Consider the following 56347-nt stretch of genomic DNA (forward strand, 5'->3'; position numbering starts at 1 on the left):
AAAAACAATTGGAGATTGTCTATGGAAAGCTGCATGACTCTACTATGTAGACATGTATTTATAGTACAATCCCACTGTTTATAATGGTTTACAGCTTTAGAATTTAAAATAGTTTAGATAATGACCGAGATGTTAATGCCGCACTCAACATCCTTGAAGAAGGTATTTTGGCATTAAAGGCGGCTGGGCAAGCCGTTACTGCTTGTGGAGGCGTGCGTCATTCTTGGTCATACCAAGTTGCAGCCTGTGAAACAAGAAGCATCGCCCTTTAAGGGCGGTGAGAAGTCACCTAACCATAGGTAAAAGTTGCCTGTGGAGTTAAAACATAGCTTATAATAGCAGTTGAATTGCGTTACTTACTTGCTCGCGGGCCTTGCGCTTGTTAAAGTTAGTCGGTTTTTTCAGACAATAATTATGGGATCCCTTCAGAATGTTCAAGAAGCTGCGTGGCATATTTTCTAATGACCTGTCGATCGATCTCGGTACGGCCAACACTATTATTTATGTAAAAGATAAAGGCATAGTGCTCGACGAACCTTCGGTTGTTGCTATTCGACAAGACCGTACGGGTGGGGCAAAAAGTGTTGCTGCTGTGGGTCATGCGGCGAAGCAAATGCTTGGACGTACGCCTGGTAACATTAAAGCCATTCGGCCAATGAAAGACGGCGTAATAGCCGATTTTCACGTAACCGAGCAAATGTTACAGCACTTTATTAAAAAAGTTCACGCCAATAACGTACTAAAACCAAGCCCTATGGTGCTGGTGTGTGTGCCTTATGGTGCAACGCAAGTTGAACGTCGTGCTATTCGCGAGTCGGCCTTAGGTGCCGGTGCCCGCCGTGTGGTGCTGATTGAAGAGCCGATGGCAGCTGCCATTGGTGCCGACTTACCAGTTTCAGAGCCAACGGGTTCAATGGTGGTTGATATTGGTGGTGGTACCACGGAAGTGGGTATTATTTCACTAAACGGTGTGGTGTATTCGTCGTCGGTGCGTATTGGTGGCGACAAGTTCGACGAAGCCATTATTAGCTATGTACGCCGCCGCTATGGCTCGCTGATTGGTGAAGCTACAGCAGAACGTATTAAACAAGAAATTGGTACTGCTTACGCCAGCGACGAATTACGTGAAATTGAAGTGCGTGGGCGTAATTTAGCCGAAGGTGTGCCGCGTTCATTTACCTTAACCAGTGCGGAAATACTTGACGCATTACAAGAGCCGTTAATGGGTATTGTGAGTGCGGTTATGGTTGCCTTGGAACAAGCACCACCAGAACTTGCTTCTGATATTGCCGAGCGAGGCATGGTGTTAACGGGGGGTGGGGCGTTATTACGCGACATAGACCGTTTGTTAATGGAAGAAACCGGTATTCCAGTAATTGTTGCCGATGATCCCTTAACCAGCGTGGCCCGCGGTGGTGGTAAGGCTTTAGAGCTTATCGACCTGCATGGCGGTGACCTGTTTAGCGAAGACTAAGCTGTGACACCTCTTTTCCTTCGCACTATTTCGTTACGTTTTCGATTAACGCTAGCTTTGTTGCTAGCGTTTTTTCTTGTGCTTTTAGACCACCGCTTGTCGGTTATGCAACCAACCCGTATGGTGCTGAATTCTATTGTTAGCCCAGTGCAATACCTTGCCACCATGCCAGAAGAAATATACCTGCGGCTAAGTGAAAACGTGCGTAGCCGCTTTCAAATGCGCCAAGAGCTAAGCCAACTTCGCAACGACATGCTCGACATGCAAGGTGAAATGCAGCGTTACCAATTTTTAGTGCGCGAAAACGAGCGGCTACGTAATTTACTGGCTTCAGATGCGCGGGAAGACAGTTTGCGTATGGTAGCCGAAGTAATTGCAGTAGATTCCGATTCGTATTCTCACCAAGTGGTAGTAAATAAAGGCACTGCCCACGGCGTGTTTATTGGCCAGCCAGTGCTCGACGACCAAGGTGTAGTTGGGCAAGTGTCGAGCGTGGGCTTAACCACCGCGCGTATTTTACTTATTTCCGACCAAAGCCACGCTATTCCTACCCGTTCCGAACGCAGCGGTATTCGCGTGGTGGTACAGGGGGTGGGCGACACCAGCATGTTGGAAGTAATGCACGTGCCTCATTCAACGGAATTAGAAGTAGGCGACTTATTGCTTTCTTCGGGGTTAGGCGGTGTGTTTCCAGAAGGCTACCCAGTGGCAGTGGTAAAAAGTATAGACCTAGACATAAGCGCGACCTTTGCAAAAGTAACGGCACGGCCTATTGCAAACCTAGACCGAATAAGAATGTTACTGTTGGTATGGCAAGCCAGTAGTGAACAACAACCTATTTTCAACCCTGTGCAAGCAGTGCGCGAGCGCTTTAGTAAAACTAGTTCAGAGCTAGAAGAGAGCGTTGAACATGATGATTGAACACAGTAGTTGGACTCAGCGCGGGCTAATTCTAGCCACTTTTGTGTTGGGCTTAGTATTAGCACTGATGCCCATGAGCCTAGGCTTAGCCGCATGGCGGCCCGACTGGCAAATACTGGTGTTGTTTTATTGGCTAATGGCTTTTCCGCACCGGGTGAGTATTGGCACAGCCTTTATATTAGGCATTGCGGTAGACGTGTTATTAGGTACCACCTTTGGTATTCATGCGGCGGCTTATTCCCTAGTGGCCTACCCAGTGGCACGCCACTACCAACGTATTCGCCACTTTTCTTTATTGCAGCAAGCGGCGTTAATGGGTTTTTTAGTGGCGGCAGAGCGCACTCTTGCCTTTACCGTAGAACATTACTTAAACAACGCCACCTTGCTAAGTAGTTATTATTGGCCAGTCCTTAGTTCGGCGCTGGTGTGGCCTTGGTTATACTTGCTGCTGAGAAAAATTCGCCGTCGGTTTCACTTGGTATGACAGCGCTTACTCTTACCCTGGCTTCTGCTTCACCTCGTCGTAAAGAACTACTTGCTAGCTTACACAGTAACTTTGCTGTGTTGGCGGTGGACATTGAAGAAATACCAGCGCCCCATGAAACCCCGCTGCACTATGTAAACCGTTTAGCCTTAGAAAAAGCCAGTGCGGGCTTAGCCAGGTTAAAGCAACGCCATGCCAACAGCTGGGTGTTAGGTGCCGACACTATTGTAGTAAGCGGTACTGCTATTTTGGAAAAACCCCGCAACTTCGCTGATTTTAACCGTATGATGACCCTGTTGTCGGGGCGTAGCCACGAGGTAATAACCGCCGTGTGTTTAACCAGCCCTAAAGCTACCTTTACCGAGTGTGTGGTAACCAAAGTGAATTTTCGGCCGCTTAGCGAGTCTGACATTCACAGCTATTGGCAAACTGGCGAACCAAAAGACAAAGCCGGTGGCTATGGTATTCAAGGTATTGCCGCGCGCTTTGTACAAAGTATTAGTGGCAGCTACAGTGCTGTGGTGGGTTTACCTTTATGCGAAACCGAGGCGCTGTTAAAGCAGGCTGGTTTTGCGTGCCCTATGGTGCAAGAAAGCGCGCCCGTATTCGCACAGAACACCCTGGCCGAGAGGAAATAATGACCGCAGAAGTATTGGTGAATGTTACGCCTAGCGAAACGCGAGTAGCTATTGTTGAAAATGGCATTTTGCAAGAAATTCATATTGAACGTGAAGCCCGCCGAGGATTAGTGGGCAATGTGTATGTGGGCAAAGTTATTCGCGTATTGCCGGGTATGCAGGCTGCCTTTGTGGATATAGGCTTAGATAAAGCGGCTTTTTTACATGCCTCAGACATTTTTACTAAAGCACCAGCTGGCGAAGAAAGCCAGCGTGAGCACGTAGCCGTAAAAGAAATTGGCCAACTGGTGCGCCAAGGCCAATACCTTATGGTGCAGGTGGTAAAAGACCCACTAGGCACGAAAGGAGCGCGCTTAACCACAGAAATAAGCATACCTTCTCGGTACTTAGTATTAATGCCCCGTTCAGAGCATGTGGGGGTGTCGCAGCGCATAGAAACCGAAGCTGAGCGCGATCGGCTGCGTACCATTGCCAGCGACTATTCCGACAATGACGTTGGTTTTATAGTGCGCACTGCAGCAGAAAGTGCAAGCGAAGAAGACCTCGCCCAAGACGCTAAGTTTTTACGCCGCCTCTGGGCGAAAATTCAAGAGCGTAGAAAGCTAAAAGCAAAGGGCGGCATGCTGTATGAAGACTTAAACCTAGCGGCCCGAGTGCTGCGCGACATGGTGGGCGTAACCGTTGAGCGTGTGCGGGTAGACTCTCGCCTTTCGTTTCAGCACTTAAGCGAATTTGTGGCCGAGTTCATTCCTGAATTGGTAAGCAAAGTGGAAATGTATGAGGGCGAACGGCCTATTTTCGACTTGTTTGATGTGGAAAATGAAATTCAACGGGCGCTTGATAGGCATGTAACGCTGAAGTCGGGCGGCAGTTTGATTATTGATCAAACAGAAGCCATGACCACCATTGATATTAATACCGGCGCTTTTGTAGGCCATAGAAACTTAGCCGATACTATTTTTAATACCAATATTGAAGCTACTCAGGCTATCGCCCGGCAACTGCGGTTGCGTAATTTAGGCGGCATTATTATTGTCGACTTTATTGACATGCAAAACCAAGATCACCGCCGCCGAGTGTTACACAGCTTAGAGCAAGCCTTAGCCAAAGACAGGGCGCGTACTAGCGTAAGTGGTTTTACTTCGTTGGGCTTGGTAGAGCTAACCCGCAAGCGTACCCGAGAAAGTTTAGAGCATGTGCTTTCTTCCGAATGTCATGTGTGCCGTGGTCGCGGCTCAATGAAAACTGTTGAAACCGTGTGTTATGAAATAATGCGTGAAATAGTACGGGTAAATCGCGCTTACGACACAGAACAGTTTGTGGTGTATGCGTCGGCTGCGGTGGCCGAGCGCTTACTAAATGAAGAAACCCACGCCTTGGCCGAGCTAGAAGTGTTTGTAGGCAAACAAGTGAAGGTTCAAATTGAGCCTTTGTACCATCAAGAGCAGTTTGACGTGGTGATGATGTAGTGAAATTTAGGCGCGCAATTGCATATCTTATTAATAAGTTATGGCTACTGCTAGCGGTGCTGTTGGTTACTTCGGCATTGTTATTGTCGGCGGCGCGTTTTGCCTTGCCTTATTTAGACCATTACCGAACGGACATTGAGTCGTTTGTTGAGCAGCAATATGCTCAGCAAGTACGTATTGGCGCACTTAATGCTAGATGGAGTAAGCGCGGGCCAGCTTTAGTGTTAGAACGAGTTGCCTTGGTAACCGACAAAGCCTTGCCTTTTGAACTTGAAGTGGGTGAAATTCATGTGGTGCTGCGCTTTTGGCAGTCGCTGCTTGACCGCCAGCTTGTGTTTGAAGAATTTGTGCTCGACGACATTTCTGTAGAGCTGTATTTAAACCAAAAGTCTACTAGCGAACTACCTTTGTTAGACGCCCTTGAACGGTTATTATTACAGCAACTAGAACACTTCCAAGTACGCAATAGCCGTTTGCATTTGAACACACCCGACGGCGGCCGGCGTACCATTAGTATTGAAGGTTTGCGCTGGCTAAACCGCGACGGCACTCGCCAAGCCACGGGGCGCTTTAGTGTACCCGACGTAACAACCAACCACTTGAACTTTATTGCTGAATTTGACAGTAAAAGTGAGCACGCTTTAACGGGTAGCTTATATGTGGAAGCCAGCCGCTTAGACGTTTCGCCGTGGTTAACCCAGCTAACCAATACCGCCACCATTGAGCGGGCCGAGTTTAACTTGCGGGGCTGGCTTGACTTTCAAAATGCCCAGTTTATTAGTGGCCAAGTTCACTTTGACGAAAACTATTTGGAATGGCGTCGGGGTGACGAAGTACACTCGCTTACCACCAATGCCACCACCTGGTTGCTAACGCCGCAAGAGCAAGGCTGGCTAATGAATTCAGAGCCGTTAGAAGTTCATATTGACGGCCAAACTTGGCCCATTGCCAAAGTTGCTTGGGAATATAGTGCAGGCGGGCATCTGTGGAACTTAAATGAATTAGACATACGCGACTTTGGCCCTATTTGGAGCTTGTTTGGCTCGCCAGGAGAAGAGGTGCGCGAGTGGTCGGCAGGTTTACAACCCTATGGCAAAGTAACCGACTTTAAAGTGCGCTTAACGCCACAGCGCGAATGGCAGTTTTATGTGGCCGCCGATGACTTGTCTTGGCAACCTTATCGGGGTGTGCCTGGAATTTCTGGTTTAGGCTTTGAGTTTTGGAGTGGTGCAGATCGCGGGCGTTTTGAAATTACGGGCAGCTCGGTGTCCTTGTCGTCGCCAAACACCTTTAGTGAAGCGCAAGACTTAGCCGAGTTGGTGTGGCTAGGCTACTGGGAGCGCGACAAATTTGGTTGGAGCTTAAGGTTGCCAAATGCGCGCTTTAGTTTACCCAAGGCCGACTTGATTCAAGACTTTCGGCTGTCGGGTGGAAAAAATTTAGACACCCGAGTGGAATGGTCGGCAGGCAGTGTGTCGCGAGGTATGCAGGCGCTAGAAATATTGCCCTATTTGCCCCTGCAGCTGGGTGAAAAGTTGGCCACTTATTTACAAGGCGCCTTAAAAGAAGGCGAATTAAACGAATTAAATATGATTTGGCGGGGCAGCCTAGCTGACTTTCCGTACCGGGCTGGTGAAGGAGTGTTCCAAGCGCAGGCGTCGTTAGCGCAGCTGAACTTTGAGTTTCAGCCAGATTGGTTGCCAGTAGCTGCAGAGCAGGCCACTATTTTATACAAAAACGAAACGATTCATATAAATACCGACCATGCCACCTTAGGCGAAGTAAAAGCAAGCAGGGTGCGATTACAACTGCCTGAATTGCTTTCGCCCCAGCGCTGGTTACATATTAGCGCCCAAGTTAGCGGCACCCCGACAGCCGCCCGCGAGGTGTTTCGCCATAGCCCGCTTGAAAGCTCGGTGGGTTCGGTGTTAGACCAAGTTGTGTTGGGAAAAAGTATAACGGGTGCATTACGCCTGTCGGTACCATTTTTTGCCGAGGCCGATATACAAATTGAAGGCGAGGTAAACTTACCTGAACAACCAATACATTTAGCCGCCCTTAACACTACAATTGATGATGTAGCGGGGGTGTTGTCGTTTCGAGGGTCTACAATTAAGTTCAAACCGACAACCGCTTCTTGGCAGGGCCTACCGATAGATATACAAGTAACCAGTAATATGGAAGACGAAGGTTACCAATTAAACGCTACGGTGGCCGGCGATTGGACCTTAACTCATCTTGCCGACGCCTTTCCTACAGCACCATTTCTACAAAACTTGATGGGTGAAATAACCAGCTCTGCAGACTTTGTTATGTATTTTGAAGAAGAAGGCTTTAGCTACGACTGGAATATGCGAACCAACTTAACCTCGGTAGACAGTAAATTGCCAGCTCCTTTTAGCAAAGCGCCGGGTGAAATGTGGTTTTGGGACACCCATGTTTATGGTGATAACAAAGAGCTGTTTATTCAAAGCGGAGTAGCTAACCATGCTGTGTTCGACGGCCGCTTGGGTTTAGGCGACGAGCGTTTAAGTACTGCCCGCATACGCCTAGGCCAAATAGCGGACAGCGAGCTTCCGCACCAAGGGTTAGCGCTAAATTTAGATATTGCGCAATTAAACATGGCCGCGTGGTTGGAAATATGGACGGGCTGGCAAAAACAAATCAGTGCGTTACCGACAGCACTAAAAGCCAATAGCCCGAGTATTTTGCGCTATGTGCCGCCGCTAGAACACATAAAGGGCATTGTCGGACAAACCGATGTATGGGGGCAAAAATTCAACTCGGTGCGTATAGACATGGGCCTGTCGGACGGTAAATGGCTTGGTGAAATAAATGCCGACCAAACACGAATGGCCATTGACTATGCCGAGCACAGCGATGCGCTACGGGTAACGGCAGACTTTTTAGAATTAACCAAAGTAGCTTGGCTAGACACAGAAATAGCAGCTGAAACAAAGGCCCAGCAGCGGGGCCAGGCAGCCAATAACTGGCTAAAGCAGGTACCGCCAATTGAGTTTGTGTGCCGCATTTGCCGCTACGACGGTAAAGACTTTGGCCGCGTTACCTTTGGCTTAGACCCGCGCCTTGAAGGCGAACAGCTGCGCCATTTGCGCATACTTAAAACCGGTACGCGACTAGAATTGGTAGGTGGTTGGTACGAGCAAAACGAGCGTATAAATAGCCATGTGAAAGGTAGTTTTAATAGTAAAAACATTAGTGCACTGCTGCAAGAGTTGGGTGCAGACTCGGTGGTACGAGACTCTGAAACTCGGTTAGACTTCGACTTAACCTGGTCGGGTAATTTGCTTGAGTTTAACCGTGATTCGATTGATGGAAGTATAGAATATGCGATGGGTGCGGGGTATTTACGCGACGTAAGCGACGGTGGCGCACGCTTGTTTTCGGTACTTAGCTTAGAAAGCATAGTGCGCAAATTAACACTCGACTTCCGGGATATTTTTGCCCGTGGTATGTTTTATTCTAGCTTTACCGGCACCTTGAACATAGACGATGGGTTAGTGGGCACCCAAAATACAGAAATGATAGGTTCGGCCGGCGACCTAACGGTAAAAGGTACCACTAACTTAGTTACCGAAGAGCTAAACTACCAGCTGTCGTATACACCAAAGGTAACGTCGAGTTTACCAATATTGCTGGCCTGGATGGTGAACCCGCCAAGTGGTTTGGCGGCATTGCTGATTGACCGTGTGTTGCATGAAGCCAAGGTTATTTCGCGCTTGCAGTACCAAATAACCGGCACCTTAAGTGCCCCGGTTATTAAAGAAATTCAGCGTGAAGCCAAAGATGTACAAATTCCAGAAGCCGAGCGCCTACAAATTGAAGAAAGGCTTGAGCCGCCCGTTACTAGTGCGCAGGAGGAAAACAATGACCCCGTACATTAGTGTTTTGCAACTAACCTCTGCAGCCTTATGGGCAACAAACAAAGCTGTTGTGGCAGAGCTATTTGCTTGCTTGCCGGCACAACGGCCGCAACTGGTATTAATACCTGAAGCTTTTTCGCATTTTGGCGCGGGCGAAGCGCAGCTTGGTAGGTACGCGGAAGAGTTAGGCAAGGGCGACGTACAGCGCACCATTGCCGACTTAGCCCGTAAGCATGGGGTGTGGGTGGTAGCAGGCACCATTCCTATGCGTAGCCAAAACGCCACCGACCAGCGTTATGGGGCGGCGTCGCTATTGTTTAATGACCAAGGCGAACAGGTGGCGCGCTATAACAAAATACACTTGTTCGACGCGGCCATTGCCGACAATACAAAACAGTATACTGAGTCGGCCTTTACTGCTCCGGGCCAAGAAATTGTGGTGGTTAATACACCTTTTGGCCGTTTAGGTATGGCCGTGTGTTACGATTTACGCTTTCCAGAGTTGTTTCGTGCTATGCGTAGCCAAGGCGCTGAGATAATTAGTTTGCCGTCGGCGTTTACCAAAGTAACAGGGGCGGCCCATTGGGAGCCGTTATTACGCGCCCGAGCAATTGAAAACCAAGTATATATGCTGGCGCCCAACCAATGGGGTAAACATAACGATGGCCGAGAAACTTGGGGCCAGTCGATGATTGTTGACCCATGGGGCGAAATTATTGCGCAGCAACAGGAAGGTGTTGGGGTTATTTCAGCCGCCTTAGACTTACATAAATTACAGGCCATACGGGCAAAAATGCCGGTAGGGCAGCACAACCGATTCGAGGTAAAGTTTCTTGAGAACTGATTACAGCATACAGCAGCAAGTAAGTGACATGTTATTAAGCCCCCATGGTTTAACCACCGAAAGTTTGCAACGTGGTTTACAGGGTATGTATTCGGGTGCGCTCGATTATGCAGATATTTTTTTACAGCATAGTGTGAACGAAGCCTGGGCGTTAGAAGACAGCATTGTAAAAAGTGGTAGTTATTCGATTGAAGCGGGCCTTGGCGTTCGGGCTGTAACGGGCGAAAAAACCGGCTTTGCTTATGCGGACAGTATTTCTGCCCAGTCGCTTAACGACGCGGTAAGTGCTGCCCGAGGTATTACCGAAGCAGGCCAAGCGCGCAAAGTACAGGTGTTAACGCCAAGCCAATTTACGCCGCTGTATTTAACCGACGACCCGTTAACCACCTTGTCGGAAGCAAAAAAAATAGATCTACTGCAACGCATGGACAAACATGCGCGCAAGCTTGATTCGCGCGTGTGCGAGGTGTCTGTAAGTTTAACCGGCGTATGGGAACACATGCTGGTTGCCGCCACCGACGGCACCTTAGCCAGCGATGTACGGCCTTTAGTACGGCTAAACTGCACGGTGTTGGTTGAGCAAAATGGCCGCCGCGAGCGGGGTAGCTCTGGTGGCGGTGGCCGGGTAGATTACGAATATTTCATGCTAACTGAAGGGAATGAAAAGCCGCGGTATATTGGTATTGTTGAAGAAGCTGTACGCCAAGCCATTGTGATGCTAGACGCGCGGCCTGCCCCGGCGGGCACTTTACCTGTAGTGCTTGGTGCCGGTTGGCCAGGCGTGCTGTTACACGAAGCCGTAGGGCATGGCTTGGAAGGCGACTTTAACCGCAAAGGGGCTTCGGCTTATTCGGGCCGTATTGGTGAGCAAGTAGCAGCCAAGGGTTGTACCATTGTTGACGATGGTACTTTGGCCAACCGCCGTGGCTCGTTAAGTGTCGACGACGAAGGTACGCCTTCGGCCTATAACGTATTAATTGAAGACGGCCGTTTAGTGGGCTACATGCAAGACAAAATGAATGCACGGCTGATGGGTGTACCGGTAACTGGTAATGGCCGCCGCGAGTCGTATGCCCACTTGCCAATGCCGCGCATGACCAATACTTATATGTTAGGTGGCGACTATCACCGCGACGAAATTATAAGCAGTGTTAAACGGGGTATTTACGCTCCACAGTTTTCCGGTGGCCAAGTTGACATTACTTCAGGGAAATTTGTATTTAGCGCTTCCGAAGCTTACTTAATTGAAAACGGTAAAATAACCACGCCGCTAAAAGGCGCAACCTTAATTGGTAACGGCCCTGAAGCTATGGCGCAAGTGTCGATGGTGGGGAACGACTTAGCCCTCGACGCGGGTATTGGTGTATGTGGTAAAAACGGCCAAAGCGTACCGGTAGGGGTAGGCCAACCTACGTTAAAAATTGACGGTATGACAATTGGCGGTACAGATTAGTAGCCTGAAACTTCGCGTAAATACTTGAACAGTTCGCGCTGTGCTGCAGGTGGTTTGTTTTCAGCGGCTTGCTTTTGCGCGGTGCGAATAAGCTGGCGCAGGTGTTGGCGATCAACCGCGGGCCATTTTTCAACGAGGGCTTGAATGGCGTCGTCGCCTTGGCGAACTAAACGGTCGCGCCATTGCTCGAGGGCATGAAAGTTACGTTGTTCGTGTAAATGCGCCTGTTGGCGTAATTCAAGGGCGTCGATAATTGGCTGTGGGTCGTCGCTGCGAATAATTTTGCCAATGTATTGAATTTGGCGGTTAAAGCCAATGTGTTTATTGCGAATTTTACGCGCTAAAGCAAGGGCTTCAAGTAGTTCGCTACTAAGCGGTAAGCCGGCAAGTTGGTTTGGCGACATGTCGACTAGTTGTTTGCCTAAGTCGGTAATGGCTAACGCGTCGCGTTTACGCTCAGACTTGCTAGGGCGCATATCGTCGTGGGGCATGTTGTTTTGGTCTTTTGACATAAAGTTTATTCCGTAATTCGTACAGCAATAAGAGATGAATTACTTATAGTTTATCAGGAAGGGCACTGCGGTGGTACGTTTCAACGTTGCCGGGGGTGTTTCTTCGCCAGTAAAGAGGTTGTTGCAGTGACAAGTCGGGAACAGTTAGAACAAGAAGTAGCTCGCGCCGAAGAGGCCGTAAGCACAGCCTTAGCCCATGCCAAGCGGTTAGGTGCTAGCGCTGCTGAATGTGCGCTTAGTTATAGCCGTGGGTTGTCGGTTAGTTCACGCATGAATGAAATTGAAACCGTAGAATTTAACCAAGACGGCGGTTTAGGTATTAGTGTGTACCGTGGCCAACATAAGGGTAATGCCAGTACCGCCGACTTGTCGCCCCAAGCGGTGGCAGCGGCAGTAGAAAAGGCCTGTGAAATAGCTCGCTTTACCGAAGCCGACCCTTATACGGGTTTGGCCGACGCTGATCGCATGGCCTATGGCTACCAAGACTTAGAGCTGTTTTACCCAGCCGACCAAAGTACCGAGTTTGCCAGCGAACAAGTGTTGCGCTGCGAACAGGCCATGCTGAATATAGACCCACGCATTGTTAATTCCGATGGCGCTAGTTATGCCACCCATTGTGGTTTTCGTATGTACGGTAATACGCATGGCTTTTTGGGCCATTATTTAAGTTCGCGCAATAGCTTAAGCTGCATGCCTATTGCCAAAGAAGGCGAGCGCATGGAGCGAGACTACGCTTACACGTTGGCGCGCAATACTGCCGACTTGGTGGCCCCAGAGCTAGTAGCAGCTGAAGCGGTAGCAAGTACCTTGTCGCGCTTAGGGGCGCGCCGTTTGCCCACGTGCAATGCCCCGGTTATTTTTCACCGCGACATTGCCCATGGCTTATTTGGTCACTTTGTGAGCGCTATAAGCGGTGGTAACTTATATCGGAAAACCAGTTATTTACTCAACCAGCTTGGAAACCAAGTTTTGCCGGAGTGGTTAAATATTTATGAAGACCCCTTGTTGAAAGGCGGCTTGGCTTCTTGTGCCTTTGACCACGAAGGCATTGCCACTACTCCGCGCCAAATTGTTACCAATGGTGTGTTAGAAACTTACTTGTTAACCAGCTACGCGGCTCGGCGCATGAACATGACAGCAACCGGCCATGCGGGCGGTATTCACAACTGGTTAGTTAGCCATGGTAATGAAGGGCTCGACGCACTGTGTAAGCGTATGGGCCGTGGTTTGCTAGTAACGGAGCTAATGGGCCAAGGGGTAAATATGGTGACCGGCGACTATAGCCGTGGTGCTGGTGGTTTTTGGATTGAAAATGGTGAAATTCAATTTCCAGTTACAGAAGTAACTATTGCCGGCAATTTAAAAGACATGCTGAAGTCGATTGTGGCGGTGGGTAACGACGTAGACTTACGCCATGGGGTACAAACGGGTTCGGTACTGTTAGAAGAAATGAAAATAGCCGGCGAGTAGCCGTATGGCGAGGGCGCTTAAGCGTCCTCGTCGAACTTGTCTTGAATAAGCTGTTCAATGGCATTCATAGCCGCTTCGGCTTCGTTTCCTGAGGCGATAATTTCTATTTCACGGCCTTGCTGGCTAGCCAGTAACATAAGCCCCATAACGCTGCCGGCGTCGACTTTTTTGTCGCCTTGGCGCACATGAATAGAGGCTTCAAACTGGTGGGTAAGCTTAGCTAGTTTGGTAGCTGCCCGTGCATGTAACCCAAGTTTATTGCGAATGGTTACCATACGACGTATTTCAGGCATTCTTTTGCCCCGCTTGGTCTAGCTTTTGCTGTTTCTTAATTTGCTCTAGTTCACGGTGTTTCACCTTTACGTTTATGCCAAGTTCGGTTAACCGTTTGCCTAATACTTCAGCAATATACACCGAGCGATGCTGGCCGCCAGTGCAACCAATGGCAATGGTAAGGTAGCTGCGGTTGCTGCGTTCAAAGTAGGGCAACCAGGTTTCGGTAAAGGTTTCTACTTGGTGAATAAACTTAGTCACCAAAGGTTGCACACTTAAAAAATGTGCTACGGGCTCGTCTAAACCGGTGAAGGGTTTTAGTTCGGGCTCCCAATGGGGGTTGGGTAAAATACGGGCGTCGAATACGGTGTCGGCATTAGCGGGTACGCCGTGTTTAAAGCCGAAGGACAGTATAGTAATAATTAAATTCGCGTCTTTACGGCCAAGTACATGTTCGCGTACTGACTCACTAAGCTCGTGAACGCTTAAACCGCTGGAGTCGATATGCCACTGAGAACGGGCTTTTAACGGTGCCAACATTTGGTTTTCAAGGGCTATGGCGTCGGGCAACGAACTTTCTAATCGCGACAAAGGGTGCATGCGCCGAGTTTCGCCATAACGGCGCAACAATACTTCGTCGCTGGCGTCGATAAATAGAATTTCGGGTTTAATTTTGTCAGGTAAAAAGTCGAGCGACTCGGCAAGTGCGTCGCTGTCGTCGGACAGGTTACGCACGTCAACGCTTACCGCCAACGACTGATACTGGCGCAGCGAGTGGATTAATGCCGGCAATAACTGCAGTGGTAAGTTATCGACACAATAGTAGCCAAGGTCTTCTAGCACTCGAAGGGCGATTGTTTTTCCAGAGCCGGAGCGCCCGCTAACAATAATTAATTGCATGGCGTTTCAACTTCCGTAAATACCGTATAAAGCTCCTCGTCGTTGGTGGCTGCCCGCAGTTTTCTGCATACGTCGCGATTATCGAGCCGTTGGGCAACTTCTGAAAGTGTTTTCAAGTGAGCTTCAGGCTCGTTTTCAGGCACCAGCAAAGCGAAAATAATATCAACAGGTTGGTTGTCAATGGCGTCAAAGTCGATTGGCGTAGCCAAGGTCATAAGCACTGCCACCGGGCGGCTAGCATGGCTTAGCCGGCCATGTGGAATGGCTATACCAAGACCAATGCCGGTGCTGCCCAAACGTTCGCGTTGAAGTAAGCTGTCGAATACATCGTCGCTACTTACACCCGCTAGCTTGGGAGCAACCAATTGACTAATAACTTCCAAAATTTTCTTTTTACTTGTTTCCTGAACTGCACTACGCGTGCAGTCCAGGCTCAAGATCTCACGAAGGTCCATACGTATCTAATGTCTTCTCAGCTTTTCTTTATGTTTAATAACCTGGCGATCGAGTTTATCGATTAGGCCATCGATTGCAGCGTACATGTCTTCATGCTCAGAGGTGGCAAATAGCTCGCCGCCACTTACATGCAAGGTAGCTTCTGCTTTTTGGCGTAGTTTTTCAACATTTAAAACCACGTGCACATTGGTGATGTGATCGAAATGACGCTCTAACTTTGCAAACTTAGTGTCTACATAGTTACGAAGTGCGTCGGTGATATCAACATGATGACCGGTCAGATTAATTTGCATATTACGTCTTCCTTATTTTGCCGCCTTCTATAAAAGGCTTTTTCTCTGATTGGAAGGAGGGATGCTAAGCGCTTCCCGATACTTCGCAATCGTTCTGCGAGCGACTTGGATTCCTTGGTCGGCCATAAGTTCGGCAATTTTGCTGTCGCTTAATGGCTTCGCCGCAGGCTCCGCAGCCACTAGTTTACGTATCAATGCGCGTATAGCTGTAGATGAACGCTCCCCCCCATCTTCGGTACTTACGTGACTGGAGAAGAAGTACTTTAGCTCAAATATGCCGCGCGGGGTATGCATGAACTTCTGCGTAGTAACTCGCGAGATAGTTGATTCATGCATCTCTATACTTTCTGCGACATCGTTAAGTACCATTGGTTTCATTGCTTCTTCGCCATACTCAAAGAATGCCTGTTGTCGCTGCACAATACAATTGGCGACCTTCAATAAAGTTTCATTTCTGCTTTCAATGCTGCGAATAAACCAACGGGCTTCTTGGGTATGGTGGCGAATATACTGGCTGTCTTCGGGGTTACGAGCACTTTGTGCCATGGCGGCGTATTGCTCGTTTACCCGTAATTTTGGTAGGGAGTCGGGGTTTAATTCAACCAGCCAGCGGCCCTTGTGTTTGCGTACCGACACGTCGGGAATAACATAGTCGCCTTCGCTGGGCATAAAAGAGTCGCCAGGGCGAGGTTGTAATGAATGAATTAGTTTCATTACTTCTCGCAGTTGGTCTTCTTTTAATTTGGTTTTACGGGCCAAAGTACGGTAGTCGCGGTTGCCAAGTAGGTCGATGTGCTGTTGTAAAATAACGCGGGTTTCCGCTAGCCATGGGGTGTTTTCAGGCCAGTGGTTAAGCTGTAGTAGTAAACACTCACCTACGTCGCGGGCACCAACGCCTACGGGATCGAAATTTTGAACGCGTTTTAAAACTACCGCAACTTCATCAATTTCCACGTCGGGGTACTGTTTAACCACCGCGGCTAAAACCGTGTCTAACGACTGGCTAAGGTAACCGGTGGTGTCTATGGCGTCGATAATTACTTCTGCAATATATTGGTCGACTTCAGAAAAACGTGACAAACGCATTTGCCATAGCAAGTAGTCTTGTAGGCTTTCACTGGTTTCGCCTTGGTACACATAGTCGTCGTCGGAGGCCATGCCCGCAGACGAACCGCTACTGCTACTCGAGCCAGCGGTATAGGTGTCGTCCCAGGTGCTGTCGGTGGCTAAGTGTTCGGGCAGTTCTTCATTTGCCATGGCGTCGGCCGAGTCTTGCTCACTGGCATCTACTTGTTCTTGTTCGTTGCTATCAAGCGCTTTTTCTTTACTGGTCGCTTCGTCGTTAAAGTCATCTTCTTCAACTTCAAGCAAAGGATTATTGTCGAGAGCGTCTTGAATTTCTTGCACTAATTCCAAGGAAGAAAGCTGCAAAAGCCGGATCGCTTGCTGTAGCTGCGGGGTCATTGTCAGCTGTTGGCCAATTTTAAGCTGCAGGCTTTGCTTCATAGCGCTTCTAAAATAGCTCCTTTAAACAAGAATAATAGATGTGCAATACAGTTATATATTACAAAGAAAATTGTTCACCTAAGTAAACTTCTTTTACTTTTTGATTTGCTAATACCTGTTGCGGTGACCCTTCGGCGATCAGCTGCCCTTGGCTAACAATGTAGGCGTGTTCACACACCGATAAGGTTTCGCGTACGTTGTGGTCGGTTATTAACACGCCTATACCACGTTGCCTTAATTGGTGAATGATTTTCTTGATATCGATCACAGAAAGCGGGTCTACGCCAGCAAAAGGCTCGTCTAACAAAATAAACTGGGGTTCGGCGGCAAGGGCGCGAGCAATTTCAACGCGGCGGCGTTCACCACCTGAAAGCGCCATACCTGCACTACTTATAATATGGCCGATACTGAATTCGCTGACAAGGCTGTCGAGTTTGTCTTCTCGTTCGGCTGGGCTGAGGTCTTTGCGGGTTTCTAAAATAGCCATAATATTGTCGCGCACCGACAACGTACGAAACACAGAAGACTCTTGTGGTAAATAACCTATGCCACGCCGAGCTCGCTCATGCATAGGTAGCAAGGTAATGTCGTGGTTGTCGAGATAAATTTTGCCCTTGTCGTTTTTAACTAAGCCAACGATCATATAAAACGTGGTGGTTTTGCCAGCCCCGTTCGGGCCAAGCAATCCAACCACTTGGCCGGCGTTCACGGTTAGGCTGACGTCGCTTACTACGGTTCGGCCTTTGTAGGCTTTCGCTAAATGCTCTGCGCGTAATTGTGACATGCTGATTAATTGTTCCCTTTTTTCTCTTCAGACTGCTCACGAGGTTGTAAACTGGTTCTTACCCGTTGGCCCGACTGTTCACCGCGTTCGGCCGTAATGGTTTGGTTTTCGAGATCATAAGTTATGTCTGAGGCTTTTAAAAAATTTCCGCTTTGTAATAACTCAGCATTACCCGATAAAATTAGAATACGATTAAAGGCGTCGTAAGTAATAATATTAGCACTGGCGTTAACGGTTACTCCAACGTCTACTTCTTGCTGGTAAGTGGCAGGAGAGCCCGTTGCTACCAACCGTTCAGCATCGCTTACGTCGCTGCCAAAACCTTCTATAACTAAGCTTTCCGCGTGAATAATTAAACTACCTTGGGTAATAACAACGTGGCCTTCAACGCGCACTATATTATTGCGCAGATCGAAAAACTCGTGGTCGGCGTCGATATTAATCGGCTGCGCAAAGTCGCGAGTTAGAGTTTCGTTAGCCCAAGCGGTATTGGTAACGAAGCTAACGCTGATGGCCACTAGGATAAAAAATTGTTTCCACATGCTGTATTAATTCCAGTTGTTGAGACTCAATGTCGACGGTTAAACCTATACCACGAATAAGAAATTGCGGCCCAGAAATAGTCACCGGTGACTCGGTATACATTTGCTGAGTAGTTAAGTCGATAGCTAAGTAGTCGGTGTTAATATTCCGAATATACCCGATATTCGATAAATTCATGAGTTCTACCTGCGTTATTAACTCAAGTTTCTTGTCGTTATAAAAACGCCCTTCGGTGGCTTTCACTTGCCATAGTTCGGTTGCACCTTCAGGCTGATTTTCAATATTGGTTATATATACCGGCAAAGTAAGCTCGGTTAAATTTTGCTGGCTGTAATGGGCCATGTGCGCGGCACGAATTCGGTGCGACAAACGACCATTCGATTCGAAAATACGGGTTACTAGGTTTTCGGCAGTAAAGTCGGGCACTAGCTGCTCTTGCTCGGACAATGCAGGCGCTTCTTGCTCTTGCTGCCATGGTTGCCAAAGTATCAAGGTGGCAACTATTGCTAACAGGCTGATAAGAAACAGTGTGCGTTGGTTCACGTACTGCTCTCCATTACTTGGTGCAGTTTGCCAGCGCCCAATAATATTAAGTCGGCTATTTCCCGTACCGCACCAAAGCCACCACGGCAGGTGGTAACATAGTCGGCGGCGTGCTGAACCGCTGGATGGGCGTCGAAGGGAGCAACACCTAGGCCGGCTAATTGAATAAGGGGTAAGTCGGGGCTGTCGTCGCCAATATATGCGGCTTGGTCGGCCGTTAGCCCCAGAGCGTCGAGAATTTCTGCAAAAGGCGCTTCTTTTTGCTCTTGCCCTTGGTAAATAAAGGGTACGCCTAGGGCGGTCATGCGCTCGTGCACTATGTTTGAGGTACGGCCAGTAATAACGGCCACTTCAATACCTGCCGAGCGTAACGCCTTTACCCCAAGGCCGTCGCGGGTATGGAAGGTTTTAAGTTCTTCACCGTTATTGCCTAGGTAAATACGGCCGTCGGAAAATACGCCGTCTATGTCGCATACTAGCACTTTTATTTGCGCCAGTTTTTGTAACAGTTGTGGCGCAATATTACCGTACCAGGTACTAACCATATTAAATTACCCCAGCTTGTAAAATGTCGTGCATGTTAAAAGCGCCAATGGTTTGTTTGTGTTCGTCGACAACAATTAAACCATTTATTTTACGCGCTTCCATTAGTTGTAAGGCCTCAGCAGCAAGCATGTGTGGAGTGGCAATAATACAGTTGCTGGTCATTACTTGGGCAATGGGCGTTTGGTGAACATCGATACGTTGATCGAGTATGCGGCGCAGGTCGCCGTCGGTGAAAATACCTAACAATACATTTTGGTCGTTCACTATGCTGGTCATGCCAAGCCCTTTACGCGACATTTCTAACAAGGCCGCCGAAATAATAGCATTGCTTTTTACTTTAGGAATACGGTCGCCTTGGTGCATAATGTCGGCCACCCGAAGAAGCAAGCGTTTGCCTAAACTACCGCCTGGATGCGATAAGGCGAAGTCGTCGGCGGTAAAGCCTCGCGCATGCAATAATGACACTGCCAACGCGTCGCCCATGGCTAAGGTGGCTGTAGTGCTAGCGGTTGGCGCCAACCCAAGAGGACAGGCTTCTTCGTTAACAGCTACACATACGTGTACGTCGGCCAAGGTAGCTAAGGTAGAGTCGTGGCGACCTGTTAGCGCTATAAGAGGTACGTTTAGCCGCTTTAGTACCGGAATAATACTAACAACTTCGCCGGTTTCACCAGAATTAGACAGCGCCAAAACAACGTCTTGCTTGGTGATCATGCCTAAGTCGCCGTGACTTGCTTCGCCGGGGTGAACAAAAAAAGCCGGTGTGCCAGTACTGGCTAAGGTGGCTGCAATTTTACCGCCAATATGGCCCGACTTTCCCATGCCTGTAACAACTACCCGGCCTTTACACTGCAACATAAGTTCGCAAGCAAGGCCAAACTGTTCGTCTAGGCTGTCGTGTAAGGCGGCCAAGGCGGCACGTTCAATATCAAGCACTCGGCGCCCTTGGGCAAGATAATCCGGTTTCAACATAAGGACTTTCCTAACTATATTTTTAGTTGCTGGCAGTATACCACCTTGCAAGCAAATACGTTTAAGAACCTAGCAGAGGAAATAGCGTTTACTTAACTAGCTATATCAATTACTATACCGCACGGACGGTTGTGGTGTATCGTAATTTTACAGCAGCATTAAAAGGAATGACACATGACAGAGGCAAAAGCAGTTGGACGCGGTGGTCGTCCGAGCAAACGTGACTTTATATTAGAGCGGGCTGAAGAGTTAGTACAAGACAAAGGCGCGGCGCAATTAACCTTCGACGGTTTAACTGAAGTTACAGGTATTAGTAAAGGCGGTTTGCTGTATCATTTTTCGAGTAAAGACGCACTGATTGAAGCAATGTTAGAACGTTATGTAGATCGGCGTATAACATTGCGTCGGGAATTAATTGGCGACCAAGAGCCCACCAGTGATAACGAAATAGTTGCCTTGATTAAGTCGGAGCTGGCCCACAACAAACGTGGTAAGTTGGGTGTCGACAGCGCAATTATTGCTGCCGCGGCTACTAAACCATGCTTAATGGAAATTATTGCTGACCGACAAAGAGAGTTGTTTACCTTATTAGACCAAAGCAGTGCCGGACCAATTCAAGCACGGGTGGCTTGGTATGCGGTGTTAGGTAATCGCTTGTGTCGCCAATTCGGTATTGCTGGTGGCGAAGAAGGCAACGACGACGCTTTTGCCAAGTATTTAATACAAATGGTAGAAGCTGATAACTCGAACTAAGCAAAAGCCAATAACAATAGTAGGCCGAATTCAGGTACAATAAAGTGTTCGTTCGGTCTACTTTAGAATAAACCGTGAGGGTGGCGCATGCGGCCCTTCAAATTCAAGTTTCCAAGCATAAGCGAGACATAACGTGGGCAACTTGGTCGAGATTAAAGACGTATACTTTAACCGCGGTGAGCGCTCTATTTACGAGGGCGTGTCGTTAGTTATTCCGCGGGGCAAAATAACTGGGGTGTTAGGCCCTAGTGGCAGTGGCAAAACTACCTTGTTACGCCTTATAGGGGCGCAGTTGAAAGCGCACCGCGGGGAAGTATTATTTGGCGGGCAAGACATGGCCAAACTGGGCCGTAGTGCTTTGTATGAAACCCGTAAACGTATGAGTATGCTGTTTCAAAGTGGTGCACTTTTTTCTGAAATGTCGGTGTTTGAAAACGTGGCCTTCCCATTGCGCGAGCATACTAAGCTGCCAGAAAACATTATTCAAACTATTGTAAAAATGAAGCTAGAGTCGGTAGGTTTACGTGGCGCTGGCGGTATGGCGCCTAGCGAACTGTCGGGGGGTATGGCCCGGCGGGCGGCGCTAGCACGTTCAATAGTGCTCGACCCAGAAATGATTATGTACGACGAGCCTTTTGCTGGCCAAGATCCTATTTCTATGGGCATGTTGGTGAAGCTAATAGACGAGCTTAATGCCACCTTAGGCTTAACCAGCATTGTGGTGTCGCACGACGTAAAAGAAGTGATGAGTATTTCTGACCACTTGATTGTAATGGCCAATAAGAAAATTGTTGGTGAAGGTACGCCGCAAGAGTTACGGGAAAATGGTTCGGAATTAGTGCAGCAGTTTTTAACTGGCGCGCCCGATGGCCCGGTGCCATTCCATTACCAAGCAAAGCCCTACCACGCCGACTTGCTAGGAGCCAAGCCATGAGTATGTTTCACCTTTTAGGGCGCAACATATTGAATAATATTCAAGGTGTTGGCCAAGCTACTATTATGCTGGCGCAAGCGTTAATAGGTAAGCCGCAACCACGGAAAATGTTGCCGCTGCTAATTCGCCAACTGTATGTGGTGGGCGTACAGTCGATGCTGATTATTATTATTTCGGGCTTGTTTATTGGCATGGTGCTGGGTTTGCAGGGCTACACTATTTTAGTGGACTTTGGCGCCGAGCAGGCGTTAGGGCCTATGGTTGCATTGTCGCTGCTGCGTGAACTAGGGCCGGTAGTTACGGCACTATTGTTTGCTGGTCGTGCGGGCTCAGCGTTAACCGCAGAAATTGGTTTAATGCGCGCAACAGAACAGCTTTCTAGTTTAGAAATGATGGCCGTTGACCCACTGCGCCGAGTTATAGCACCACGCTTTTGGGCGGGTGTTATTAGCATGCCGTTATTAGCGTTGATGTTTAATGCCGTGGGTATTTATGGCGGTTTTATGGTGGGCGTAGAATGGCTAGGCGTTGACGACGGGGCATTTTGGTCGGTAATGCAGTCGAGCGTGCACTGGCAAGACGACGTAATGAACGGCGTAATTAAAAGTTTAGTGTTTGCCGTTGTAGTTACCTGGATAGCACTATTTAAAGGGTATACGGCAACGCCTACGTCGCCGGGGATTAGCGCAGCAACCACACAAACTGTGGTGTACAGTTCGTTAGCTGTGCTGGGTTTAGATTTTGTTTTAACCGCAATAATGTTTGGGTGATTTATGACAACTCGTACAATGGAATTAATGGTAGGTGTGTTTGCTGCTGCAGCAATTGCCGCGTTGCTTTTTTTGGCGCTACAAGTTGCAAATACGAGCGATTCAACGCGCGGTGAAACATACACCTTAGTGGCTAAATTCGATAATGTTGGCGGCTTAAAAGTGCGTTCACCAGTGAAAGTGGGGGGCGTGTTGGTAGGGCGAGTGTCGGCTATTCAATTAGAAGGCGACTATTACGAGCCTGTGGTAGAAATGCAAATAAGCATGCGTTATAACCGCTTTCCTGAAACCAGCACGGCGTCTATTTTAACTTCGGGCATTATTGGCGAACAATATATAGGCCTTGAGCCGGGCTTTATTGACGACTTTGTTGAAATATTAGGAGATGGTGGAGAAATTCCAAACACCAACTCGGCCATGGTGCTAGAAAACTTAATTGGCCAGTTTTTGTTTAGCCAAGGCGAAAAGTGAGTTGCCATGACAATGCAAAGCGAACAGCCTAATACAGAGTTAACCTTTCGGGCAGAACAAAACCTGGTGCATGTAGCGGGTGCATTGAACCGCGACAGCGTGCCTAAAGCCTGGCAAGAGAGGCACCAGTGGGCGGCGGGTAAAGAAACCTTGGCCTTAGACTTGTCGAAAGTAAATGCGGTGGACTCCGCTGGTTTAGCCATGTTAATTCAGCTAAAAGCCGAATTACAAACCCAGCAGCGCAAACTAACTTTACACAACGTAAACAAACAGCTGGTGGCCTTTGCCGCAGTGAGTGGTGTTACTGAGCTGCTTTCGTTAAGCTAGAGCTTATTGCTTGCAGCACCACAGCTGCCGTGTAAATTCGTTATTGATAAAAGTATATAAAGGGAGCCGAATGGAACCGTCTGACATTGAAGAGCTATTAACAAAAGAACTGGGCCTTGAAGAAGTTCATGTAAAGGCTGAGGGTACGCACTATCAGGTTATTGCCGTGAGTGAAGAAATTGCGCAATTAAGCCGAGTAAAACAGCAGCAAATGATTTATGCACCGTTAAATGACAAAATTGCTGACGGTACAATTCATGCCCTTTCTATTAAAGTGTTTACTCCGGAGCGCTGGCGCCGAGAAAAGCTTTTAAATATGCCAGGCTAGGGCGTAAATTAATGGAAAAGTTTATTGTTAAAGGCGGCGCCAAGCTTGTTGGCGACGTTCGCATTTCGGGTGCGAAAAACGCTGCCCTACCTATTCTACTGGCTTCTTTATTGGCCGACGAGCCGGTAACTATTCATAACGTACCCTTATTGCAAGACGTACAAACGTCGTTGAAATTACTTGAGCGTTTGGGTATTCCCCATGTGCGCGAAAGCCACGACAGTTACACCATACAACCAGGTAAAAGCCATGGTCATGTAGCCCCTTACGACTTGGTGAAAACCATGCGGGCGTCGGTGTTAGTGCTTGGGCCTTTGTTAGCTAAGTGTGGTGAAGCTGAAGTGTCGTTACCGGGCGGCTGTGCTATTGGCGCACGGCCCGTGAACTTGCACATTGAAGGTTTGCGCCAAATGGGTGCCGACATTGTGGTTGAGCAAGGCTACATTAAAGCTAAAGCGCCACAAGGGTTAAAAGGCGCGCACTTGCTCATGGACATGGTAAGTGTAACGGGCACAGAAAACCTCATGGCTGCAGCCACCTTAGCCAAGGGTGAAACCATTATTGAAAACGCCGCCCGTGAGCCTGAAGTAGTTGACCTAGCCAATTTTTTAAATGGTTTGGGTGCCGATATTCGCGGTGCAGGTACCGACACCATACGTATTCAAGGCGTGCCACGCTTACATGGTGGTGAATACCGCGTAATGCCTGATCGTATTGAAACGGGCACTTTTTTAGTGGCTGCCTTAGCTACCGGTGGCCATGTGCGCTGTACCCATACAGACCCAAGCTTGCTAGATGCAGTATTGAAAAAACTAACGGAAGCCGGTGCCGACATAACCCGTACAGCCACTACCATAGAACTACGCAGTACGGGTAAGCCTCGTTCAGTAAATATTATTACTGCACCTTACCCAGCGTTTCCCACCGATATGCAGGCGCAATTTACCGCCCTAAATGTTATTGCCGAAGGAACTGGTTGGGTGCGTGAAACTATTTTTGAAAATCGCTTTATGCATGTGCCAGAACTAAAGCGTATGGGTGCCGACATAGATTTAGAAGGCAATACGGCTATTTGTCGTGGTGCGGCTAAACTAAGTGGCGCACAGGTAATGTGTACCGACTTACGCGCTTCGGCGTCGTTAGTTATTGCTGGGCTTGTGGCGGAAGGCGAAACGGAAGTTGAACGTATTTATCATATTGACCGCGGCTACGAGAAAATAGAAGAAAAGTTACGCGCACTAGGTGCTGACATTCAGCGGGTTCAAATGTAGTTGTTTGGCACCTAGGTTAGTGTTCAGGTAAGCGTAAGTGTTGAATAACTGCTTCGGTAACGAACTGTTCTTGCTCACGAATAAAGTGAATGCGTAATTTTGAACCAGGCCGCGCGGCGGCTACAAGATCGAGGGCTTGGTTCAAACTTTCTAGGGGTATGTCGTTAATACGAAAGACAAAGTCATTCGGCTTTAAATTGGCCAATTCTGCGGGGCTGTTCGGTTCAACCCGCTCTAAAACTATACCAACCATATTCAATTCTGAATGAAAACCTTGCCGTGCTTCTACCCCAAGGTAACCACGGGTAACCGAGCCTTCAGCAATAATCTGCTCCATAATACGTTCGGCTAAATGATAGGTAACCGAAAAAGAAATACCGGTTAATTCTTCCCCTTGCTGAGATAAATAGCGACCACTGTTAATACCTACCAATTCACCTCGAGAGTTTACTAAGGCGCCGCCCGAGTTACCTTCGTTTATTGATGCGTCCATTTTTATAAATTCAGAGTAGCCATTTTCAGGGTTGGTGCGGCCGGTAGCCGACACAATGCCTTGGGTAACGGTTTGGCCCAAATTATAGGGGTTGCCAATAGCCAGTACCACGTCGCCAACGCGGGGAGTGTAGTTGTCGTTACGGGGAATAACCGCCAAGTTGTCGGCTTCAATACGCAGTACGGCTAAGTCGGTGAGGCTATCGCTACCAATAAGTTGAGCACCAAATACACGGCCGTCTTGTAAGGCAACACGAATTAGATCAACGTCGGACACCACATGGCGAGCGGTAAGTATAAAGCCGCGAGAATTCATAATAACGCCCGAGCCAAGGCGTAAAGTAGAGGCGTTTTGTAAGGGCCAGCGCGGATTGCGAATAGACTGCGTAGTATAAATGTTCACCACTGCTGGCGCTGCTAGTTCTACCGCGTCGGCGAAGCTTATTAATGCTGGCTGTGTGCTAGTGTGAACAGGAGCGGTTGGTTGGTTGACCAGAGGTAAAGCCACAATAACCAATGCAGCAACAATAAAGCCAACAAGAGCAGGCTTTATAAGGTATTGAGTAAGTGCTGACTGGCGGAATTTGGGCATTAATTATTTTATGTTAAGAAATTATTGGCTGATCTTAACATTGAAAAGGGAGCGGAGGTAGGTTTCCGCTCCCAGAGTTAGTTAAAGTTTATTTAATTGGGCAGTAACAAGTAAAGCTGGCGGTTGCCCCGCACAATTGTTAATGCCGTAACGCCCTTACTGCGTTCTAAAACGGCGCGTAATTCAGTTACCGTATTCGTTGGCTGACGATTTACTGCAATAATAATATCGCCGGTTTCTAAACCAATTTGTTCGGCAGGCGACTTTGACTCAATGTCGCTGACCCGCAAACCGCTGCCATTATTAGTTTGCAAGGTAGCGCCGCGAAGGGCTTCGTGCATTGATTCGGCAGTAATGGCCTTGTCGGCTTCACTTAGCTTCACCGGTATGTTTATTTCGTGACCGTCGCGAATAACACCTAGGGTAATATCACGGCCAGCACCAGCAGCGCCTACTTTGGCAGCAAGTTCTGACATGGATTGAATAAGCGTACCGTCGATGCTAATTATAACGTCGCCGGCCTTAATGCCAGCTTGTTGTGCGGCGCTGTCTTGAATAACTTCACTTACCCAAGCACCGCGGGTACGTTTAATGTCGAGAGCGTCAGCAAGCTGTTGGTCAAGGTCGCGGCCACGCACACCTAAAATACCACGGCGTACTTCACCGAACTCAAGTATTTGGTCTACAAGGCTTTTCATCATGTTTGAAGGTATAGCAAAGCCAATACCAATATTGCCTGTTGAGCCTAAAATAGCAGTGTTAATACCAATAAGGCGGCCATTAAGGTCGACTAAGGCGCCTCCAGAATTACCGCGGTTAATTGCCGCGTCGGTTTGAATAAAGTTTTCTAAACGATCGACCCCGAAGCCCCCTCGGCCAAGGGCTGAAACAATACCTGAAGTGACGGTTTGACCTAAGCCAAAGGGGTTGCCAATGGCTATGGCGAAGTCGCCTACCCGAAGTGCGTCGGAGTTAGCAAGTGGCAATTCTTTAAGGTTCTCAGGCTCATTGAGTTTGAGTAAGGCAATGTCGGAATCAGGATCGGCACCTAGTACGGTGGCGGTAAAAGTACGGCCGTCGTTCAAGGTTACGGTAATGTCGCTGGCACTGTCGACCACGTGGTTGTTGGTAACCACATACCCTTCGCGGGCATTAATAATAACGCCTGAGCCAAGCCCTTGAAAAGGTTGTTCGCGCACTTGTTCTTGTTGGCCAAAGAAATGCCGAAAAGCATCGGGTATGCGTTGCCGGGTAACCCGAGTGCCTTCTACGGAAATATTAACCACGGCAGGAGTTGCTTGTTCTAGCATAGGGGCTAGTGTTGGGGTGCCATTTTGCTGTGATAACTGGGCAAAAGGAATTTGTGCATACGTGAAGGTAGAAAAAGATAAGGCTAAAAAAGCCACTAGAATATGAAAACGTTTCATAGCATGCGGTACTCCACTAAATAAAATCAACAAGGTTTACTTAAACGAGTTGCGGCGATAAGCCTACATAAACTATAGGTGTGCTGCTTATTAACAGACTGATAGAAGCAAGATAAGTTCTGATAAAGTGAAATTCAAGCGTGCTGATAAGAAAAACCCAGCACGAGGGCTGGGTTGTATGGGGTTAGTTTACTCTTTGGGTTTAATAGGTGAAAACAACCCGCTGCCTGGTTCTGAATAGTCGCGAGGGGCTTCGTCGTGACGACCTTCGCTTGTTTTACGGCGCTCTGGCTCGGGCTCCAGCAGGTTCGATTGACGCAGCTGCTTCATGGTGCCGTCGGAAAAGAAAGGTAACGGCTGCTGCCATTCTTTTTCGCTTTGCAGGAAGTTTTCACTTTCGCCCAGAAAGCGACTGAGCTTGCTTTGAATTTCTGTTACTTGTTCAGACAGTTGCAATGCCGTTGCCATGTGTTCGGAAACATCACGACGGTACGCGTCGAACTGCTGTTTTGTGTCTTCTAGTTGCGCAGCCAAGCTTGCTGAGTGGCCACCTTTGCCAAGCCAAAAGCGACTGGCAAAAAAACCAATAATAGCACCAGCAATGACTAATAAAATTCCGATAAGCCATCCCATTGTATTTCTCCTTACCGCCGTGGTTCGTGTACTGTGTTTAATGGTATCATGTATTTTTCCAATCAGTCGTCAGATGTCAGGGTATTTTTTCTTCATGAGTGAACCAGCGGCGCAGTTAATGCCGAGCAACGACGATACGCCTTTGGCGTTGTACCAGCAAGACCTTGAGAAAAACGGGTTTAGTTACGATAAAGCACAAGAACAGGCGGTGCTACACTTGCAGCGCCTGTACGACGACTTAATCACGAAACCGGGCCGACGAGTGCGGGTGCGGCGTAAAATTAAGCGTGTGCTTACGGGCAAGCCGCAAGGTAAAAAGGTAAAAGGGCTTTATTTTTGGGGTGGGGTGGGCCGTGGTAAAACCTATTTGGTAGACACCTTTTATAACGCTTTGCCTTTAGAACGGAAATGGCGGGTGCATTTTCACCGCTTTATGCAGCGCGTGCATGAAGACCTAAAACACTTAAAGGGGCGGTCTGATCCTTTAGCTGTGGTGGCTGAAAAACTAGCAAGTGAAGCTCGAGTTATTTGTTTCGATGAATTTTTTGTGCAAGACATTGCCGATGCAATGATTTTAAGTACGCTTTTGCAAGAGCTATTCAAACGCAATGTAGTGTTAGTGGCCACGTCGAACATTGTGCCCGACGACCTATATAAGAATGGCTTGCAGCGAGCACGGTTTTTACCCGCTATTGAGCTTATTAAAGAACATTGCGACGTGGTTAACGTAGATAGCGGCATTGATTACCGTTTGCGTACTCTGGAAAAAGCTGAAATATACCACTGGCCGCTAGACGCACAAGCCGACCGTAACCTAGTAAGTTACTTTTGCGATTTAACCACCGGCAGCGATGGCGTAGAAAAAATGGTAGACTTAACCATTAACAATCGCAGTATTCACGCTCGCATGGCCGCCAACGATGTGGTGCTGTTCGACTTTAGCGATATTTGTGAGGGCCCCCGTAGCCCGTATGACTACATTGCTATTGCACAACAGTATCAAGCGGTACTAATTAGCAACGTGAAAATTATGCACGCAGACGCCGACGACACGGCACGGCGCTTTATTGCTTTAGTGGACGAGTTTTATGAGCGGCGGGTGAAGCTGATTATGTCGGGCGCAGCGCCAATAGAAAGCCTTTACCAGGGCAGCCGTTTAGCTTTTGAATATAAACGCTGTTTAAGTCGGTTATTGGAAATGCAGTCGCAAGAATACTTAGCGTTAGCACACAAAGCGTAAATAGAAGGTGATCTTCTGCCGCGCTTTCAGTATAATCCCGCGCAGCCCACGTTACTTCCCCTGCGTTATCCCAGCGCAGTTGGCCACAGGGCCACGGGAAAATTATTGGCATACTCGCGGGGAAGCCCGGAGCAGCCTTGGCTAAATTCATGAATTCTAGGTAATCTAAGCATGAAAACTTTTGTTGCAAAACCAGCAACCGTTAAACGCGACTGGTTCGTTGTTGACGCTGCAGGTAAAACTCTTGGTCGTATTGCGACCGAAATTGCCGTACGTTTACGCGGTAAGCATAAGCCTGAGTACACCCCACACGTAGACACAGGTGACTATATTATTGTTATTAACGCTGAAAAAGTTACCGTTACTGGTAACAAAGCAAAAGACAAAATATATCACTCACACAGTGGTTACCCAGGTGGTTTGAAGTCGATTAGCTTTGAAAAGCTACAGGCTAAAAAACCAGAAATGATTATTGAAGCCGCCGTTAAAGGTATGCTGCCACGTGGTCCGTTAGGACGTGACATGTTCCGTAAACTAAAAGTTTATGCGGGACCAGAGCACAACCACAGCGCACAGCAACCTAAAACCCTTGATATTTAATGGAGCAGATGACTATGGCAGATACTCAATACTACGGTACAGGTCGTCGCAAAAGCTCTACAGCGCGGGTTTTCCTGCGTCCGGGTAGCGGTGCGATTCAGATCAACAACAGCACAATCGAAGAATACTTCGGTCGTGAAACAGCGCGTATGGTTGTTCGTCAACCACTTGAATTGCTAGAAATGGCAGACAAGTTTGACGTATATGTTACTGTTGCAGGTGGTGGTACGACTGGCCAGGCGGGTGCTATCCGTCATGGTATTACTCGTGCACTTATGCAATATGACGAAACCCTACGTGGTGAATTACGTAGCGCGGGTTATGTAACTCGTGACGCACGTAAAGTTGAGCGTAAGAAAGTTGGTTTTGCGAAAGCGCGTAAGCGTCCACAGTTCTCAAAACGTTAAGCCTTTCTTTTCTCGCTTCAAAACCCAGCTTTGGCTGGGTTTTTTATTGCCACCACACTGGGAATAGCCTTGTAAAGAGCCGGGCTTTTCTTTATTATCGAGAAGCATTTTTTTTTGTCGCGAGTATTATGTACTTGTGCTGCGGATGATTCCGCACAGCGTCCAATACTGGAGAAAGATGGATGAGCAATGCGCCTGTAGATAAAGGCCGCCGCCGATTTTTAACTGTTGCTACCTCTGTTGTAGGTGCTGCAGGTGCAGTCGGGGCCGCCGTACCTTTCATTGCTTCCTGGAACCCAAGTGCGAAAGCCCGAATTGCGGGTGCACCGGTGGAAGTGAAGATTAATAAAATAGAGCTTGGCCAACTGGTTCGTGTTGAGTGGCGGGGTAGTCCGGTGTGGATTATTCGTCGTACAACCGAAATGCTAGACAGCCTAAGTACAACTGAAAACCGCTTGCGTGACCCGGATTCAAAAGTGCCGCAGCAGCCTATTTATGCACAGAACCAATACCGTTCAATTAAACCCGAGTGGTTTGTTGCAGTTGGTATTTGTACCCATTTAGGTTGTTCGCCACAGTTCATTCCGAGTAAGTTTGCTGAAGCAGAAGGTGTTGAAGCTGGTTTCTTCTGCCCGTGCCATGGCTCACGCTTTGACATTGCAGGGCGCGTGTACCAGTCGGTTCCTGCACCTACGAACCTGGTTATTCCGCCATATTACTTTGTTGACGACGACACGGTTATTATTGGTGTAGACGAGGGAGCAGCATAATGAAACGTATAATTGACTGGATCGACGAACGGATTCCGTTTACGAATACCATGAAGCTGCACGTGACCCAATACCCTGCACCGAAGAACTTTAACTTCTGGTACATTATGGGCTCGCTGGCCATTGTTGTGTTGGTTAATCAAATAGTAACGGGCATTTGGCTAACCATGAGCTATGTGCCAACAGCAGAAGGTGCGTTTGCCTCCGTTGAATACATCATGCGTGACGTAGAATACGGCTGGTTGCTGCGCTATATGCACTCAACGGGTGCGTCGGCCTTCTTTATTGTGGTTTATTTACACATGTTCCGAGGGTTAATGTACGGTTCGTACCAGAAGCCACGGGAGCTGTTGTGGATTTTCGGCATGCTCATTTTCCTCGTGCTAATGGCTGAAGCCTTTATGGGCTACATGCTACCTTGGGGGCAAATGTCGTTCTGGGGTGCACAGGTTATTATTTCTCTGTTTGGTGCTATTCCAATTGTTGGTGACGAACTAACCACTTGGATTCGCGGTGACTATGTTATTTCGGGTGCCACGCTAAACCGATTCTTTGCTTTGCACGTTATTGCATTGCCATTGGTATTGGTTATTTTAGTTTTCTTACACTTAATTGCGTTGCACGAAGTGGGTTCGAACAACCCAGACGGTGTCGAAGTAAAACGTAAGAAAGGTTCTATACCAAAAGAAGAACAGTCGAAATTTGAGTTTCACAAATATTACGCAGACAAATACGACATTGTTGACTCGATTCCGTTCCACCCTTACTACACGGTGAAAGACTTAGTCGGCTTGTCGGTATTCCTTATCTTGTTTGCATTGGTAATATTTTATGCACCAACAATGGGTGGCTTCTTCCTTGAAGGTCCAAACTTCGAGGCCGCCGACCCAATGCGTACGCCTGAACATATTGCGCCGGTTTGGTACTTTACCCCGTTCTATGCAATTTTAAGGGCGGTACCAATTAAGTTGCTGGGTGTTATTTTAATGTTTGGCGCAATAGTACTGCTGTTCTTGTTGCCTTGGATTGACCGCGGTAACACGCGTTCAATGCGCTACCGTAGCGGTTGGCACACTTTGAACATAGTGCAGTTTGTTATTAGCTTCATTGTACTAGGTTACCTAGGTGTGAAGCCGGCAACAGACTTGTACACCTTGATGGCGCAAATATTTACCTTCTTATACTTCGCGTTCTTTGTGTTCTTATGGTTTTACAGTAAGAATGAAAAAACCAAGCCTTTACCGGAGAGGTTGACGAAATGATGAAGCGATTTCTTCTTGCGGTGACCTTTTTGCTACCGTCGGCTGTATTTGCAGCCGGCCCAAGCATGTCACTTGATAAAGCAAACTACGACCTAACCGACAATGCTTCATTACAGCGTGGTGCACAAATTTTTGTGAACTATTGTATGGGCTGTCATAACGCACAATACCAACGCTATCAGCGAACCTTTGAAGACATTGGTATTCCGTTAGACTTAGGTGAAGAGCTACTGCAGTTTACTGGTGATGGTGTTGGCGCGCACATGGTGTCGGCAATCGACAAAACGGCTGCGGCAGAATGGTTTGGTTTAACCCCACCAGACTTAACCTTGGTTGCTCGGGTTCGTAGTCCGGACTGGTTATATACTTTTTTCCGTAGTTTCTACGTAGACGAGTCGCGCCCCTTTGGTGTGAATAACGAAGTTTTTGAAAATGTGGGTATGCCCTGGATGCTTGAAGAGCTGCAAGGTACACCACGAAAAGTTTGGGAACGTCGTATGGTCGACGGCGAAATGCGTGACGTGTACGCAGGTATTCGTGCCGACGGTAACGGACGCCTTAGTGCTGATGAATTTGATCAGGCCATGCTCGACTTAACCAATTTCTTGGTTTATGTGGGCGAGCCAGTGATTTTAGAACGTCAACGTTTAGGTTTCTTTGTTATTGGCTTCCTAATTGTATTATTAGTCCTAACCATGTTACTCAAGAAAGAGTACTGGCGGGATGTTAAGTAAGCCATTCCAACGTATTACACGGCTGGAATGACCGGGGGCGTATAGCGCCCCTTTGCTGTTAGCTAATGTGGAGAAAAACATGGCTACTTCTGCCAATAAACGTTCAGTTATGACCCTTTACTCAGGCCGTGAAGACCTATTTAGCCACCAAGCACGTATTGTGCTGGCTGAAAAAGGCGTCACTTATGAGATCAGCTTTATCGACGACGGGAATATCCCGGAAGATCTACAGCAATTGAATCCTTACCCTGATAACGTGCCCACGCTGGTTGATCGTGAGCTCGTTATTTATAACTCGCGTATTATTCTTGAATATTTAGATGAGCGCTTTCCTCATCCACCATTGATGCCAGTTTACCCTGTTAGCCGCGGGAACAGCCGCCTAATGATGTATCGCATTGAGCGTGACTGGTACGCTTTAGCAGACACTATTTTAACGGGCACTAAAAAGGAAGCGGAACAAGCTCGCCAAGAGCTACGAGAAGGAATTCTTTCTCTAGCTCCTGCGTTTGCCGACCAACCGTTTTTTATGAGCGACGACTTTACTTTAGTTGACTGCTACTTAGTGCCGTTGTTATGGCGCTTACCAATTTATGGTATAGAGCTTACCGGCGCTGGGGCGAAAGAAATTCAAGGTTATATGTTACGCCTGTTTGATCGTGAGTCGTTCCAAGATTCGCTTACGGAAGCCGAACGCGAAATGGGCAAGGCCTAGTTGTTATGCAAAGTATGAGCCCGAAGCGCCCTTATCTTGCACGTGCGCTGTATGAATGGTTACTCGACAACGAGCTAACACCACATGTGGTGATTGACGCCAGTTGGCCAGGTACTGAAGTGCCGCAAGAATTTGTGCAAGACGGGCAAATTGTATTAAACATTCACCCCGACGCCACAACAGCGTTTCAAATGGGTAATGTCGACATACAGTTTCAGGCTCGCTTTGGCGGTGTACCACGCCGAATAGTGGTTCCCTATGGTGCGTTACTGGCTATTTATGCGCGGGAAAACGGTGCTGGCTCGATTTTCGAGCCGGAAGCCGTTTATGAAGACCCTACAGCTGAGTTGCTTCCTAATGCACCGCAGGGCAATAACTTAAAGTCGGTAGACTCGCTTATTGATGAACCAGACCAAGGTGGCGGCGACGACGACAAGCCACCACCACGTGGGCGACCACAATTAAAAGTTATTAAATAAAAAAACAGCCTAGGGGCTGTTTTTTTATTTGTGCCAGAGTAGCTAAAAACTAATTTACGATATTAAATACCCGCACCACGCGTTTTACCCCAGACACATTGCGCGCCACTTCTACAGCGTGTTGAGCAATATTTTCTTCGACTATGCCAAGTAAAAACACATTGCTATTTTCGGTTATAACTTTAATGCCTGAAGTGTCGTAGGTGGTGTCGCGTAAGAGTTGGCTTTTTACCCGAGTGGTTATCCAGGTGTCTTTAGAGCGGTCGGTTAAGGTAGCAAGATTACCCACTTCAAGTTCATTGAATAGGTTTAAAGGTGCCCCAGCTTCATGAGCTACACGGCCCGCCCGTTGCTTTAACGATTCGTTAATAACTTGGCCAACCAGTAACACATCGCCGTTGTAAGCAACAACAACAATGCGTTGGCGGCTTAAGTCTTCATCGTCGCTAATAGCTTGTAAAACGCGCAAACGTTGGCCGGTATCGTCTATTTGGGTATTTACCTCGCGGCTGTCGAGTAACACGGAAGTACCAGCTACCACTCCGCCCACTGCAATTGCAGTACAGCCCGATACAATGGGTAAAACAACTGCAAGAATTAAGGTACGAAAAATTGTCATGGTTAAACCCCTTGGAAAATACTTGCTTCAATGGCATCGCAGAAAGTTTGAGCCAGAAACAGCTGTTGTTCAATAATGCGAGCACGAACTAATGATGGAATTCTAATTTCTATATCAAGAGCGCCTAGTAAACCAGTAATTTCACCTGGATCGTCGCCACTAATAGTAATTATGCTCATGTCGCGCGCTACTGCTGCAGTCATTGCCTGATGAATACGTTCGTTTTGGGTTTGAGTAACAAACACCACTAACACGTCGCCGGTGTTGCCTAATGCAGTTACTTGGCGCGCAAAACATTCTTGTGACAATTCTCCTTGAGCCTGACCAACTAAGTGAATAGCGGCAAAAGGAGGGCGTTCAAGGGCACAACCATGTAGCATTAGCTCGGCAAATTGGGCAGCAATAAAACTATTGCTTTCGTCGCCACAGGTAAACACATTGTTACCCGCTAATAAGGCTTGCACCAATTTGTCGATGGCAGCAATAACGGGCGGGCCAATACTGTCGGCTGAAGCAACTTGTATTTGAATACTTTCATTAAATAAATTTTGTACAGTTTCCTGCATACTTAAAAAGCGTCCTTTAACCATTCAATTTGAAAAGGGGCACCGGTAATAGCAACTACATCGAAGCGACACGCGGTTAGGTGCTCTACAATACCATGTTGAAGCATAAAAAGTTGCGCAGAGCGGCGTATACGTTTTAATTGGCGTTGATCAATTTGCTCAAGAATAGCTGCAAAATGGCTATTACTACGAAATTTGACCTCAATAAATACAAGATAGTTCTTATCTCGCATGATGAGATCGATTTCGCCGTCGCGTAGTCGATAATTACGAGCAACAAGTGTAAGACCTTGTTGGGTTAAATAGTCAACTGCAGCATTTTCGTGTTTAGTTCCTACGTCGCGGCTGGACATGTTGTAATGGCTCCAAGCTGATATGGTCACCATCAAACATAGCCCAAGAAAGTTCGCGTACAAGGGTATGGCCATGAATACGTAATTGCCCACTGAGCCCGTTGTATTCATAGCCATTTAAATGTTGCATGAGGGCTAACCGTGGAGCAATACGAATGCTGTCGTAGCCCATGGCAGTTAACCGTTGCTCGCTACGCGACCAGCCACGAATTAGCGCTGTAAGTTGCGTATGCAAGGCTTGCTGTGCGTGCTGGGGTAACAACCAAGGCGCGTCGGCAAAGCGTATACCGGCCAAGTCGGACTCACCTTGGGTGCGAGCCTCTTCGTTTACTGTTGAGTTAGCATATACGGGAATAGGGCTGGCAAAAGAGCTTAAACTCACGTTAATAAAAGGGTTCAATAACCTTGCTTGGCTTGCGTCGCCTAATAGGTAAATAGCGTCTATATCTTGGCGGCTGCGAAAGTCCATTTCAATTTTACTGCCAGGAATTAAGCTTTCTAGCCGTGCTTTACGGTCTTCGCTTTGGGCGACTTTTAAGTTATTGCGCACTAAATTACGCATTTCAGCACTGGTGGCATAGAAGCCAGTACGAATATGGCCAGTAGGTTGTTGGTTATGCCAATAGCGGGAAAACAAGTCGGATAGTTGCCTGCCGCGGTTGGTGTCGGGGCCTAGCAATAAAATACCCTGATAATTTTTTTCTTGCATGGCGGCGGCTGCGGCTTGGGTTTCTGCAGCAATGTCGAGGGCAAAGTAACTGCTACCTGCGGGAATGTCGCCTTCAGGAGCATGGTTTAAGGCCAATTGTAGCCATGGGTGGTCGGTATATTTAAACACCCGTTCTACCATGGTGCGGTCGAGCGGGCCAATAACCAGTTGGGTATTTAATTGTTCTAACCGACTGATTATTTGTTCATCGGTAAACTGGTTGGTGTCGATAAAATGTACGTCTTCTTGGCCCTGTTCAGCTAAAGCCGCTAAAATACCGTAACGCACCGCATGGCCTTGTTTTTCAAACGGACCAGTAAGCGGCAGCAAAACAGCAACTTGTTGTGGCGGCGTAGTAATTGCCGGAGTTGTTATTAGCTGGTGCACAATACTACCGGCCAAGTGTTGCGGGAAGTCGCGCTGCCATTGTTCTAACGCGCTAAGAATACTGGTTTGTTGGTCGAGTGCAGCAGTTAGCCGAGCCAGCAAACTATACCAGCCCTGAGCGTTCTGATTATTAGAGCGCGGCACGTTGCGCCAAACATCGGCGGGGACATTACGTAAATGAAACCAAATTTGCTCAGTAAGGGGTTCGCCGGTTAAATAAGGCTCTAATTGAATAAGTTGTTCGCCAGCACGAAAGTGTTGCTGTTGGGCAGCGGCGGCTTGGTAGTTTAAGCGCATTAACTGAGTGCGTTCTTGGCGCGTGGTGAGGCGCTGTTCAAGGTCGGCAATATTCAGCATTACATTGGGCCAGTCTTCAATGGCTGCATGGAAACGTGCTTTTTGCATGCGCAGTTGTGCAATATCGTCGGGGCGTAAATGAATGGACTCAATATCAATAAGAATAGCCCCGGCGTGATGGGGTTGGTTATTGTCTAAAAATGCGGTGGCCGCGTGCAGCAAATTTAGCTGTACAGCATGCTTGCTATGGGCAGCATGAGCAGCGGCCAACCATTGTTGAGCACTTGGTTGGGCAGGGTCTTGGGTTACTTTTGCTTGAACTACAGGCGGCAGTTCGGTTGTTTTAGGTGTGCTGCCACAACCTAAAAGGGTAAATACAGCGATGCACATCAACAGCTTCTTTGGCACAATGCAGTTCTCTTCCGTTATCAGCTAGGCTCTACTATAAACCGCTAAGCGGTTACAGACAAACAGAGGTACGTAATGAACCCGGGTATTTTGTATATTGTTCCTACTCCAATTGGTAATTTAGCTGATATGACCCAGCGCGCGCAGCAGGTACTAGCCGAAGTGAGCGCAATTGCTGCCGAAGACACACGGCATTCACGGGTGTTACTTGACCACTACGGTATTCAAACGCCTATGTTTGCGCTGCATGAACATAATGAACGGCAAAAAGCCGCGGCACTGGTAAAGCGCTTAGAAGGCGGCGACTCTATTGCCCTTATTTCTGATGCGGGCACGCCATTAATTAGCGACCCCGGCTTTCCGTTAGTGCGGGCCTGCCGAGCAGCAGGTGTACAAGTGGTTGCTTTACCTGGGCCTTCAGCGGTAATTACGGCATTGTCGGCCAGTGGTTTGCCCACCGACCGATTTTTGTATGCAGGGTTTTTACCGGCCAAACAACAAGCGCGGCTAACGGCACTGACTGAATTGCTCGACGAGCCGGCCACCCTAGTGTTTTATGAGGCACCAAGACGCATAGTTGACACTTTAACAGCGGTAGTAGAGGTGTTTGGTGCAGAGCGCGATGTAGTAGTAGCACGGGAAATTACTAAACAATTTGAAACCTATTTAGTGGGTACAGCTTCTGAGGTGCTGGCGCAAGTACAGGCAGACCCCAACCAACAGCGGGGTGAAATGGTGCTGATTATTGCCGGAGCCGTTCGGGCTGCAGACGCTATACCTGCCCCAGCGCTGCAGTTATTGGCCACCTTAAGTAAAGAGCTAGCGCCAAAAAAAGCCGCTAAAATAGTTGCCGGCCATTATGGGTTAAGGGCGAACGAGCTATATAGAATTGGTCTTGAGCAGGCTTAGCTTTACATAGCCAGTTGGAGCACCCTGGTGTATACTTTGCCGCGGAGTCAGCCAAGGCAATCGCTGCTTGTTGCTAATTTAGGTTTACCTAAGCTGCAGCAAGGGGAGGAAAGTCCGGGCTCCATAGGGCAGAGTGCCAGGTAACGCCTGGGCGGCGCGAGCCGACGACTAGTGCAACAGAGAGCATACCGCCGATGGCCTACCTTAGGGAAGGCACAGGTAAGGGTGAAAGGGTGCGGTAAGAGCGCACCGCGTGACTGGTAACAGTTCATGGCACGGTAAACTCCACTCGGAGCAAGACCAAATAGGGATCCTTGGGGCGGCCCGCTTCGGATCCGGGTAGGTTGCATGAGGCTATGGGCGACCATAGTCCTAGATGAATGATTGCCCACGACAGAACCCGGCTTAATGGCTGACTCCACCTTCCTTTTATTACCTTTCGATTACCTTTCGTATAGTTCTTGCCAACCCCAGCGGCACAAAATGCTGCTTTGGCTTCCACATTACCCCACCTAAGCGGTTGTTTTGCCAAATTGCGTGTTGGCAAAGGCGTAGCTTGCTGACTAAAGTTCTTGTTTTATCTTGACAGGTGATCAATGAGACACCTAGACTGTGTAGTTGTGGGGAAAAGTGGAGAATAGTGGATCTGTCATGGATCCCAGAGATGAACACTATGTTTCGTGGAGCAAGCTTAATCAATTTAGACGACAAAGGTCGCTTAGCCATTCCAGCTAAGTACCGTAATTTGCTGTCGCTAGATTGTGAGGGGAAATTAGTGTGCACGATTGATATCAAGCAACCGTGCCTGCTGCTGTACCCGCTTCCCGAATGGCAAGTAATCGAACAACGCCTTGCTGGACTTTCTAGCATGATCCCCGCTGAGCGTCGTATGCAACGTTTGCTTCTTGGTTATGCCGAGGACTGTGACATGGATAAAAGCGGCCGGGTACTTATTGCCCCAACGCTTCGTCAACATGCCGGATTAAATAAAAAGTTAATGCTGGTAGGCCAGCTAAACAAGTTTGAAATTTGGGATGAGCAAGCGTGGCACGAGCAAGTTGCCGCAGACATGGAAGCTGAATTAGCAGACGACAACATAATAAGCGAACGACTAAAAGACTTTACACTATAATGGCGCAGACACCGCAACATATACCGGTTTTACTCGCCGAGTCGATCGACGGATTGGCGATAAAGCCTGACCAGCTATACATTGACGCTACATTTGGCCGTGGCGGACACAGCCGTGCCATATTGAGCAAACTAAATGCAGAAGGGCGCTTAATTGCGCTCGACCGCGACCCAGCCGCTGCGCAAGCTGCCCAACAGCTTGCCGATGACCCACGCTTTGAATTCATCCACACTCCATTTTCTGCTTTGGCCCACATCATTGCAGAACGAAACTTAACGGGTAAAGTAGCCGGCATTTTATTTGACCTTGGTGTGTCTTCCCCACAATTAGACGACGCTGAGCGTGGCTTTAGTTTTATGAACGACGGCCCGTTAGATATGCGCATGAACCCTGAACAAGGGCAGTCGGCCGCAGACTGGCTAGCACACGCCAGCCAAGACGAAATGGCCGACGTGTTTCGCCAATTAGGCGAAGAGCGTTATGCGGGCCGTATTGCACGAACCATTGTTGAACGCCGAAGTGAGCAACCACTTACGCGCACATCTGAGCTGGCTAACCTTGTGGCTGAAGTAAGCCCTTCACGAGAAAAAAAGAAGCACCCAGCTACCCGTGTATTTCAGGCCGTGCGTATTCATATTAACCGCGAACTAGAAGAAGCTAGCAATGCCTTAGATGCCGCCGTGCATGCCTTACAGCCGGGTGGCCGAATAGCAGTTATTAGTTTTCATAGCTTGGAAGACAGGCTAACCAAACTGTTTATGCGCAAGCACAGCCAGCGCGAACAATTACCGCCGGGCTTACCCTTGCGGGAAGACCAAATAGCAGACCATCGCACTTTGAAAACAGTTAGCAGAGCAATTAAGCCAAGCACGGAAGAAGTGAAGCTAAATCCTCGATGCCGTAGTTCGGTATTGCGTGTGGCGGAGCGGTTGCCATGAAACGACTGCTCTTACATACGCAACTAATAAAAGACGTAGGGCGCGACTTAGTGCGTTTCCGAGGTTTGTTATTCTGGACAGCGCTGGCAGTGGTCAGCGCTTTTGTGATCGTATACCAGGCGTATTTGTATAGGGATTTAATGGCCGAGCGGGAAGTTTATTTTTCTGAGCGCGACGCCTTAGATGTGGAATGGCGGCATTTAATTGTGGAACAAAATTCCTTGTCGGAGCACAGCCGCATTAATCGCTTAGCGCGCCAGCAATTAGGTTTGCAGCGCCCCAATGAGTTGCAGGAGGTGCTGGTGCCATGGCGTTAAAGCGTAACCAGAAAATTTTGCGACCAGAAGCACTTAAGGGGCGTTTTATATTTGTCACTGTGTGCTTGGGCTGCATGTTTTTTGCGCTTATTGCGCGGGCTGCATTTATTCAAGTAATTGCCCCGGACCGTTTGGTGCACGAAAGCGATTTACGTACGGTAAGAGTAAGTGAAGACCGCGTACAGCGAGGCAATATTACCGACCGTAATGGGGTTGAACTAGCCGTAAGCGTACCGGTGCATACGGTTTGGGCTGACCCGAAAGTTATCCATGATACCAATAGCTTAGCCGACACCCGCCGGTGGGCAGCTTTAGCCGAAGTGTTTAATGTACCCGTGGCGCAATTATTAAGTAAAGTTGACAATCCGGAACGCCGATTCGTGTACCTTCAGCGTATGGTAACACCAGGTGTAGCGCACTATGTGGCGCAGTTACGTATTCCTGGTGTGTCTTTAAAGGAAGAGTCGCGACGGTTTTATCCGACGGGTGAAATTTCAGCCCATATTATTGGTATTACGAATATTGACGGCCAAGGGCTAGACGGCATTGAAGCCGTGTTTGACAGCTATTTAACCGGTACCTCTGGGCAGCGACGTTACCGCCGTGATGGCTCGGGCCGTGTGGTTGAAGATATTGAAGTAACGGCATCGGAATTACCCCAGTCGATTCGTTTAAGCATTGATCAGCGGGTACAGGCTATGGCTTATAAGGAATTGAAAAAAGCGGTGAGCTATCACCAAGCTACGTCGGGCTCGGTGGTAGTGGTAAATGTACATACAGGTGAAATTGTGGCCATGGTGAATAGTCCTTCATATAACCCGAATAACAGAACCGACGTGCAACAGCACCAGTTGCGCAACCGAGCAATATCGGACAGCTTCGAACCAGGTTCAACGGTAAAGCCCTTGGTTATTTTAGGGGCCTTACAAAGTGGCGACTTCAACGCGGAAAGTGTGATTAATACCAGCCCAGGCTGGATGACGGTGGGCGGCCGGCGAGTGCAAGACGGTCGTAACGAAGGCGAATTAAACTTAGCGGGCATTTTATCGCGTTCAAGTAACGTGGGCACGTCTACTTTAGCGTTGCATATTGGCGTAAACGAATTACTGGAAAACTATTATGCGGTTGGCTTTGGCACCGACACCGGGTTAACCCTATTAGGCGAAAGCATGGGCCAAATGCGCCACCGTAGTCGCTGGTCAGACTTTGAAGTTGCGGCCTTGTCGTATGGATATGGCTTAAGTACTACTACGGTACAGTTGGCACAAATGTATGCCATTTTAGGCAGCGGCGGTATTAAACGGCCGCTAACCGTGTTAGCACAAGACAAAGAGGTGCTAGGACAGCGTGTGTTTGAGCAGGAATTGGTAACAAACGTAGTACAAATGCTTGAGCAAGTAACCCTAGACGAAGGTACTGGGCGCCGCGCGCGAGTGCCGGGCTTCCGGGTGGCGGGCAAAACGGGCACTACCCGTAAGGCTATTGCTGGTGGCTATGGCGACGAATATGTAGGCTTATTTGCTGGGCTTATTCCAGCGTCGCGGCCTGAACTGGCCATAGCCGTGATGATTAACGAGCCAGCAGGCGACAACTACCACGGTGGCACCATAGCTGCGCCGGTGTTTTCGTCGATTGCTGAGCAAGCGGCACGAATTTTAAATTTAAACCCTGACAACATTCAAGGCCGCGATATACGCGTGGCTGGGTTTGCCAGAGGTGCGCACTAATGCAATTACAACAACTACTAAAACACGTTAAAGAGCCTTTGCCGAATGTTCAGCTGAGTGGGTTAAAGCTTGATAGCCGCAAAGTAGCAGCAGGCGATGCCTTTATTGCCATTCCAGGCTACGACGTAGACGGCCGTAACTTTATTAGCGCCGCCATTGCCGCAGGGGCCAGTGTGGTGCTGGCGCAGGGGAAACAATTTACGGTTAGTATGGAAAACCAAGTGCCAATTGTAACTTTGCCCAATTTAGCCATGCAGGTGTCTGACCTTGCCGGCCGGTTTTTTGCCACGCCGTCGAAAGCCTTGCGTTTAACAGGTATTACCGGCACCAATGGTAAAACCACAGTAAGCCATTTGCTGGCACAGCTATGGCACGAAATAGAGCCACCTGCGGCAGTTATTGGTACCGTAGGCAGCGGCTTAATGAGCCAACTGTTACCAGAGCAACTAACTACACCCGACCCTGTAACAGTGCAACAACGCTTGGCGGCTTTTGTGGCGGAAGGAGCGCGTTCGGTAACCATGGAAGTGTCGTCGCATGCCTTAGCCCAAGGGCGAGTGGAAGGTTTGCACTTCAATACGGTAATAGCCACTAACGTTAGCCGCGATCACTTGGACTACCACGGCACCATGAAAGCCTACGCAGCTGCTAAACAGCGTTTGTTTACCGACTTTCCAGCGCCCATTCGCGTACTAAACGCCGACGATAAAATAGTGTCTAGCTGGGGTTCGGTAGACGATTTTTGGTTCAGCATGAATCAGCATTATTTAGGTCAGCCGCATACCTTAGTGGCGTCGGACTGGAACTTTAAACAAGACACCACGCGCTTAACCCTAAATTGGGAACACGAAAGCATTCGGGTGGAAAGCCCGTTGCTCGGCGAATTTAACATTGCCAATGTGTTAGCAGCTGCTACGGCAGTTATAGCTGCAGGCCATACTTTAGCAGAAGTAGCGGCATTAATTGGCCGCTTAGAAGCAGTGCCTGGGCGTATGGAAACTTTTCAAGTGCCCAATGGGCCTTTAGTTATTGTGGACTATGCCCATACCCCCGACGCTTTAAAGCATGTGCTAACGGCGGCACGCAATCATTGCTTTGGCACGCTATGGTGCGTGTTTGGCTGTGGTGGTGACCGTGACCGAGGTAAACGCCCGCAAATGGGGCAAGTTGCGGCGAAATATGCCGACTTATGTGTGGTGACCGACGACAACCCTCGCACCGAAGACCCGTTACAAATTATTGACGACATTATTACTGGTATGCCCCATGGCACCAACTATAAACGCCACCCTGGCCGGGCCGACGCGGTTCGTTATGCTATGACCAATGCTGGCCCGAACGACGTTATTGTGTGTGCTGGCAAAGGCCATGAAACCTACCAAGTAATTGGTAGCCGCAGCCACGATTACGATGAACGTGCACATGTGGCCTTGCTTGCCGAGGAGTTACGCCATGATTAAGGTGTCGCTACAGTGGATAACCGAACAACTAGCTGGGCGCTTAGTAATTAGTGCAGGGAATGAAGCAGCGGCGGCCGCACTGAGCATTAGCAATGTCACCATTGATAGCCGCCAAGTAGCGCCTGGCGATTTATTTATTGCCATTAAAGGGCCAACATTTGACGGCCACGATTATGCTGCGCAAGCCTTAGCACAAGGAGCTGCCGCGGTGGTGGTAAGCCGCGATATGGGCTTGGCTGGGCCACAGTTGTTGGTTGAAAACACCCGTTACGCCCTTGGCCAATTAGCCGCAGCAGTGAAGCAAAAAGTGGCCCCAATAACCATTGCTATTACCGGTAGTAGCGGCAAAACCACGGTAAAAGAAATGTTGGCTACTATTTTACGGCTGCATTTACAGGGTGCAGGTGAAGTGCTTGCCACCGCAGGGAATTTTAATAACGACATTGGCGTACCGCTAACCCTATTACGGCTAACCTATGAGCATAAATATGCGGTGCTTGAACTTGGTGCCAACCACCGCGGGGAAATAGCCTACACCACAGGGTTAACCAAGCCCAACGTGGCATTAATTAACAATGTGGCGCCCGCCCATGTGGAAGGTTTTGGCGACATTTGTGGAGTAGCACGAGCCAAAATGGAAATATTCCGCGAGCTCGACAGTACCGGGGTGGCAATTACGCCGGCTCATTCCGACTTTCACGACTTATGGGTTCGTGAACTACAAGGTAAAAACCATTGGGTGTTCGCGACCAGCACGAACGGCTCGGTTGAGCAAAGCGGCGCCAAAGTTTGGGCGGAAGCAGTACAAATTGACAATAAAGGCTGTGCCGAATTTGAGCTGCGCACAGCCACAGCACAAAGCCCAGTTAAATTAGCTGTACCTGGGGTGCATAACGTAAGTAATGCCTTAGCAGCGGCATCTTGTTGTTTGGCAGTAGGTGTTCCTATGGCCACCATAGCCAGTGGCCTAAGCAGTATTAACCCGGTTCCTGGGCGTATGTGGGTGCATGAAACCGGTACTGGCTTACGTGTTATCGACGATACCTATAACGCCAACGTAGGCTCGGCCCGAGCGGCTATTGATGTGCTACGGACCTTGCCCGGACACTGTATTTTTGTATTGGGCGACATGGGTGAGCTTGGTGCCGACGCCCGTGCGTACCATGAAGAAATTGGTAATTATGCGTTACAAGCGGAAGTAAATGAGCTTTACACCGTAGGGGTATTAAGCCAAAGCGCCAGTGACGCCTTTAGCGGCCAACAAAACGGCCATCATTTCGATAATAAAGAAGCATTAACGGCGGCATTATTAGAACGAGTAGCGGCAGTACCAGAGCTCACCATATTAGTAAAAGGATCGCGCAGCGCCCAAATGGAACGCATTGTTGAAGCGTTACTGGCACATACAGAACAACAAAAAAAACAGCGAGGGGAAACCACATGCTAATTTGGCTTGCGGAATATTTACAAGCTACGGTTGCTACGGGGTTTAACGTATTAACCTACATAACCATGCGGGTGATTCTTAGTATTTTAACCGCGCTAACAGTGTCTTTATGTTTAGGCCCCTGGCTTATTCGTTCGCTACAAAAATTACAAATGGGGCAGGTGGTGCGCGACGATGGGCCACAAAGTCACTTAGCTAAAACAGGCACCCCGACTATGGGCGGGCTGCTTATTTTAGGTACTATTTTATTGTCGGTGCTGTTATGGACAGACCTAAGCAACCACTATGTGTGGGCGGTTATTACTATTTTAGTGGGTTTTGGTGCGGTGGGCTTTATAGATGACTATCGCAAAGTGGTACGCAAAGACACCCGTGGCTTACCCGGCCGCTGGAAGTATTTTTGGCAGTCGGTAATAGCCGCAACAGTAGCTACTTACTTGTATTTTCATGCTGCGCAACCAGCGGAAACAGCCCTGCTAATTCCGTTTTTTAAAGACATAATGCCGCAGTTAGGCCTGTTTTATATTGTGTTGGCTTATTTTGTCATGGTGGGTACTAGCAATGCGGTGAACTTAACCGACGGGCTAGACGGTTTAGCTATTATGCCAACCATTATGGTAGCAGGTGCCTTAGCGGTGTTTGCGTACGTAACGGGGCACGTTAATTTTGCTGCCTATTTGCATATTCCTTATATTCCGGAAGCCGCAGAACTAACCGTAGTGTGTGCCGCCATTGTGGGCGCAGGGTTGGGCTTTTTATGGTTTAACACTTACCCAGCACAAGTATTTATGGGCGACGTAGGCTCGCTGGCGCTAGGTGGGGTGCTGGGCATTGTCGCTATTTTAGTCCGCCAAGAATTAGTGTTGTTAATTATGGGTGGTGTTTTTGTAATGGAAACCGTGTCGGTAATGTTGCAAGTAGGCTCTTACAAATTGCGCGGTAAGCGAATTTTTAGAATGGCGCCTATTCACCATCACTATGAATTAAAGGGCTGGCCCGAGCCACGGGTTATTGTGCGTTTTTGGATTATTTCGCTTGTGTTGGTTGTGGTTGGTTTAGCCACGCTAAAACTAAGATAGTAAAAAGGGAAGCTTGCAAACTATGAAACGTAATTTGAAGCATTATGAAGCAGTTGCGGTAGCCGGGTTCGGCTTAACCGGTGTTTCTGTTGCGCGCTTCTTATTACGCCACAACGTAACTCCTCTGCTATTTGACACCCGCGCTGAACCACCAGGCTTAGCTTTAGCCCCCGAATTAGCCAACCAATGTGAATGTTACTTTGAAGAGCTAAAGCTAGAACACTTACTGGGGCTAGACTTAATTATTGTTAGCCCAGGCATAGACACGCGGCGCGGGCCGCTGCGTATGGCTGCCGAAGCTGGGGTAGTGCTTATTTCCGATATCGAGCTATTTGCTTGGTATGCAACAGCGCCGGTGTTAGCAATTACTGGCTCGAATGGTAAGTCGACAGTTACTGAGTTAGTAACACACCTGCTTACCAAAGCCGGCCAGCAAGTGGCTATGGGGGGCAATATAGGCACCCCAGCGCTCGACCTATTAACAACCAAGCACGACTTGGTAGTGCTTGAATTGTCGAGCTTCCAGCTAGAGCTAACATTTAGCTTAGCGCTACAAGCGGCCTGTATTTTAAATATTAGCCCCGATCACCTTGATCGCTACGACGACGAACGGGCTTACTGGAAAGCCAAACAAGGTATATATGCCCATGCCCAGCATTTAGTTTGGAATGCCGACGACGACGCTACTAAACCCATAGCAAGTGAAATAAAAGTAGCCAGCACTCCTTTTGGCCAAAGCAGCTGGACCGAAGGTTTTGGCTTGCAGCACGATAACCACGGCCACTGGCTATGCTGGCGGGGCACGCGCCTAATTAATACCGCTAAGCTACCGTTGGTGGGGGTACATAATTGGCTAAATGTAATGGCTGCTTTGGCCTTATGCCGTCAGGCGGGGCTTGAACCTGCAATAGCGCTGCAACACATTCACGATTTTAAAGCTTTGCCCCACCGCTGTGAATTGGTAGCCCAGTATTTTAACGTGCGCTGGATCGACGATTCGAAAGCTACCAATGCTGGTGCTACCGCAGCCGCAGTAGCGGGCTTACGGCCAGATGTAGCAGGTAAATTAATATTAATAGCCGGTGGTGACGCCAAGGGCGCGCATTTAAACGAATTAATTAAGCCCTTAGCCGATGTTGACGTGCTTATTACCCTAGGCCGTGACGGCCCGCGAATTGCGGCATTAAAAGAAGGCGCCATAGAAGTTAAAACCATGCAAGAGGCTGTGGCCGCAGCCAAGCAACAGGTGGTGCCCCATAGTGTTGTGCTGCTGTCGCCGGCCTGTGCCAGCTTAGACATGTTTAGTAACTACAAAGAGCGCGGTAAGGTGTTTCGCCAAGCAGTGGAGGTGGCGCATGGGGGCTTTTGAACGCGAACTAGACTTACCCATGCCGGGGCGTATTTCTCTGTGGTCGAGCGTTATTAACTTTTGGAATGGTGGTGCCGAGCAACAGGCCTTTGATCGTATGTTGCTGTGGTGTGCGTTGTTTTTGCTTGGGTTAGGCTTTGTTATGGTGGCGTCGGCGTCGATGCCAATTGGCGAACGCTTAACGGGTAACCCGTACCATTTTATTACCCGCCACGGCATGTACCTAGTTATTAGTTTAGTATTTAGCGCCGGCTTGTTAATGGTGCCCACGGTAGTGCTCGATAAAAGTAATTTTTTATTGTGCCTGCTGGCGATTTTATTGCTGCTGGCGGTATTGCTGGTAGGCCACCAAGTAAATGGTGCCACCCGCTGGCTTAAAATTGGCCCGCTAACATTGCAAGTGGCCGAGTTTGCGAAATTATTTTTCTTTATATTTCTAGCCAGCTACTTAAATAGACGCTACGACGAAGTACGAAAAAACTGGCGCGGATTTTTTAAAGCCCTGTGCGTAATGGGTCTTATGAGCGGCTTGCTATTAATGCAGCCCGACTTAGGTACGGTTATTGTACTTACGGTAACGGCCATGGTGATGCTGTTTATAGCAGGTGCCCGCATACCGCACTTTATTGCGCTGGCGCTAACCTTTTTAGTGTTGTTTGTGGCTTTAATTGTTTTCGAACCCTACCGTATGCGCCGGGTAACGTCGTTTATGAATCCATGGGAAGACCCCTTCGGTAGTGGGTACCAATTAACTCAGTCGTTGATGGCCTTTGGCCGTGGTGACTTAACGGGCCAAGGCTTAGGCAATAGTATTCAGAAGCTACAGTTTTTACCTGAAGCCCATACCGACTTTATTCTAGCGGTTATTGGCGAAGAGCTTGGTTTTATTGGTGTGGCCATAACCATTTCTTTGGTCATGGTTATTGTTATTAAGGCGCTGTTGTTAGGGCAGCGTGCGCTGCGTCAAAACCGACCATTTGGTGGTTACTTGGCCCATGGCATTGGTATTTGGTTTTTCTTTCAGGGCGCCGTAAATATGGGCGCTGCAGCAGGCTTAATACCAACCAAAGGGCTAACCATGCCGCTGATAAGTTATGGTGGCAGTAGCTTGGTGGTGATGTGTGCGGCTATTGCTATTTTATTGCGTATTGACCATGAAGTACGCACCGGTTTTGTTATGCCCACGGCGTCGGCAAAAGCTAAGCCTACCCCCAAGCCGAAACGTCGTCGAGCTGCGGGGGCAAGGGCATGAAACATGTATTAATTACCGCGGGTGGTACCGGCGGGCATGTATTCCCAGCTTTAGCTGTAGCGCAATTAATGCGCCAGCAAGGTTGGTTAGTAAGTTGGTTGGGTACTGCTGATCGCATGGAAGCCCACCTTGTGCCAGCGGCGGGTTTTGACTTTACTGGCGTGGCTCAACAAGGTGTGCGCGGCCGTGGTATTAAAGGTTGGATAATTGCCCCCTTCCGTTTAGTGCGCTCAGTGTTTAAAATGCGCAGCTTTTTAGCTAACAAAAAACCAGACTTGGTTTTAGGCTTTGGTGGTTACACGGCAGGGCCAGCGGGTATTGCGGCATGGACGAAACGTATACCGTTAGTGATTCATGAGCAAAATGCAGTGGCCGGCTTAACTAACAAATTATTAGCTCGCTTTGCCAATAAAGTTTTAGTGGGTTTTGCCGCTGCTAAGCAGCAATTGCCAGCCAGTGAATATGTGGGCAACCCGGTGCGCAGCGACATTACCGCCTTAGCCGAGGTGGCGGTGGTTACACCCGTTGCCCCGTTTAAATTATTAGTGGTAGGCGGTAGCTTAGGCGCCGAGCACTTAAACCAAGTGGTGCCAGCAGCGGTGGCAACACTAGCCCCGTTGGCCATTGAGGTGTGGCACCAAACTGGTCGAGGAAAGCAAGCAGAAGTGATTGCTGCCTACGGAAACCATGCGGGTGTACGGGTTACCGAGTTTATTGACGACATGGCCCAAGCATATGCGCAAGCCGACTTAATTGTATGCCGAGCAGGGGCGTTAACCTGCAGTGAAATAGCCTGTGTAGGGCGAGCCAGTATTTTGGTGCCTTACCCCTATGCGGTCGACAATCACCAATTGCAGAACGCCAATGCATTAGCCGCCGTAGGCGCTGCACAGGTTATTGAGCAGCACAACTTAACGGCCAACCGTTTGCAGGCAGAGTTGCAGCGTTTATTTAGTGCGCCGCACCTACTTGCGCAAATGGCGCACAATGCGCGCCAAGCAGCAGTGAGTAACGCCGGGCAGACGGTCGTGAATATATGTAATGAATTAATAAATGGGAAACCACAGGAATGACAACGGTAGCTAAACAACCCTTTAAAGTGGTAAACGTGCCAGAAATGCGTCGTGTACGTCGTATTCACTTTGTTGGTATTGGTGGCGCAGGCATGGCAGGCATTGCCGAAGTGCTGGTGAACCAAGGTTACCAAGTGTCGGGGTCTGACTTGAGTGAAAATGCCAATACCCAGCGGTTGCGCATGCTTGGTGCTAGCATTGCTATGGGCCACGATGCGGCCCACGTGGCAACAGCAAATGTAGTGGTGGTGTCGAGCGCAATTCATGCCCACAACCCTGAATTAGTGGCGGCTAAAGAGCTATTAATACCTATTGTTCGGCGTGCAGAAATGCTCGCTGAATTAATGCGCTTTCGGCATGGTATTGCGGTAGCTGGCACACACGGAAAAACCACCACCACCAGCTTAATTGCTAGTGTTTTTGCGGAGGCAGGCAGCGACCCCACCTTTGTTATCGGTGGCTTGTTAACCAGCGCTGGCAGTAATGCTCGCTTAGGGCATAGTAAGTACTTAATTGCTGAAGCCGACGAAAGTGATGCGTCGTTTTTGCATTTGCAGCCTATGGTGGCGGTGGTGACCAATATTGAAGCGGACCACATGGACGCATACCAAGGTGACTTTAGCCGCATGGAAGCCACTTTTTTAGAGTTTTTGCACAACCTGCCTTTTTATGGATTGGCAGTGCTGTGTGTAGACGATCCAGTGATTGCCGCCTTATTGCCAGACATTGCGCGACCAATTATAAGTTACGGCTTTAGTGAAAATGCAGAAGTGCGAGCGACTGATTATCAGCAAACAAAACACACCAGTAGCTTTACTGTAGTTCGCCGGGGCTTGCCTTCACTGGCTATTCGGTTGAATTTACCGGGTAAACACAATGCCTTGAATGCGCTGGCAGCTATTGCTGTGGCCACCGACGAAGGTTTAGCCGACGACGCTATTGTCAGCGCCCTAGAAAAATTTGAAGGCATTGCACGGCGCTTTGAACAACATGGCGAATTCCCGTGCGACAATGGCCAAGTAATGTTAATTGACGACTACGGACACCACCCTTCGGAAGTTGCTGCAACAATTGCGGCAGTGCGAGCTGGTTGGCCTGAGCGCCGCTTGATTATGTGTTATCAGCCGCATCGTTATTCGCGCACCCGTGACTTATATGAAGACTTTGTCGACGTGCTGGTTGACGTTGACGAACTGCTGATGTTGGAAGTGTACGGTGCAGGTGAAGAGCCTGTAACTGGGGCCGACAGCCGCTCGCTGTGTCGTTCCATACGCCAGCGTGGGCAGATAGAGCCTATTTATGTGAAAGGGCCTGAGCAAGTAGCAGAAATACTCGCCCGGATTATGCAGCCTGGCGACATTGTGTTAACCCAAGGAGCTGGCAATGTTGGCGCTATAGCGCGACAACTGGCAGAACTAAAACTAGACCGAGAGCTTATGAAAGCCACCGTTAAGGAGGCCCAATGACAGCTGCTTATCAAGGTGGGAAGGTAGCGGTATTAGCTGGCGGTAACTCTGCCGAGCGTGAAGTAAGCCTGCGTTCAGGTAAGGCGGTTATGGCCGCCTTGCAAGAAAATAATGTGGCCGTTGAATGGTTTGATCCTGCGGAGCGCTCAATACTAGAACTAGCCAAGTTAAACATTGAAGTGGCATTTATTGCCCTGCATGGTCGTGGCGGCGAAGACGGTGAAATTCAAGCAGTGTTGAACTGTTTGGGTATTCCTTTTACCGGCTCGAAGGTGTTGGGTTGTGCCTTGGCCATGGACAAATCACGCACTAAACAATTATGGCGCGGGGTAGGTTTACCCACCGCCGACGCACTGACCATTAATGCCCTGCAATGTGACAACCTAGATGCGGAACAAGTAATGGCCCACATGGGCGGGCGGGTAATGGTAAAGCCTGCTCGGGAAGGCTCCAGTATTGGCATGTCGGTAGCCACCTCGGCGGCAGAGCTACGTGAAGCACTGCATGAAGCGGCTAAGTTTGACGCCGAGCTATTGATTGAACGCTGGTTAAGTGGGCCAGAATACACCGTAGCAGTGTTAGGCAATGAAGCCTTACCAAGCATACGGGTGAAAACTCCGCATGTGTTTTACGACTATGTGGCGAAATATGAAAACACCAGTACCGAATATATTTGCCCAGCAGGTTTAAGCGACGACATGGAGCAACAACTACGCACCCTGGCTTTTAACGCCTTTATGGCTGTGGGCGGCCAAGGTTGGGGCCGCGTTGACATTATGCTAGACGCAGCGGGTCAACCCCAGTTATTAGAAGTAAACATGGTGCCAGGTATGACAGCAAAAAGCTTAGTGCCCATGGCAGCAAAACAGCATGGCTTAAGTTTTTCGCAGTTGGTTATGCGGATACTTGCTACCGCAACTGTAGATTAGGGCGGAGAGTAGCGCCGTGAATACGCAATTGCCTAGGCAGCGCTACGAGTTTTGGGCGGGGTTAAGCGCCTTTATAATAATAATGCTTGGCTTGGTAGTGGGTGGGGTGTGGTTAATAAACACCTTAGTTGATGAAGAGCAGCTGCCTATTACCGGGGTAATTATTCAGGGTGAGCGAACCTACACCAGCAATGCTGATGTGGTACGGGTACTAACAGCGGCAGAAACTGGTAGTTTTTTTGCTGCCGACGCAGACGTTTTACGGCGCCGTATTGAGGCTTTACCTTGGGTGTATTCGGCTTCAGTGCGGAAAGAATGGCCTGCCAACCTGCGGGTGTTTATTGTTGAGCAGCAGCCAATAGCCGTATGGAATGGCCATGAATTATTAAATAGTTCGGGCGAGTTGTTTGCCGCCGACCCAAGTGTAGTGGCTGGCACCATACCGGAACTAGTAGGGCCTGAAGGTGATGTGGCTGAAGTGTTTTATCAATATCAGCGTATTCAGGCTTTATTAGCCCATAGCAACCACCATATTCAACGGTTTGCTATGAGCGAGCGGTTTTCAGTACGACTTTGGTTAGAGTCGGGAATTGAACTGCGCCTTGGCCGAGAAGCCAGACTAGAGCGGGTACAGCGGTTTATGGAATTGTTACCCATTATTCAAGGTGAAAGCGAAAAAGAAATTGCTTACATCGACTTAAGATATGACACCGGCGTAGCTGTCGGCTGGCATGACATACAACCAGGTGAATAGCGTGATAGTAAAAAGCGAAGAAGGAACCATGATCGTCAGCCTGGATGTCGGCACCAGTAAGGTGACCGCATTAATAGGCGAAATACTCCCCGACGGCGAGTTAAGCGTTATTGGTGTTGGTGCAACTCCGTCGCGGGGTATGGACAAAGGCGGCGTGAATGACTTGAACTTAGTGGTTCAGTCGATTCAACGGGCAATAAACGAAGCCGAACTGATGGCCGATTGCCGCGCTTCTACAGTGTATTTAAATATTTCTGGTCGCCATATTTCTTGTCAAAACGAAAGTGGCATGGTGCCTATTAACGACGTAGAAGTAACCCAAGAAGATGTAGAAAATGTGATTCATGCGGCCAAGTCGGTGCCTATTGCCCAAGAGCGCCGAATTTTGCATGTGCTACCACAAGAATTTGTAATTGATTCACAAGAAAGTATTAATAGCCCAATTGGTATGTCGGGTGTGCGTATGGAAGCGCGGGTACATATTATTACCTGCGCCAATGATATGGCCAAAAACATTATTAAAGCGGTGGAGCGCTGTGAACTGCAAGTGCAAGGGTTGGTGTTTTCAGCTTTGTCGTCGGCCCATTCAGTATTAACCGACGATGAAAAAGAACTAGGCGTAGCCTTGGTAGACATGGGCGGCGGCACTTTAGATATTTGCTTGTATTCTGGCGGTGTACTGCGCCATACGGCAGTAATACCTGTGGGTGGCAACCAAGTAACGAACGACATTGCGAAAATATTTCGTACCCCGCTGGGTAATGCGGAAGAAATAAAAGTGCAGTATGCCTGTGCCATTCGGCAAATGGTAAGCACCGAAGACACTATTGAAGTACCTTCGGTGGGCGGCCGGCCTTCCCGTATTATGAGCCGCCACACCCTGGCCGAAGTGGTTGAGCCACGTTATTTAGAGTTATTTGAGCTCGTGCGCGAAGAGCTTGATAAAAGTGGTTTTTTCGAGCAAATAGCCGCAGGTGTGGTGTTAACGGGTGGTACCAGTAAAATGGAAGGTGCCGTGGAGTTCGCCGAAGAAGTATTTCAAATGCCAGTGCGCCTGGGGGGGCCGCTGGGAGTGAAAGGGCTAACCGACTATGTAAGCGACCCTGAATATGCCACAGCGGTCGGTTTATTGTGGTTTGGCCAACAGGAGCTAGCAGAGCAAGCAAAAGAACGCAGCCGCCAACAACAAGCACGAATTTGGCCGCGATTAAAAAGCTGGTTCCGTGGTGAGTTTTAATTTTTTGGGGTAACACAAGAAAAACTACAGGAAAGTGGAGAGGTAACAACTATGAACATGTTCGAAGTGATAGAGCAGTTTGAAACAGACGCCATTATTAAAGTAATAGGCGTTGGCGGCGGCGGTGGTAACGCCGTTCAACACATGGTGTCGCAGTCGATTGAGGGGGTGCAGTTTCTTGCCGCCAATACCGACGCACAAGCCCTACGCCGTAACGATGCAGACATTACCATTCAATTAGGTGGTGAAATTACCAAGGGCCTAGGTGCCGGTGCGAACCCAGAAATTGGACGTTTAGCCGCGGAAGAGAACCGGGACGAAATTGCCCGTTACCTTGAAGGCGCAGACATGGTATTTATTGCTGCCGGTATGGGCGGTGGTACGGGTACGGGCGCAGCACCTATTGTTGCCGAAATAGCCAAAGAAATGGGTATTTTAACTGTGGCAGTAGTAACCAAGCCGTTTTCGTTTGAAGGTAAAAAGCGCATGCTAGCCGCTGAAGAAGGCGCAGCAGAGCTTGCCAAGCACGTAGACTCGTTAATTACCATACCGAATGAAAAGCTATTGAAAGTGTTAGGCCGCGGTACTACTTTACTCGACGCCTTCGGCGCGGCGAATAACGTGCTAATGGGTGCGGTACAAGGAATAGCCGAGCTTATTACCCGCCCAGGTTTAATTAACGTTGACTTTGCCGACGTGCAAGCAGTTATGCGTGAAATGGGCACAGCCATGATGGGTACTGGTATTGCAAGTGGTGAAGACCGCGCCCAAGAAGCTGCAGAAATGGCTATTAACAGCCCATTATTAGAAGACATTGACCTGTCAGGTGCGCGTGGTGTGCTGGTGAATGTAACCGCTGGTTTAGACATGAGCATGGAAGAGTTTGACACTGTAGGTCAAACCATTCGTGCCTTTGCTTCAGACAACGCCACGGTAATTATTGGAGCAGTAATTGACGTAGATATGTCAGACGAAATGCGCGTTACTGTAGTGGCAACCGGGATTGGTGCCGAGCGTAAGCCAGACATTTCTTTAGTAGAACGTCGTAAAGTAGAGCCTGTTGGTAGTCGCACTACAGCGCCAAGCCGTGGTTACGCAGGCGCCGGTGCCACAGCTAGACACTTAGAAGAAGAGCAGCAGCCAGCCGTAGACGAACCGGCGGCAACGCGCACAAAAGGTAACCCAGATCAGGACTTTTTAGACATTCCTGCATTTTTGCGCCGGCAGGCAGACTAGGCGCCTAATAAGTCGACTGGCTTGACCAGTAGCCTGCCGTTTGTTATAGTTTTCGCCGTTTGGCAATTTTTTAATTGCTAGTAGGCTAAGCTGTAAGTCATGAACACGGACAGGAAGCGGCTTCGGACCAGCTGTTAGTAGGTTTCGAAAGTCGGCAAGCTAGGCAAAAAGAGGGTAGAGCGATGATCAAACAACGGACACTTAAGGAAGCGATAGCAACCACTGGTGTTGGCCTGCATAAAGGCAATAAGGTCAATTTAGTGTTGCGTCCAGCGGCTATCGACACAGGTATTGTGTTTCGCCGTACTGATCTCGATCCTGTAGTCGAGATCAAAGCGTCGGCCGAATTAGTGCGCGACACGCGCATGTGCACCTGTTTGATCAACGACGACAATGTTCGCGTTTCAACCGTAGAGCATTTGCTTGCTGCTGTTGCTGCCATGGGAATTGACAATTTGTATGTTGAAATTGATTCCCATGAAATTCCGATTATGGACGGTAGTGCACATCCAT

Annotated in this window: 59 protein-coding genes and 1 other RNA gene (1 of these 60 cut by a window edge); 42 read left to right on the plus strand and 18 right to left on the minus strand. The window is 48.7% G+C overall.

All coding sequences use genetic code 11. From position 1 onward, the window contains the following. Positions 1-430: 430 nt before the first annotated feature. From M1L23_RS07995 to tldD, 8 genes are read left to right on the plus strand one after another with little or no spacing between them, the layout of a single operon-like run. Positions 431-1474, plus strand: a complete 1044-nt coding sequence (locus tag M1L23_RS07995) for a rod shape-determining protein (protein ID WP_252626810.1) — start codon at positions 431-433, stop codon at positions 1472-1474. 3 nt (positions 1475-1477) lie between these two features. Then, positions 1478-2395, plus strand: coding sequence for a rod shape-determining protein MreC (mreC, locus tag M1L23_RS08000; RefSeq protein WP_252626811.1), 918 nt, complete (start codon positions 1478-1480; stop codon positions 2393-2395). Beyond that, complete coding sequence (gene mreD / locus M1L23_RS08005; RefSeq protein ID WP_252626812.1) at positions 2385-2879, plus strand: rod shape-determining protein MreD; 495 nt, start codon at positions 2385-2387, stop codon at positions 2877-2879. The genes mreC and mreD overlap by 11 nt, the downstream gene beginning before the upstream one ends. Next, entirely contained in the window at positions 2822-3517 is a 696-nt protein-coding gene (locus M1L23_RS08010) for a Maf family protein (RefSeq protein WP_338021836.1), read from the plus strand. The genes mreD and M1L23_RS08010 overlap by 58 nt, the downstream gene beginning before the upstream one ends. Continuing rightward, positions 3517-4986: a ribonuclease G gene (gene rng, locus M1L23_RS08015; protein ID WP_252627116.1), complete on the plus strand. Its 1470-nt coding sequence runs from the start codon at positions 3517-3519 to the stop codon at positions 4984-4986. Before M1L23_RS08010 ends, rng begins: the two co-directional genes overlap by 1 nt. Further along, a complete protein-coding gene (locus M1L23_RS08020; protein ID WP_252626813.1) occupies positions 4986-8891 on the plus strand; it encodes a YhdP family protein in 3906 nt (1301 codons plus the stop codon). Before rng ends, M1L23_RS08020 begins: the two co-directional genes overlap by 1 nt. Continuing rightward, positions 8875-9714, plus strand: coding sequence for a carbon-nitrogen hydrolase family protein (locus M1L23_RS08025; RefSeq protein WP_252626814.1), 840 nt, complete (start codon positions 8875-8877; stop codon positions 9712-9714). Before M1L23_RS08020 ends, M1L23_RS08025 begins: the two co-directional genes overlap by 17 nt. A 28-nt stretch (positions 9715-9742) precedes the next feature. Continuing rightward, complete coding sequence (tldD, locus tag M1L23_RS08030) at positions 9743-11167, plus strand: metalloprotease TldD (RefSeq protein WP_252627117.1); 1425 nt, start codon at positions 9743-9745, stop codon at positions 11165-11167. Here the strand turns inward: tldD and yjgA are convergent. Then, positions 11164-11679 carry a ribosome biogenesis factor YjgA gene (gene yjgA, locus M1L23_RS08035; protein ID WP_252626815.1) on the minus strand — a complete coding sequence of 172 codons (516 nt, stop codon included), beginning with the start codon at positions 11677-11679 and terminating at the stop codon, positions 11164-11166. The two genes, tldD and yjgA, sit on opposite strands and share 4 nt — an antisense overlap. A 126-nt stretch (positions 11680-11805) precedes the next feature. Between yjgA and pmbA the strand changes: the two genes are divergently transcribed. Then, the gene (gene pmbA / locus M1L23_RS08040; RefSeq protein ID WP_252626816.1) at positions 11806-13149 is read left to right on the plus strand and encodes a metalloprotease PmbA; all 1344 of its coding nucleotides are present in this window, start codon (positions 11806-11808) and stop codon (positions 13147-13149) included. 17 nt (positions 13150-13166) lie between these two features. Here pmbA and M1L23_RS08045 read toward each other — a convergent pair whose 3' ends face one another. Genes M1L23_RS08045 through M1L23_RS08090 form a run of 10 tightly spaced genes read right to left on the minus strand, consistent with a single transcriptional unit; the run spans position 13167 to position 19965 of the window. Further along, entirely contained in the window at positions 13167-13442 is a 276-nt protein-coding gene (locus tag M1L23_RS08045; protein WP_252626817.1) for an HPr family phosphocarrier protein, read from the minus strand. Continuing rightward, entirely contained in the window at positions 13435-14322 is an 888-nt protein-coding gene (gene rapZ, locus M1L23_RS08050) for an RNase adapter RapZ (RefSeq protein ID WP_252626818.1), read from the minus strand. Before rapZ ends, M1L23_RS08045 begins: the two co-directional genes overlap by 8 nt. Continuing rightward, complete coding sequence (ptsN, locus tag M1L23_RS08055) at positions 14313-14777, minus strand: PTS IIA-like nitrogen regulatory protein PtsN (RefSeq protein ID WP_252626819.1); 465 nt, start codon at positions 14775-14777, stop codon at positions 14313-14315. The genes rapZ and ptsN overlap by 10 nt, the downstream gene beginning before the upstream one ends. Before the next feature lie 6 nt (positions 14778-14783). Beyond that, positions 14784-15071 (minus strand): ribosome hibernation promoting factor, encoded by a 288-nt coding sequence (gene hpf / locus M1L23_RS08060; protein WP_252626820.1) that lies wholly within the window; start codon positions 15069-15071, stop codon positions 14784-14786. 27 nt (positions 15072-15098) lie between these two features. After that, a complete protein-coding gene (locus M1L23_RS08065) occupies positions 15099-16577 on the minus strand; it encodes an RNA polymerase factor sigma-54 (RefSeq protein WP_252626821.1) in 1479 nt (492 codons plus the stop codon). Positions 16578-16635: 58 nt separating this feature from the next. Next, positions 16636-17361 carry an LPS export ABC transporter ATP-binding protein gene (gene lptB / locus M1L23_RS08070; protein ID WP_256473688.1) on the minus strand — a complete coding sequence of 242 codons (726 nt, stop codon included), beginning with the start codon at positions 17359-17361 and terminating at the stop codon, positions 16636-16638. A gap of 5 nt (positions 17362-17366) precedes the next feature. Continuing rightward, the gene (lptA, locus tag M1L23_RS08075; RefSeq protein WP_252626822.1) at positions 17367-17903 is read right to left on the minus strand and encodes a lipopolysaccharide transport periplasmic protein LptA; all 537 of its coding nucleotides are present in this window, start codon (positions 17901-17903) and stop codon (positions 17367-17369) included. Next, positions 17863-18447 (minus strand): LPS export ABC transporter periplasmic protein LptC, encoded by a 585-nt coding sequence (gene lptC, locus M1L23_RS08080; RefSeq protein ID WP_252626823.1) that lies wholly within the window; start codon positions 18445-18447, stop codon positions 17863-17865. The genes lptA and lptC overlap by 41 nt, the downstream gene beginning before the upstream one ends. Next, positions 18444-18992, minus strand: coding sequence for a 3-deoxy-manno-octulosonate-8-phosphatase KdsC (gene kdsC, locus M1L23_RS08085; RefSeq protein WP_252626824.1), 549 nt, complete (start codon positions 18990-18992; stop codon positions 18444-18446). The genes lptC and kdsC overlap by 4 nt, the downstream gene beginning before the upstream one ends. A gap of 1 nt (position 18993) precedes the next feature. Beyond that, a complete protein-coding gene (locus M1L23_RS08090; protein WP_252626825.1) occupies positions 18994-19965 on the minus strand; it encodes a KpsF/GutQ family sugar-phosphate isomerase in 972 nt (323 codons plus the stop codon). Between the two features lie 174 nt (positions 19966-20139). Between M1L23_RS08090 and M1L23_RS08095 the strand changes: the two genes are divergently transcribed. The 7 genes from M1L23_RS08095 to murA all read left to right on the plus strand — a co-directional run bounded on the left by M1L23_RS08095 (position 20140) and on the right by murA (position 24819). Continuing rightward, on the plus strand, positions 20140-20718 hold the full coding sequence (locus M1L23_RS08095) for a TetR/AcrR family transcriptional regulator (RefSeq protein WP_252626826.1): 579 nt from the start codon (positions 20140-20142) through the stop codon (positions 20716-20718). 133 nt (positions 20719-20851) lie between these two features. After that, positions 20852-21652 carry an ATP-binding cassette domain-containing protein gene (locus M1L23_RS08100; RefSeq protein ID WP_252626827.1) on the plus strand — a complete coding sequence of 267 codons (801 nt, stop codon included), beginning with the start codon at positions 20852-20854 and terminating at the stop codon, positions 21650-21652. Next, positions 21649-22422, plus strand: a complete 774-nt coding sequence (gene mlaE, locus M1L23_RS08105) for a lipid asymmetry maintenance ABC transporter permease subunit MlaE (protein ID WP_252626828.1) — start codon at positions 21649-21651, stop codon at positions 22420-22422. Before M1L23_RS08100 ends, mlaE begins: the two co-directional genes overlap by 4 nt. Positions 22423-22425: 3 nt before the next feature. Next, complete coding sequence (mlaD, locus tag M1L23_RS08110) at positions 22426-22893, plus strand: outer membrane lipid asymmetry maintenance protein MlaD (RefSeq protein ID WP_252626829.1); 468 nt, start codon at positions 22426-22428, stop codon at positions 22891-22893. A 6-nt stretch (positions 22894-22899) separates the two neighbouring features. After that, a complete protein-coding gene (locus M1L23_RS08115; RefSeq protein ID WP_252626830.1) occupies positions 22900-23220 on the plus strand; it encodes an STAS domain-containing protein in 321 nt (106 codons plus the stop codon). Between the two features lie 70 nt (positions 23221-23290). Continuing rightward, complete coding sequence (locus tag M1L23_RS08120; protein WP_252626831.1) at positions 23291-23548, plus strand: BolA family protein; 258 nt, start codon at positions 23291-23293, stop codon at positions 23546-23548. A gap of 11 nt (positions 23549-23559) precedes the next feature. Next, on the plus strand, positions 23560-24819 hold the full coding sequence (gene murA / locus M1L23_RS08125) for a UDP-N-acetylglucosamine 1-carboxyvinyltransferase (RefSeq protein WP_252626832.1): 1260 nt from the start codon (positions 23560-23562) through the stop codon (positions 24817-24819). Between the two features lie 16 nt (positions 24820-24835). Here the strand turns inward: murA and M1L23_RS08130 are convergent, their stop codons facing one another. From M1L23_RS08130 to M1L23_RS08140, 3 genes are all read right to left on the minus strand, one after another. Continuing rightward, positions 24836-25903 carry a trypsin-like peptidase domain-containing protein gene (locus M1L23_RS08130; RefSeq protein WP_252626833.1) on the minus strand — a complete coding sequence of 356 codons (1068 nt, stop codon included), beginning with the start codon at positions 25901-25903 and terminating at the stop codon, positions 24836-24838. Between the two features lie 92 nt (positions 25904-25995). Further along, positions 25996-27330, minus strand: a complete 1335-nt coding sequence (locus M1L23_RS08135) for a DegQ family serine endoprotease (protein ID WP_252626834.1) — start codon at positions 27328-27330, stop codon at positions 25996-25998. Positions 27331-27519: 189 nt separating this feature from the next. Next, positions 27520-27963, minus strand: coding sequence for a Z-ring associated ZapG family protein (locus M1L23_RS08140; protein ID WP_252626835.1), 444 nt, complete (start codon positions 27961-27963; stop codon positions 27520-27522). 94 nt (positions 27964-28057) lie between these two features. Between M1L23_RS08140 and zapE the strand changes: the two genes are divergently transcribed. The 8 genes from zapE (at position 28058) to M1L23_RS08180 (ending at position 34170) form a co-directional block, all read left to right on the plus strand. Continuing rightward, positions 28058-29203 carry a cell division protein ZapE gene (zapE, locus tag M1L23_RS08145; RefSeq protein WP_252626836.1) on the plus strand — a complete coding sequence of 382 codons (1146 nt, stop codon included), beginning with the start codon at positions 28058-28060 and terminating at the stop codon, positions 29201-29203. 171 nt (positions 29204-29374) lie between these two features. After that, the gene (gene rplM, locus M1L23_RS08150) at positions 29375-29803 is read left to right on the plus strand and encodes a 50S ribosomal protein L13 (protein ID WP_252626837.1); all 429 of its coding nucleotides are present in this window, start codon (positions 29375-29377) and stop codon (positions 29801-29803) included. A gap of 14 nt (positions 29804-29817) precedes the next feature. After that, on the plus strand, positions 29818-30210 hold the full coding sequence (rpsI, locus tag M1L23_RS08155) for a 30S ribosomal protein S9 (RefSeq protein ID WP_252626838.1): 393 nt from the start codon (positions 29818-29820) through the stop codon (positions 30208-30210). A gap of 182 nt (positions 30211-30392) precedes the next feature. After that, a complete protein-coding gene (gene petA, locus M1L23_RS08160; protein ID WP_252626839.1) occupies positions 30393-30980 on the plus strand; it encodes a ubiquinol-cytochrome c reductase iron-sulfur subunit in 588 nt (195 codons plus the stop codon). Continuing rightward, complete coding sequence (locus M1L23_RS08165) at positions 30980-32242, plus strand: cytochrome b (protein ID WP_256473695.1); 1263 nt, start codon at positions 30980-30982, stop codon at positions 32240-32242. The genes petA and M1L23_RS08165 overlap by 1 nt, the downstream gene beginning before the upstream one ends. After that, a complete protein-coding gene (locus M1L23_RS08170) occupies positions 32242-32976 on the plus strand; it encodes a cytochrome c1 (protein WP_252627120.1) in 735 nt (244 codons plus the stop codon). Before M1L23_RS08165 ends, M1L23_RS08170 begins: the two co-directional genes overlap by 1 nt. A 79-nt stretch (positions 32977-33055) precedes the next feature. Further along, positions 33056-33691, plus strand: a complete 636-nt coding sequence (gene sspA / locus M1L23_RS08175; RefSeq protein ID WP_252626840.1) for a stringent starvation protein SspA — start codon at positions 33056-33058, stop codon at positions 33689-33691. Positions 33692-33705: 14 nt separating this feature from the next. Then, positions 33706-34170, plus strand: coding sequence for a ClpXP protease specificity-enhancing factor (locus tag M1L23_RS08180; RefSeq protein ID WP_252627121.1), 465 nt, complete (start codon positions 33706-33708; stop codon positions 34168-34170). 49 nt (positions 34171-34219) lie between these two features. Here the strand turns inward: M1L23_RS08180 and M1L23_RS08185 are convergent, their stop codons facing one another. Genes M1L23_RS08185 through M1L23_RS08200 form a run of 4 tightly spaced genes read right to left on the minus strand, consistent with a single transcriptional unit; the run spans position 34220 to position 37491 of the window. Next, complete coding sequence (locus M1L23_RS08185) at positions 34220-34789, minus strand: BON domain-containing protein (RefSeq protein WP_252626841.1); 570 nt, start codon at positions 34787-34789, stop codon at positions 34220-34222. Positions 34790-34791: 2 nt separating this feature from the next. After that, complete coding sequence (locus tag M1L23_RS08190) at positions 34792-35355, minus strand: D-sedoheptulose-7-phosphate isomerase (protein WP_252626842.1); 564 nt, start codon at positions 35353-35355, stop codon at positions 34792-34794. Between the two features lie 2 nt (positions 35356-35357). Next, on the minus strand, positions 35358-35708 hold the full coding sequence (locus M1L23_RS08195) for a YraN family protein (RefSeq protein WP_252626843.1): 351 nt from the start codon (positions 35706-35708) through the stop codon (positions 35358-35360). Beyond that, positions 35683-37491 carry a penicillin-binding protein activator gene (locus M1L23_RS08200; protein WP_252626844.1) on the minus strand — a complete coding sequence of 603 codons (1809 nt, stop codon included), beginning with the start codon at positions 37489-37491 and terminating at the stop codon, positions 35683-35685. Before M1L23_RS08200 ends, M1L23_RS08195 begins: the two co-directional genes overlap by 26 nt. Positions 37492-37584: 93 nt before the next feature. Between M1L23_RS08200 and rsmI the strand changes: the two genes are divergently transcribed. The 18 genes from rsmI to lpxC form a co-directional block, all read left to right on the plus strand. Continuing rightward, positions 37585-38418 (plus strand): 16S rRNA (cytidine(1402)-2'-O)-methyltransferase, encoded by an 834-nt coding sequence (gene rsmI / locus M1L23_RS08205; protein ID WP_252626845.1) that lies wholly within the window; start codon positions 37585-37587, stop codon positions 38416-38418. Positions 38419-38461: 43 nt separating this feature from the next. After that, an RNA gene (gene rnpB, locus M1L23_RS08210) (RNase P RNA component class A) lies at positions 38462-38842 on the plus strand. A gap of 249 nt (positions 38843-39091) precedes the next feature. After that, a complete protein-coding gene (mraZ, locus tag M1L23_RS08215; RefSeq protein ID WP_252627122.1) occupies positions 39092-39550 on the plus strand; it encodes a division/cell wall cluster transcriptional repressor MraZ in 459 nt (152 codons plus the stop codon). Next, positions 39550-40488 carry a 16S rRNA (cytosine(1402)-N(4))-methyltransferase RsmH gene (rsmH, locus tag M1L23_RS08220; protein ID WP_252626846.1) on the plus strand — a complete coding sequence of 313 codons (939 nt, stop codon included), beginning with the start codon at positions 39550-39552 and terminating at the stop codon, positions 40486-40488. The genes mraZ and rsmH overlap by 1 nt, the downstream gene beginning before the upstream one ends. Continuing rightward, a complete protein-coding gene (ftsL, locus tag M1L23_RS08225) occupies positions 40485-40805 on the plus strand; it encodes a cell division protein FtsL (protein WP_252626847.1) in 321 nt (106 codons plus the stop codon). The genes rsmH and ftsL overlap by 4 nt, the downstream gene beginning before the upstream one ends. Further along, positions 40796-42532, plus strand: a complete 1737-nt coding sequence (locus M1L23_RS08230; protein WP_252626848.1) for a penicillin-binding transpeptidase domain-containing protein — start codon at positions 40796-40798, stop codon at positions 42530-42532. The genes ftsL and M1L23_RS08230 overlap by 10 nt, the downstream gene beginning before the upstream one ends. Next, entirely contained in the window at positions 42532-43992 is a 1461-nt protein-coding gene (locus tag M1L23_RS08235; protein WP_252626849.1) for a UDP-N-acetylmuramoyl-L-alanyl-D-glutamate--2,6-diaminopimelate ligase, read from the plus strand. Before M1L23_RS08230 ends, M1L23_RS08235 begins: the two co-directional genes overlap by 1 nt. Next, entirely contained in the window at positions 43985-45439 is a 1455-nt protein-coding gene (locus tag M1L23_RS08240) for a UDP-N-acetylmuramoyl-tripeptide--D-alanyl-D-alanine ligase (RefSeq protein ID WP_252626850.1), read from the plus strand. Before M1L23_RS08235 ends, M1L23_RS08240 begins: the two co-directional genes overlap by 8 nt. Further along, the gene (mraY, locus tag M1L23_RS08245; protein ID WP_252626851.1) at positions 45433-46518 is read left to right on the plus strand and encodes a phospho-N-acetylmuramoyl-pentapeptide-transferase; all 1086 of its coding nucleotides are present in this window, start codon (positions 45433-45435) and stop codon (positions 46516-46518) included. The genes M1L23_RS08240 and mraY overlap by 7 nt, the downstream gene beginning before the upstream one ends. 22 nt (positions 46519-46540) lie before the next feature. Further along, on the plus strand, positions 46541-47887 hold the full coding sequence (gene murD / locus M1L23_RS08250; protein ID WP_252626852.1) for a UDP-N-acetylmuramoyl-L-alanine--D-glutamate ligase: 1347 nt from the start codon (positions 46541-46543) through the stop codon (positions 47885-47887). Next, positions 47874-49139 (plus strand): putative lipid II flippase FtsW, encoded by a 1266-nt coding sequence (gene ftsW / locus M1L23_RS08255; protein WP_252626853.1) that lies wholly within the window; start codon positions 47874-47876, stop codon positions 49137-49139. Before murD ends, ftsW begins: the two co-directional genes overlap by 14 nt. Continuing rightward, positions 49136-50212, plus strand: a complete 1077-nt coding sequence (gene murG / locus M1L23_RS08260; RefSeq protein ID WP_252626854.1) for an undecaprenyldiphospho-muramoylpentapeptide beta-N-acetylglucosaminyltransferase — start codon at positions 49136-49138, stop codon at positions 50210-50212. Before ftsW ends, murG begins: the two co-directional genes overlap by 4 nt. Next, positions 50209-51678, plus strand: coding sequence for a UDP-N-acetylmuramate--L-alanine ligase (gene murC / locus M1L23_RS08265; RefSeq protein ID WP_252626855.1), 1470 nt, complete (start codon positions 50209-50211; stop codon positions 51676-51678). The genes murG and murC overlap by 4 nt, the downstream gene beginning before the upstream one ends. Then, the gene (locus M1L23_RS08270; protein WP_252626856.1) at positions 51675-52607 is read left to right on the plus strand and encodes a D-alanine--D-alanine ligase; all 933 of its coding nucleotides are present in this window, start codon (positions 51675-51677) and stop codon (positions 52605-52607) included. The genes murC and M1L23_RS08270 overlap by 4 nt, the downstream gene beginning before the upstream one ends. A gap of 16 nt (positions 52608-52623) precedes the next feature. Further along, a complete protein-coding gene (locus tag M1L23_RS08275) occupies positions 52624-53361 on the plus strand; it encodes a cell division protein FtsQ/DivIB (RefSeq protein ID WP_252626857.1) in 738 nt (245 codons plus the stop codon). 28 nt (positions 53362-53389) lie between these two features. Next, positions 53390-54598: a cell division protein FtsA gene (ftsA, locus tag M1L23_RS08280; protein ID WP_252627123.1), complete on the plus strand. Its 1209-nt coding sequence runs from the start codon at positions 53390-53392 to the stop codon at positions 54596-54598. 57 nt (positions 54599-54655) lie between these two features. Beyond that, entirely contained in the window at positions 54656-55834 is a 1179-nt protein-coding gene (ftsZ, locus tag M1L23_RS08285; protein WP_252627124.1) for a cell division protein FtsZ, read from the plus strand. A 182-nt stretch (positions 55835-56016) separates the two neighbouring features. Further along, positions 56017-56347: the start of a UDP-3-O-acyl-N-acetylglucosamine deacetylase gene (lpxC, locus tag M1L23_RS08290; protein ID WP_252626858.1), read on the plus strand. It continues 584 nt past the right edge of the window; only the first 331 of its 915 coding nucleotides appear in the window; its start codon is at positions 56017-56019; its stop codon lies beyond the right edge, outside the window.

Source organism: Aliidiomarina quisquiliarum (genome assembly GCF_023922585.1).
GTDB classification, from domain to species: domain Bacteria; phylum Pseudomonadota; class Gammaproteobacteria; order Enterobacterales; family Alteromonadaceae; genus Aliidiomarina; species Aliidiomarina quisquiliarum.

What these genes read in the sequence shown, in the direction of transcription:
- M1L23_RS07995 (WP_252626810.1), top strand. Translation starts at nt 431, where the DNA reads ATGTTCAAGAAGCTGCGTGGCATATTTTCTAATGACCTGTCGATCGAT.
- mreD (WP_252626812.1), top strand. Translation starts at nt 2,385, where the DNA reads ATGATGATTGAACACAGTAGTTGGACTCAGCGCGGGCTAATTCTAGCC.
- rng (WP_252627116.1), top strand. Translation starts at nt 3,517, where the DNA reads ATGACCGCAGAAGTATTGGTGAATGTTACGCCTAGCGAAACGCGAGTA.
- M1L23_RS08025 (WP_252626814.1), top strand. Translation starts at nt 8,875, where the DNA reads ATGACCCCGTACATTAGTGTTTTGCAACTAACCTCTGCAGCCTTATGG.
- tldD (WP_252627117.1), top strand. Translation starts at nt 9,743, where the DNA reads ATGTTATTAAGCCCCCATGGTTTAACCACCGAAAGTTTGCAACGTGGT.
- yjgA (WP_252626815.1), bottom strand. Translation starts at nt 11,679, where the DNA reads ATGTCAAAAGACCAAAACAACATGCCCCACGACGATATGCGCCCTAGC.
- M1L23_RS08045 (WP_252626817.1), bottom strand. Translation starts at nt 13,442, where the DNA reads ATGCCTGAAATACGTCGTATGGTAACCATTCGCAATAAACTTGGGTTA.
- rapZ (WP_252626818.1), bottom strand. Translation starts at nt 14,322, where the DNA reads ATGCAATTAATTATTGTTAGCGGGCGCTCCGGCTCTGGAAAAACAATC.
- ptsN (WP_252626819.1), bottom strand. Translation starts at nt 14,777, where the DNA reads ATGGACCTTCGTGAGATCTTGAGCCTGGACTGCACGCGTAGTGCAGTT.
- hpf (WP_252626820.1), bottom strand. Translation starts at nt 15,071, where the DNA reads ATGCAAATTAATCTGACCGGTCATCATGTTGATATCACCGACGCACTT.
- M1L23_RS08065 (WP_252626821.1), bottom strand. Translation starts at nt 16,577, where the DNA reads ATGAAGCAAAGCCTGCAGCTTAAAATTGGCCAACAGCTGACAATGACC.
- lptB (WP_256473688.1), bottom strand. Translation starts at nt 17,361, where the DNA reads ATGTCACAATTACGCGCAGAGCATTTAGCGAAAGCCTACAAAGGCCGA.
- lptA (WP_252626822.1), bottom strand. Translation starts at nt 17,903, where the DNA reads ATGTGGAAACAATTTTTTATCCTAGTGGCCATCAGCGTTAGCTTCGTT.
- kdsC (WP_252626824.1), bottom strand. Translation starts at nt 18,992, where the DNA reads ATGGTTAGTACCTGGTACGGTAATATTGCGCCACAACTGTTACAAAAA.
- M1L23_RS08090 (WP_252626825.1), bottom strand. Translation starts at nt 19,965, where the DNA reads ATGTTGAAACCGGATTATCTTGCCCAAGGGCGCCGAGTGCTTGATATT.
- M1L23_RS08095 (WP_252626826.1), top strand. Translation starts at nt 20,140, where the DNA reads ATGACAGAGGCAAAAGCAGTTGGACGCGGTGGTCGTCCGAGCAAACGT.
- mlaE (WP_252626828.1), top strand. Translation starts at nt 21,649, where the DNA reads ATGAGTATGTTTCACCTTTTAGGGCGCAACATATTGAATAATATTCAA.
- mlaD (WP_252626829.1), top strand. Translation starts at nt 22,426, where the DNA reads ATGACAACTCGTACAATGGAATTAATGGTAGGTGTGTTTGCTGCTGCA.
- M1L23_RS08115 (WP_252626830.1), top strand. Translation starts at nt 22,900, where the DNA reads ATGACAATGCAAAGCGAACAGCCTAATACAGAGTTAACCTTTCGGGCA.
- M1L23_RS08120 (WP_252626831.1), top strand. Translation starts at nt 23,291, where the DNA reads ATGGAACCGTCTGACATTGAAGAGCTATTAACAAAAGAACTGGGCCTT.
- murA (WP_252626832.1), top strand. Translation starts at nt 23,560, where the DNA reads ATGGAAAAGTTTATTGTTAAAGGCGGCGCCAAGCTTGTTGGCGACGTT.
- M1L23_RS08130 (WP_252626833.1), bottom strand. Translation starts at nt 25,903, where the DNA reads ATGCCCAAATTCCGCCAGTCAGCACTTACTCAATACCTTATAAAGCCT.
- M1L23_RS08135 (WP_252626834.1), bottom strand. Translation starts at nt 27,330, where the DNA reads ATGAAACGTTTTCATATTCTAGTGGCTTTTTTAGCCTTATCTTTTTCT.
- M1L23_RS08140 (WP_252626835.1), bottom strand. Translation starts at nt 27,963, where the DNA reads ATGGGATGGCTTATCGGAATTTTATTAGTCATTGCTGGTGCTATTATT.
- zapE (WP_252626836.1), top strand. Translation starts at nt 28,058, where the DNA reads ATGAGTGAACCAGCGGCGCAGTTAATGCCGAGCAACGACGATACGCCT.
- rplM (WP_252626837.1), top strand. Translation starts at nt 29,375, where the DNA reads ATGAAAACTTTTGTTGCAAAACCAGCAACCGTTAAACGCGACTGGTTC.
- rpsI (WP_252626838.1), top strand. Translation starts at nt 29,818, where the DNA reads ATGGCAGATACTCAATACTACGGTACAGGTCGTCGCAAAAGCTCTACA.
- petA (WP_252626839.1), top strand. Translation starts at nt 30,393, where the DNA reads ATGAGCAATGCGCCTGTAGATAAAGGCCGCCGCCGATTTTTAACTGTT.
- M1L23_RS08165 (WP_256473695.1), top strand. Translation starts at nt 30,980, where the DNA reads ATGAAACGTATAATTGACTGGATCGACGAACGGATTCCGTTTACGAAT.
- M1L23_RS08170 (WP_252627120.1), top strand. Translation starts at nt 32,242, where the DNA reads ATGAAGCGATTTCTTCTTGCGGTGACCTTTTTGCTACCGTCGGCTGTA.
- sspA (WP_252626840.1), top strand. Translation starts at nt 33,056, where the DNA reads ATGGCTACTTCTGCCAATAAACGTTCAGTTATGACCCTTTACTCAGGC.
- M1L23_RS08180 (WP_252627121.1), top strand. Translation starts at nt 33,706, where the DNA reads ATGAGCCCGAAGCGCCCTTATCTTGCACGTGCGCTGTATGAATGGTTA.
- M1L23_RS08185 (WP_252626841.1), bottom strand. Translation starts at nt 34,789, where the DNA reads ATGACAATTTTTCGTACCTTAATTCTTGCAGTTGTTTTACCCATTGTA.
- M1L23_RS08190 (WP_252626842.1), bottom strand. Translation starts at nt 35,355, where the DNA reads ATGCAGGAAACTGTACAAAATTTATTTAATGAAAGTATTCAAATACAA.
- M1L23_RS08195 (WP_252626843.1), bottom strand. Translation starts at nt 35,708, where the DNA reads ATGTCCAGCCGCGACGTAGGAACTAAACACGAAAATGCTGCAGTTGAC.
- M1L23_RS08200 (WP_252626844.1), bottom strand. Translation starts at nt 37,491, where the DNA reads ATGTGCATCGCTGTATTTACCCTTTTAGGTTGTGGCAGCACACCTAAA.
- rsmI (WP_252626845.1), top strand. Translation starts at nt 37,585, where the DNA reads ATGAACCCGGGTATTTTGTATATTGTTCCTACTCCAATTGGTAATTTA.
- mraZ (WP_252627122.1), top strand. Translation starts at nt 39,092, where the DNA reads ATGTTTCGTGGAGCAAGCTTAATCAATTTAGACGACAAAGGTCGCTTA.
- rsmH (WP_252626846.1), top strand. Translation starts at nt 39,550, where the DNA reads ATGGCGCAGACACCGCAACATATACCGGTTTTACTCGCCGAGTCGATC.
- ftsL (WP_252626847.1), top strand. Translation starts at nt 40,485, where the DNA reads ATGAAACGACTGCTCTTACATACGCAACTAATAAAAGACGTAGGGCGC.
- M1L23_RS08230 (WP_252626848.1), top strand. Translation starts at nt 40,796, where the DNA reads ATGGCGTTAAAGCGTAACCAGAAAATTTTGCGACCAGAAGCACTTAAG.
- M1L23_RS08235 (WP_252626849.1), top strand. Translation starts at nt 42,532, where the DNA reads ATGCAATTACAACAACTACTAAAACACGTTAAAGAGCCTTTGCCGAAT.
- M1L23_RS08240 (WP_252626850.1), top strand. Translation starts at nt 43,985, where the DNA reads ATGATTAAGGTGTCGCTACAGTGGATAACCGAACAACTAGCTGGGCGC.
- mraY (WP_252626851.1), top strand. Translation starts at nt 45,433, where the DNA reads ATGCTAATTTGGCTTGCGGAATATTTACAAGCTACGGTTGCTACGGGG.
- murD (WP_252626852.1), top strand. Translation starts at nt 46,541, where the DNA reads ATGAAACGTAATTTGAAGCATTATGAAGCAGTTGCGGTAGCCGGGTTC.
- ftsW (WP_252626853.1), top strand. Translation starts at nt 47,874, where the DNA reads ATGGGGGCTTTTGAACGCGAACTAGACTTACCCATGCCGGGGCGTATT.
- murG (WP_252626854.1), top strand. Translation starts at nt 49,136, where the DNA reads ATGAAACATGTATTAATTACCGCGGGTGGTACCGGCGGGCATGTATTC.
- murC (WP_252626855.1), top strand. Translation starts at nt 50,209, where the DNA reads ATGACAACGGTAGCTAAACAACCCTTTAAAGTGGTAAACGTGCCAGAA.
- M1L23_RS08270 (WP_252626856.1), top strand. Translation starts at nt 51,675, where the DNA reads ATGACAGCTGCTTATCAAGGTGGGAAGGTAGCGGTATTAGCTGGCGGT.
- ftsA (WP_252627123.1), top strand. Translation starts at nt 53,390, where the DNA reads ATGATCGTCAGCCTGGATGTCGGCACCAGTAAGGTGACCGCATTAATA.
- ftsZ (WP_252627124.1), top strand. Translation starts at nt 54,656, where the DNA reads ATGTTCGAAGTGATAGAGCAGTTTGAAACAGACGCCATTATTAAAGTA.